A 46934-nucleotide genomic window follows, 5' to 3' on the forward strand; every position below is an offset into this window, starting at 1 on the left:
CGGTTATTCAGGTAATCCAGTCGTTGAATGGGTAAAAGAGTCCCATGAAATCACTCGTAGCATAATACTTGAGGTCGTTGAAAAAGCGGGTAAAGGGTTTAATGTTGTAAAAAAACGCTGGGTTGTTGAGCGTACTTTTTCATGGTTAATCAACTATAGGCGTCATTCTAAAGATTATGAAGTTTTAACGAGAAATAGTGAGGCAATGATTCACATTGCTATGCTGCATATTTTAGTCAAAAGAGTTGCTTAAATTTTGATTTTTAAGACACCTTCTAAGCCCAAGTCAGAAAAATTTAATGTACTATATCGTTGGGTCGAAAAGATTCCGATAGAAAATACTCAGATTAAAGATGTTTACCCAAGAACAGATGTTATTCCTTATCATCAGTTTGTACATTGACTGTAAAAATTAGTATTAATAAATAGAAAAAAGGGGTGCTTTGCTCCCCTGGTAAAAAAATAACACTATATCCTTCACGAATCATTATGGTTATATGAAAGGCTAAAAGGGTACTAAGGATATTAAAGTCCCATAGCTGAAGAGGTACTGCGTCGTGGATCTGCTGCACCATAAAGCGTACCGTCTGGTCCTACTAAGATACTTTGTATTGCGCCCATTGCGGGTTTCTCTGAGACGGTATGCCCCATTGACTCAAGCAGTTTAACGGTATCAGGGCTAATGCCTTGTTCTACACGAATTTCATCGGGTAACCACTGATGGTGAATACGTGGTGAGTTGACAGCCGTTTGGACATTTAATTTATGGTCTATGACATTCATAATTACCTGCAGGGTAGTTGTTATAATTCGAGAACCACCTGGGCTGCCTGTGATTAAAAAGTTTTTACCATCCTTTTTCACAATGGTAGGTGACATAGAGCTGAGCATGCGTTTGTTAGGCTCTACTTTATTGGCATCACTGCCAATTAAGCCATAAGCATTAGGTTCACCTGTTTTGGCGCTAAAGTCATCCATTTCATTATTAAGTAAAAAGCCCGCACCATCCACGACAATACCAGAGCCGTAACTAAAGTTAATCGTGTAAGTATTAGCAACGGCATTACCCCACTTATCAACGATTGAAAAGTGTGTGGTTTCGTTGCTTTCATAACCAGGAGGGTTCCCAGGCTTAACTTGTTTGCTTGGAGTTGCTTTATCCTGTGAAATTTGCTGGCGCAAAGTTTTTGCGTATTCTTTATCGATTAATCCTTTGCTTGGTACATTTACAAAGTCGCTATCACCTAAGTAAGTGGCACGATCAGCATAAGCGCGCTTCATGGCTTCTGCCATTAAATGAATCGTTTTTGCAGAGTTTAAGCCATAAGAACCAATAGGATAACCTTCCAGAATATTTAAAATCTGGACGATGTGAATACCACCAGAGCTTGGCGTTGGCATGGAATAAATATCATAGCCACGGTAAGTTCCATGTACAGGTTTACGAATGGCAGGTTGGTAGTTTTTTAAGTCTTCATGAGTTATTAAACCATCATGACGCTTCATTTCTTCAACAATCAAATCTGCTGTCTTGCCTTCATAAAAGCCAGCCATACCTTGTTTGGCAATGCGTTTTAGGGTTTCTGCCAGGTCTTTTTGAACAAAAATTTCACCCGGCTGATAGGGAGAGCCGTCGGCTTTATAAAAAGTTTTCAACGAAGCAGGCCATTTTTTTAGCATTTTTTCTGCATCTTGAGTACCTTTGGTAAAGCGAGGGGGTACTTTAAAGCCTTTTTCGGCCAGTGCAATGGCAGGTGCCAGTGCCCGTTCACGAGAAATAGTACCGTGTCGTTCTAAGGCCTTTAACAGCCCTGCAACAGTCCCTGGTACACCTGCGGCTTTATGGGTAAAACGGCTACGGTTTTGTACAACATTGCCAGCTTTGTCTTGAAACATTGTTGGCGTTGCTGCGGCGGGTGCTTTTTCACGGTAATCAATGGATTCGACTAGCTTATCCTGTTCTTTGGAAATAAGCATAAAGCCGCCACCACCGATATTGCCTGATCGGGGCTGAGTAACAGCCAGAGCAAAGGCAGCGGTTACTGCGGCATCAATGGCATTACCGCCTTCTTTAAGTACTTCGACAGCGACCTTGGTAGCTAATGTATGGCTTGTGACCACCATTGCTTTGGAAGCTTCAACAGGAAGACTACGATCTCCCTCAAAAATAAACTGTTCAGTAGTAGCCCAGGTATTAATGTTAATAATAGATGCTGCTGAGAGTGTCAAACTACTAATGATGAGTTTATAATTCATTGTTTTTTTGCGTTGAAAGCGCGTAAACATTTGCCAATTCATTTTTATTCCCTGAGTTGTTTATGTATTTTATAGCCTTCATTGAGGGCAGTTGTTATTGCATTTGCAACAGAATTAACTCAGTTGAACCCCCGAGCTGCAAATGCTGTTTTAGTTTTTACGCATAAATAAACAAGTGGCATTTGGGGTATTTTACACCTACATCGGAGGGTATATACGCTATATTCTCCGCTTTGGTTATATATACCAGATTAAAATGGGCTTGATTAATCATTAAAAGGCTATCCAAAAAGGATACGTCAGTAGGCGTAAACTTCCCGGTACACATCTTATGCTGCTAAGAGATTTGAGACAAGAGGGGGACCCACTTGTCTTAAAATAAATGGCAAGTGGATGTTCAATTTTATAAAGGTAGAAACGAGTAGGCTAATTAAAAATGAGACCTTAATTCGTTTGCAATAGCTTTGGGTGAATTAATGAGCCTCAGCCTGCTGTAAAAATACTTCGAACTCTTGACAGCCACCAATATATTCTTTTCCATGGAATATTTGGGGTACGGTTTCTACCGGTTTACCAATCGTTTTTTCTAAATCAGCCTTTGTAATATTCTCTACATGAATATCAATGTAATTAAAGTCTAACTGTTTATCTTCACACAGTTGTTTGGCTCTTCGGCAAAAACCACATCCCTCGCGTCCAAAAATAGTAATTCGTTGCATGTTAAAGCCCTCAATAAAGAATTTATGATTACCTTTGCTGGATGGCAAACAGTTTGAAGCTGTTATTGCTGCTGTTTCTTAAGATGAATTGCACCATAGTTTCCGTTATCAGGCTAATTGTATTAAGCAATGCTAATGATTAATGAAAACTATAGGCTAGTTGGCATCAACAGTATTAAGTGATGGCCCGCTATTCATTTGTCAGGTATAACAGGGAAAAAATGTCGTCTGTTACTAAAGTTAACTATACACCCTGAGAGATCAATGTTTTTGGGTCGGGAGTTAGTTCAGACTATTTGAATATTCAAATTACTTTGGTGGTATATAGGAACCATAAACAGTGGTTTCCACAAAATAGCCAACCTTAATACTCATAGTAATGAGGGTAATGGCTGCTTTACATAGCATGTAGCTAAAGCTGGTCTTGCCATGAGTAGGTAGCGAGAAGTCTAAGTAATAGGCTGCGTAGTATTGGTATTAGTAAGAGGTTGCATAACAATCACATTATTGGGGCACAGCTGAATTTTATCGCAGGCTGAAGCTGTATCCCCGGATAGAAGTGCAAGGTTGTTATATCCTTAGAGAAGTAGTAGGTGGCAATGAAACGATTGTTAATTATGTTGGCAGGTACTGTTTCGTTATTACTGGGAGTTGCCTTCTGGTTGACTGACGGTGAACCGAGAGTGGCGATGACTGCAGAGCCAGCTCCCTTACAACATCTACTGGAGAGGCACACACCGACCTTTCTTCCAGCGGAAGGGGTTTATGAGATTGAAGCAACGGAGGCTGACCTCAAGCAGCTCTTTGTGACATTGGTTCAAAAGTACCCTCAGTGGCATGTAAAAGGTGTAGATATTGAACTCATGGAGCAAAAAGCTCTTATTCGCTCCTCTGTACAGGTAGGCCCACGTTACTTGAATGTAACATCGCTAGTGGGTATCAGAGGTAACAAGCCTGAGTTACTAGAAGTGCAGCTAGCAGATCAAGTATTGCCTGAATGGCTTGTTAATCTAGCGATTGAGAACACCCAGCAAATTGCTCGGTTAGAGCCTGTATGGCAAATGTATCAGAGTATTGAGCGTGTTCGCATTGCGCCCCAAAGAGTGGTGCTAGCTTATCACTGGTCTGAAAGAATGGTTTCTGCCCTCAATAAACAAGGCAAAGATTTTTTGTTTTCCCCTGCTGATCAGCAACGTATCACAATGTATTTAGTTGCAGCTCATAAATACGCTGAGCAAAGTAAAGTAAAAAGAGAGCCGTTACCCAAATTATTTCAGCAACTATTCCAGTTAGCGCAACAACGCACACAAACGGGTGAGTCAGCCGTCGACGAAAACCGGGCATTACTGACGGCGTTAGCGCTTTATCACTCCAATTTAGACTTATCTGACTACAAGGTGCCTAAGGCTTTGCTTAAGCAGCGTAAACGCTTTTACCTGAATAAAAGAAAAGACTTAGCCAGACACTTTGTGCTATCTGCCGCTATGTCTCTCTATATGGGAGACAGGCTGACAGATAGTGTTGGTTTATTAAAAGAACTAGACGATTCACGAAACGGGTCTGGTTTTAGTTTTTATGATTTAGCTGCAGATCGTGCTGGCATTCGCTTTGCTCGCCAAGCAACTAAATCAGAGACTTTGGCTAAACAATTACAAGCTATGTTGGCGGTTTCTGTTGATGAGGCCATGCTGGTGCCTGCGTTTAAAAAGTTACCTGAAGGGATGTCAACAAAGCAGTTTGAAGCTGAATTTAAGGATACCCAAAGTGAGGGCTTCAAGCAGCTATTGCAATCAATAGACAGCCAGATAGAGGCGAGTCCTTTATACAGAAAGCCAAATGTGATTGCTGAGTAGGCAGTTGGACCGCATAGGCTGCTATGGCGGTGATGATTGCCCTGTATCAGGTGATTGGGTATCCTACGCCCCTCAAAAAGAACATTTTCTGGTTATATACCCAAAGGGTATAAAGTGATGGGGTAATAAATCATGTATGTTGACGCATCAGTTGTAGCGAGTGTGCTAGTGGTTGTAGGTGTATGTGCCATTGTGGTGTTTGGTGGTCGTTATATTGCCAAACGGATGCGTGAAGATGCTGCCAGCCAATAAAAATAGCTAAAAAATGGTTTTAAAACAGAGGTTTTTAACCTCTGTTATTAACCCATCATTTATTGACCTTTCTTCTTAAAAAAACAATTATTTTAACTGCTCATTTTACGAATGATGGTTTGTAAGTGCTCAACATGTTGCTTAATGTCACTAATAACCTGTTGGGTTACACCTTGAGGTTTCATGTTTTTCCACTGTTGTCCGTATAGTTGTTGACCTTGTGGATTAAAAAACAGTTTTGTCTCGTGAAGCTCAATGCTGATGGGACCATCATTATTAAGTACTTTGTGGGTACTTTTTTCAGTGTAGTGAAATAATCGACCCTGAGAAAAATAATACTTGTGGCTGCCTTCAGCACGTCGTCCATCTTTACGGTGCTCTTGAATAAAGCGCAGCTGACCTTGTTCAAGGAAGGCGTCGTATGTTGAGAAAGAGTCACCATCCTGCCACGTACCACTGATTTTATGCATGGTATCTTGTTGGGCTTCAACCAATAAAGCCTGCTTTTTGAGTGTTGCGAGTTGAGCACTATCTTGAATTGCGGCGATTTCTGGTGCTTGAGCATTCTGATAAGGTTTAGTCTGGTCAACCAGGCAGCCTGTTAATAGGGAGAGTGTGCAGCTTAGTACTACAGCAGACCGTGATACTGTTAGCAATCCTTTCATTCTCTGTCTAACCTCATGATGCATTGTTGTCTATTTTCTTTCAGATGTATGCTGAACAGAATCTATGCAGTTTAACGATCCATTGCGTATAACTCATGATTTTATGTGTGGCTTATTTCTCAATTACAAAATATACCCTGAGAGATGTACATTAAACGTAGCATTATAACTTTGAGTTATAGTTGTATTAGTGGCTTACTCAGTCTCCCGATACTGGGTTTATATCTGTTTTATCTCATTTATAACTGAGATTAATAGCGATCGATAAAATAAGTCGTTATTGATGCTATACCCTTCGTTGTGAGTATATGTACTGTTGGTTTGGAGAGTGACGTGCAGTCGAATTATCGTATAACACAGGGCAACTGGAACGAAGCGATGCAGGTTATTTCACAATTGCCTGAGTTTGAGCGAGACTACTCTATTGAAGTATTGGCTCAGCGTGTGGCAAACAAGGCGTATTCATTATTGATTGCCTGGTATGGTGAGCGACCTGTTGCGTTTAAATTAGGTTATGCCCTTGATGATGATCGTTTTTACAGTTGGCTAGAGGGGGTGATTCCCGCTTATCGTGAGCTAGGTATTGGCACTGACTTACTTGTCCAGCAAGAGGCCTGGGCATTAAATCAAGGTTATAGTGTACTGGAAGTAAAATCGAGAAACTGCTTTCCCAAAATGCTGCGCTTACTACTTAAGCAAGGCTATTTTATCAGTCATGTTGAGCCACAGGGGCAAGTGGAGCAACATATTATTTATTTTTCTAAGTCTTTTTCACGGCTTTTACAAAGCAGCTAAACAGTTGGGCTTTTATTTACAAGCCTTAGGCTAATGCCTATTTAGTTAGCTGAAACTCATCCTGCGGCGTTACACCACAGTTAGCTATTAATCTTTATGTTAAAGATTGAGTACTATAGTGCTTTGTTGGTAGGTGGTATTTTTACCCTGTAAATGTACTACTCACCATACTTGTTTAGGTATTCAAGGAATTGAAGATAATGATAATGATAATGACAAATCGACTGTTAGCCATAGATATCTTTCGGGGAGCTGCTGTAATCTTTATGATTTTAGGGAATACCCCTGGCAGTTGGGATTATGTATTTCCGGCATTAAAGCATGCCCAGTGGCACGGTTGGACACCGGTAGATTTAGTGTTTCCTTTTTTTCTGTTTATTGTTGGCCTGGCAATGGCTTATTCATTGCAGCAATACTCTGGTGAGGATAGAAAAAAGAAAATAATTCGCCGTGGTGGTTTGATTTTTTTAATTGGTTTTATGCTTAATGGCTTTCCTTACACTCTGGATGCAATAGGGCACTGGCGTGTTATGGGGGTACTACAGCGAATTGCATTAGTATATTGCATTGTGGCATTACTGGTTAATACGCTAAGCCGACGTCAATTAATGACTTTTATTATTATTAACTGGGTGACTTATTGGGCTGTTTTATTGTTAGGTGCGACAGGTGATGAGCCATTAAGCATACAAAATAATATGGTTCGCCAGTTAGATTTATGGTTATTAGGTGCAAATCACATGTGGCAGGGTCATGGGTTAGCGTTTGACCCAGAAGGGATTCTAAGTACTTGGCCAGCCTTGACCACCACGTTATTAGGGTATGTTGCAGGCTTATGGTTAAAAGATGTGATTTATCAGGACCAGTATGCTGCCCAGCCACAAAAGGTCAATATGCGGTATATAGGGTTAAGGATGGCTGGGGTAGGGTGCGCCTTGATTATTGCAGCTTATGGCTTTAGCGCAATGGGTTTGCCAATAAATAAATCGTTATGGACACCAAGCTTTGTAATGTTAAGCAGTGGGTGGGCTTTTATTGTGTTGGCAATATTAATCAGTGTATTCCCTATGTCGAAGACACCCAAACTGCTTTCGCCAGTGCTGGCTTTTGGTTGTAATCCGTTATTGGCGTATATCATCGCCGATTTGTGGGTGAGAGTACTCTATAGCATTCGTATAACCGATAGCCAAGGGCAAACAGCATATGACTGGTTATTTAATGAAGTTTTTGCTAACTGGGCAGGACCGTGGTTAGGCTCGTTAAGCTTTGCAATTACTCATGTGTTGCTTATTGGTCTAATTATGTATTGCTTATATCAAAAAAAAATCTTGTTTAAAGTTTGATTAGGCAACACATTCAGTCAGTATTTGCCATACTTGTGAATAGGGTTTATGCGTTCGCGATGGGTTACTCCTATCATTGAGCGTCTATCATTGTGTCGTGAGTGTATTATGTCGGTTAAGTTGTTTGGTATACCTTCATTGCTGTTGTCATGTAGCCTTATTACGGTATCGGCCTTTGCTGCCAGTAAACCTTCTGCTCCCTGGCTATCGCTAACGGTGCCCAACACCGGAAAATCAATGGCGATTGGTTCTTATGCTGCAGGCTGCTTAGCGGGAGGCGAATCGCTACCACCCAATGGTAAAGGGTTTCAGGTGATGCGTTTATCTCGAGCGCGTTTCTATGGGCATCCTGAGCTAATCCGCTATATCAATGACTTGGGTGGGAAGATAGCGGATAGGCAACTAGGTACGCTGTTGGTAGGGGATCTGGCGATGGCGCGGGGAGGCCCCATGGAGGGTGGGCATCGAAGCCACCAGAATGGGTTGGATGTCGATATCTGGTTTACACTGGATAAAAAACATCACTTGGATCTCTATCAGCGAGAAGCATTGAGTGCTTTTTCTGTTATTCAAAAGAAGCGCTATGCACTGGATACCTCTCGTTGGACACCAAAACATGATTCTGCCTTACAGTTAGCGGCACAAGATGGTCGTGTTGAGCGTATATTTGTTGCCCCATTGATTAAAAAACGTTTATGTACATTTAGAAAAAACAAGCAGGATGACATCTGGTTACGTAAAATACGTCCGTGGTGGGGGCATGATGATCATTTTCATGTGCGTTTGAAATGTCCTTCGGAAAGCCCATTTTGTCGACCACAAAAACCAATTCCTGCTGGTAATGGCTGTGATAAAAAGTCACTCAAGTGGTGGTTGACCGTGACAGCACAGCAACATGCCAAAGCTCAGAAGGCTAAAAAAGTGGTTGCCCAGAAAAAAACGAAAAAGAAAGGAAAACCGTTTTGGCAAAAAGTAAAATTACCGGAAATGTGTCACAAAGTTTTTGCGGATGAGGCGCGGTATTTAAATTAGCTGTTTGTATGAAAAATAAAAAGCTCATATTTATTATGGGCTTTTTTAATGTAAAAGACGACAAAGTCACTTAAAAGTCAGGTGCACCATTGAATGATGCCCAAAAAAAATGCCCGTAAAGACGGGCAAAATGCATTAGGGAAAAGAAGATTTACAAGCCGAAATAGCCCTGCAATGAGCTAATTCGAGTTTCATTATAAGTTTTTTGTTAAATTTTTAAATGGTTATTGTGATACTAATTTGCAACTTTAGTGTTAAAAATGTTAACCAACTGTTGTTGCCTGTTACGATACTCACGTGATTGTGATCATATTTTATTGGTATAACAACAGCCTGTTAACAATGTTTGTTTTAAATAGGTCCTTTTTTAAGTAACACTTCATTACATCTACTGTGTATTCGTTAGATGTAATAAATGTCACATCTTTGTCGCAGCATTCTTTTTTGTTAACTGTGTTGGCTTTTCTTGTGATTGACTAGCCAATATTTTTTCTTTAGCCAGCTCGTATAATATTTCCGTGCTTTTTAATAACATTGCCAAGGGTACTGCTTCATTAATGCCGTGATAGTTAACAGGTGGTCCTGCAATCCGGCCTAGCATAGGTCCTGCTGCGATAAGGGGTAAATATCCTTTGGCGTCTGTCCCACCACCAATGGCTTGAGCAGGGCAGTCTTCTCCCATTACTTTACGGTAGGCATTATTCACAAACTGAAAGTTGGGGCTTTCAGTGTCTCGAATATCAGGGGTTACCTTGGTGCTTGTACTAAAGCTAATTTTTGCGTCTCGATGCTGCTGATTAAAGGCTTGCGTTAGTTGCGTAAAAACAGACTGAAAACGACTCTTGCCGGGTAATAGGCCAAATGTTTTACCATCCCAGGGTTTGTCTTGGTGGTTTGCGGCATAACGAATATCAACGGCTAATGTAGCCTTGTTGTGTGTTAAGTCGGTCTGTAATCGGGTAATAGCGTAAGTGGTTCCTGTGGTGAAGACTTTATCCTGTTTTTGCAGTAGCGCGGGGTGGTGTTCACCAAACACTTTGGTACCCCAGGTCCAGGCTACAAACTGGCTAAGCTGACTGAGGCCGTTTTGTTGCAACGTACCATTATCGGTCAGGTGAGCTAGGAAATTTGTGATGGCAACCAGAGGGTTGGCGCCATCCTCTCGGTTAGCGTGGGGCACTGAGCCGTGTTGAGCGCCAATCACTGAGGTTGTGAGCTTAAGCTGTGTGGGGCTGACTCGACTGATAGTCATAGGAGCCCGGCGGTAATCTGGGTCGTCAAAAGTATAGTGCTGGTAATCTGACTGTATTTGGTCAGCAAGATCATCCAGCAGGGTAGGGTTTTCTGCTTGAAGAAGGACGACTGCCTCGCTTGGTATCTGGTTGGTTGGACTGTCTTTTGGTGTGTTGATGCTGTGTATCCAAATACCTTGCTTGGGTGTTTCACCCAGTGCTGTAAAGAACTGAGGGCGTTCGATACCTTTCTCTGCGCGGATACACCATGAGGCATCAAACACGATTCCCAGGTCAGGTACCGCTTGTGGGTTTTCTGCCAAGAACTTCGGCGTTGCCATATCCGTTTCTTCAGAAGTATCAAACCATACTTCCAAGGTGATGTTATTTAAAGCCTCTGGCGTTGCATCATAGTCTCTTGCAAGCTGTTGCAGGATATTGAGTGTGGCCATTGCTGGACCTTTGTTGTCCACTGCCCCACGACCCACCAGAAAAGGCTGCTTGGTTTGCTGAAGTTCACGTTGCTCAATACGGGGTTGAAAGGGTTGCCAGTCCATACCTCCAGGTGCCACAGTATCGAGGTGAGTGATAAAGGATAGTTTCTCTGTGCCATTGCCTAACCGATAGCCAAATAAACGATAAGGGTCGTTAGGCTGATCGGGGCGATTTTTCCGCCACTCAAAATCTCTGATTTTCAGGTGTTGCTGTTGTTGATTAAAGGTTGAAATGCGCTGGTCAAGCACCGCTTTGATTTTGTTAAAAGACTGTTGGACTTCTTCACTTGAGCGACCTTCACTACGGTAGCTGGGGATAGCGACTAAGGTATTGGTATCTTGGATAATGGCTTCAGCCAAAGGGTTCTTTTTGATAGTTTCGGGAAGCGTTTGCTGATGAGTAGGCGTTTGACTGCAACCGGCAATGGCAAGTGCCGTGGCGAGTATTGCGGCGGTTAATGGTTGTTTGTTGAACATTAATTTCCATCCTTGGAAGTGTGTTTAGTTGCAAAAAGATCAGCAGCAATATTTGGTCATCATATGATTTGCCATCAAGAGCGCTACGAGGCCAGCTTTTGTGGTTTTATAGGGCAGCTTCTAAACCGCTCTTCAGCCATTTGGTTGGCAACGCTATTTGTTGATGCTTGCTCGCTATCTGCACGCTGAAATATTTCCAGCAGTGTATCGCCAATGCCTTCCACGTGCTGCTTGACTTGCAGGTGATCATAACCTGTTCGCTCGTGGGCGACATCGATAATCCCTCCCGCATTTATTACATAGTCAGGCGCATACAAAATGCCATGATGACGCAGTTTATCGCCGTGTAATTCATCCTGCAGCTGATTATTGGCTGCTCCCGCGATAACAGAGGCTTTCAAAAGCGGGATGGTTCTGTCATTGAGTACAGCACCCAGTGCACAAGGAGCAAAAACATCAACCGTTTGGCTGTAAATAGCATCAGGCTCAACGGCTATCGCATTAAGCTCATCCTGGGCACGCTCAACTTGTTCGGATTGTATATCGGTTACCCAAAGTTTGGCGCCAGCTTTATGTAAATATTCTGCCAGTCGATAGCCAACATGCCCAAGCCCCTGGATTGCAACCCGTAAACCTGCCAGGTCAGAGCGGTCAAGGTAGTATCTGGCGCTGGTACTGAGACCAACATAAACACCATAGGCTGTCATCGGTGATGGATCACCACTTTTAATATTGCCTTGTAAGTCCTTTTTAGGCGCAATACCCACTACATGGCTGGTGGTTTGTGCCATTATTTTTAGATCTTCAACACTGGTACCCGCATCTTCAGCGCTAATATAGCAGCCTCCCAGTCGATTAATAAATTCTGCCATCGCCATGAATAACTCAGGACTTTTGTCCTGGTGTGGGTCACCAATAATGACAGACTTACCACCACCCAGTGGCAAGCCTGCCAATGCTGATTTATAGGTCATGCCTCGTGACAACCTAAGCACATCATAGAGAGCATCATCATCAGTGGCATAAGGCCACATTCGACAACCACCCAAAGCTGGTCCTAACTCCGTGTTATGAATGGCAATAATTGCTTTCAGACCTGAAATTGGGTCATGACAAAACAGCACGTTTTCGTGTTGATCGTATTCATGGTGAGAAAAAATGCTCATGTTGATCCTTCCTCTGTTAGCAAGTGCATCTTGTTATTGTTTTATAGTGCGACTTTTTCATTTGACTGCTTTACGCTTTAAATGGTTTAAGTTCTAACTTCGTAGAAGTTAACGGCCTTTTCCTGCTGAGCAGGCTTTTGGGTCGGTGAAACTGGTTGCTGGCTGATATCTATCATTGATGGCGTAGTGAATGTTTCTAGTAAGCTAGTCAGCGTGTTAGCAACCCGTTGATAGTTTGCCATTTTGATATGACCGTAGCCTCGGATTTGCGGGATAAGAGCCGCCCACTTCAATGCAGTAGCATAGTTTTGGCTTGTGAGGTGGGTGATGATTAGGCTGACAGAATGCTCAAACTGTTGAATAAGTTGGCGCTCAAAACGGCGGTCTTTGGTCCAGCTAAAGGGGTCAAAGGGGGTTCCACGCAGGTGCTTACCATGCTGAAGAAGTTTGAAGGCGGACTTAAGCCAGCCACTATAAGCACGCTTTCGTGGTAATCCCGTGAACGGATCACGTCGATTAAACAAGGGCGGCGCTAGATTAAACTCCAGTTTGTAGTGTCCAGTGAACTGTGCGTCCAGGTATTCCTGAAAGCTTGGCAAACTAAACAGGCGGGCTACTTCATACTCATCCTTGTAAGCCAGCAAGTGGGCATAACTCAAAGCGATTTGCCGACTGAGTTGATCACCACACTTAAGCGCATCCTCTCGCTGTTGTACACGTCGCACAAGCTGTTCAAAACGGTTTGCATAACGTTGGTTTTGATAGGCGATCAGTCGCTTTCGCTGTTCAGCAATGATTGTGTTCAGATCGCTGATTAACTGAATAGGCGTTGCCTGTTCCTGTGCATCGTTCGTCTCAGAGAGCTTTTGCATAACCTCTTCAGGACATTGGGCATAGCGCCTTCCCCATAAAAAGGCTTGCTGATTGAGAGTGACAGCAACATTGTTTAATTCAATGGCTTTGTTTATGGCATCGGCAGAAACAGGTAGTAAACCATGCTGGTAAGCAACACCCACTATAAATAGATTGCAGGCAATGGCATCACCTAACAGTTTGCTGGCAACCGTGTGTGCATCAATAGCCCACTGCTGGTCAGGTGCTAAAGCCTGTTGGACTTGGCTAAGTAGTTCAGTAGAGGGGAGGTTGAAGTCTGCATCACGGGTGAAAGCTGCAGGCATCGTCAAATAATTATTGATGACACCTGCGGTTTTGATATGGAGCTTTTCCAACACATCCTGTTGTGCTGCCACCATCAGATCACAGGCAAGCAGCAGGTCTGTACTTTTGCTGGGCGTGCGGACACTATTGATCTGGTGTTGATGAGGGGCGATACGAATATGGCTAGTGACACCGCCGTACTTTTGGGCTAACCCAGTCTGATCAAGCACAGAGAAGCCTTTGCCTTCAAGGTGGGCTGCCATCCCTAGTAAAGCACCTATAGTGACAACACCTGTACCACCAATCCCGGTCACGAGGATGTTATAAGGTTGGTCGAGCGGTAATGGTGTAGGTTCGGGTAATGACGCTGACCAGTCGGTATTAATTTGTTGGCCTTTACGTAATTGACCACCTTTTACTGTGACGAAGCTTGGGCAAAATCCCTGGTTGCAGCTGTAGTCTTTATTGCAGCTGGACTGATCAATAGCGCGTTTGCGACCTAGGGGCGTCATTTTCGGTTGGATCGACAAACAGCCACTTTGTTGACCACAGTCGCCACATCCTTCACAGACTTCAGGGTGAATAACCAGTCGTTTGGCGGGATCAGGAAAAGCATTTCGTTTTCTACGACGACGCTTTTCAGCGGCACAGGTCTGGGCATAGATGAGCACAGTGGTACCTTCCGTTTCTCGCAGTACCTTTTGCACATGATCCAATGCATCACGGTTAAACACCTCAACCCCTGGAGCAAAGTCTTTAGGGTTTTGGTAGGCTTCGGGGGTATCTGTGACCACCACCGTTTTGGTGACGCCTTCTGCTGCTACTTGCTGGGTGATTTGACCCACACTGAGAGGACCATCAACAGGCTGTCCACCTGTCATGGCGACAGCATCGTTATAAAGAATCTTAAAGGTAATGTTGACCTTGGCTGCAACTGCCGCACGAATGGCAAGAATACCAGAGTGATAGTAAGTGCCATCGCCCAGATTCTGAAAAATGTGTGAGGTTTCAGTAAAGGGAGCTTGACCAATCCAGGTAACACCTTCGCCTCCCATTTGGGTGAAGGTATCGGTGTTGCGGTCCATCCATGTCACCATATAGTGACAGCCAATTCCTCCTGTAGCACGGCTGCCCTCAGGGACTTTGGTTGATGTATTGTGTGGGCAGCCTGAGCAATAGTGTGGTGCTCTTTGTGCTGAGGGCGTTGCTGCTTCTTGATTGGGGGCTTGCTGGAGATACGCAAGTCTTCGCTTAAGTGCACTGTGCTGGGGTAAACAGGTGATTAATGACTGGCCTAATGCTTGAGCGATTATGCCCGCACTCAACTCTAGCTTACCGGTCAAGCCAGTAGAGGCGCTCAGAGGCGAGGTTTTACCCATGATTTGGGGGCGCTGAGTATCTGGGAGGTGATAAAGCAGTTGTCGAAGCTGGTCTTCCAACAAGGGACGTTTTTCTTCAACCACCCAAATGCGGGGATACTGCTTTGCAAACGCAGTTATTCGCGTGGGTTCCAGTGGCCAAACTAAGCCAGCTTTGTAAATACCAATCCCAGCAGCGGCGGCTTCTTGCTGGGTGATACCTAGTAACTCTAAGGCCTGCAATGTGTCGTAGTAGCTTTTGCCAGAAGTGACAATGCCCAGAGTAGGGAGGTGGGTTGGTTTGAGCTTTACTTGGTCAAGTTGGTGGTGGTAAACAAAGGCATGGATGGCCGGAAGTTTAAAATCATGAAGTCGAGCTTCCTGTTGTGCTGGAGGGTCAGGCCAGCGGATATTCAGCCCATTTTCAGGCAGGATAAAGTCTGGAGGAGGGCTGAGATCAAGGGGCTGGTTATCAATACTAACAGCCATCGTTGAATCCATGATGTCAGCTAATGCTTTTACTCCCACCCAGCAACCACTGAATCGGGAAAGGCCATAGCCAAATAGCCCATAATCTATAAGCTCCTGCAAGTTGCCAGGGTAGAGTACCGGAATCATGGCATCGACAAAGGCATAGTCACTTTGGTGAGGAAGTGTTGAGGACTTACACGCGTGGTCATCGCCTGCCAATGCCAGGACACCACCCAGCGGGGATGAGCCTGCTGCATTGGCATGTTTAAATACATCACCCGTGCGGTCAACACCAGGGCCTTTGCCATACCATAAGCCAAACACACCTTGATATTGAGCGCCAGGAAATAACCCTACCTGTTGACTGCCCCATACTGCAGTAGCACCTAAATCTTCGTTAATACCTGGTTGGAAGCTAATATGGTGTGCTTTAAGGTGTTTTTTTGCCTGCCAAAATGTTTTATCCAGTCCACCCAGAGGGGAACCACGATAACCGGAAACAAAGCCAGCGGTGTGTAAGCTTCGTGCCTGGTCATGCTGTTGCTGCAGCATCAATAGCCGAGTCACGGCTTGTGCACCATTGACATGGATGGTGCCCGAAGCACGGGTATACTTGTCGTCGAGATTGACGTCAGCCAAGTTCATAAGCTTGCTCCTCATCCCCTCAGAGGGGGTATAGGCCATCCGTTGACCTTGATGTTTTATTATTGTTGAGCGCTAGGGGCTTAAAATATGAGTCAATTCAGGCGTTAAATGTCACCTAAAGCGCTATAAGCACATGCTCTTTATTTTGCCGCATTGGTATTAGTCTTGAGGAAACTATGAGATGCGGTAATGGTGCTGAGGGGGAGGTGTAAAGCTATTAGTGGCTTTTAAACTAAGATTGTTGGCTAGGTATATGAGTAAAGAGGGCTTAAGGACATTAATTAGTTGAGTCATTTTGCTTTTCTCCTCTTGCAGGATCACTGCAAATTTGGTGTTTGTTTTGTTGTTATTGTTAGTGCTAATTGCTTTGTCTGCTTAGCGTAAAGTGTCATCTGCCGAGAGCAGGTGTGCTTTCCCTTTGACCACTTCTAGTGTGGTTGCTAGCTCACGTCATTGTGAAAAGCAGCATGTTATTTTTAATTCAGTGTGAACACGGCATGGGTAATGCGGTGCTTAATGGCTCCTTGTGGGAGCACGGCACACAATGTACTTTGTCGTAATGTTGCGTGCTAAGCTCTAGCAAAGCAAGGCTTGAGTAGTTTGTCAATAAAACTTCATTTGTAGTGCTTTGCAAGTTTGAATACTCAGTTTTATTTATTGGTTCTGTAATTTTGGCGTAACAGTCGTGTTTTGTTTTTCGTTAATGACTGGTTTTAACTGTGCCAGTTTTCGTATAATCCCTCTCCTTTAGACACTCAACTGATTAGGTAATCAAAGAATCTATGACTGTCCGTACGCGAATAGCTCCATCACCCACAGGTGATCCTCATGTGGGTACGGCCTATATTGCTCTATTTAACTACTGTTTTGCCCGTCAACATGGTGGTCAGTTTATTCTTCGTATTGAGGATACTGATCAGGCACGGAGTACTCCTGAATCAGAACGAATGATTTTGGAATCACTACGCTGGCTGGGCTTGCAGTGGGATGAAGGGCCAGATGTGGCAGGTGGTGCTGGACCTTATCGCCAAAGTGAGCGGATGGAGATTTATGGTAAGTATGCAGAGCAACTAGTTGCTGATGGTCACGCCTTTTATTGCTTTGCTACCGCCGAAGAGCTGGATGAAATGCGTCAGCAGCAGATCGAGCGGGGAGAAACACCTAAATACGATGGCCGTGGGTTAAAGCTTTCAAAAGAGGAAGTCGAGCAGCGGCTGGCTGCAGGTGAACCCCATGTTATTCGAATGAAAATACCTGAAGAAGGTGTTTGCCAAGTGCCTGATATGCTTCGTGATCCCATTGATATTAATTGGAGTCAGGTGGATATGCAGGTGCTGCTGAAAGCAGATGGTATGCCTACCTACCATTTAGCCAATGTGGTTGATGATCACTTAATGGGTATCACTCATGTTATTCGCGGTGAAGAGTGGATTAACTCTGCGCCTAAACATATTTTGTTATATCAGTATTTTGGCTGGGATATGCCTACCTTGTGTCATATGCCTTTGCTGCGAAATCCTGATAAAAGTAAATTGAGTAAGCGAAAAAACCCAACCTGTATTACGTATTATCAACGTATGGGCTTTTTGCCAGAAGCGCTGTTGAACTACTTAGGGCGCATGGGCTGGTCGATGCCTGACGAGCGTGAAAAGTTTACGCTTGCTGAAATGATTGAAAACTTTAATATCTCACGAGTATCACTGGGTGGACCCATTTTCGATCAGGAAAAACTAAGCTGGTTGAATGGCCAATGGTTGCGTGAACTTTCAGTTGAAGATTTTGCAAAAAGAATGCAAACGTGGGCAGTCAATACTGACTACATGATGCAGATTGCCCCGTTGCTGCAAACCCGGGTGGAACGCTTATCTGATGCTGCTTCACTGGGAAGCTTCTTTTTTGCCGGATTGCTTGATGTTCAGCCTGAGCAATTCAGCCATAAACAGTTAGATGAAGAAGCCATCAAACGGATTCTACAGTTTGTTCTCTGGCGGTTAGAAACAGTGCGTAACTGGGAAAAAGACAAGCTATTTGCTGAAATCAAAGCAATAAGTAAAGCCATGGATATTAAGCTAAAGGACTTTTTGTTCCCCTTGTTTGTGGCGGTCACTGGCTCACCTTCATCCGTTTCAGTATTTGATGCGATGGCGATTTTAGGCGCTGATATAACCCGTGCCAGATTGCGTCATGCGGTCACTGTGTTAGGAGGTTTTTCCAAGAAAGCAGGTAAACGTTTGGAAAAGGATTATCAGCAACTGCTGACTAAAATGTTGGAAGATAGAGCGGTGGCTGAATAATTATTCTAGTCTAAGGTTTGCAGGGTAAGCCCTTAACGCTGAAGGGCTTATCCTGGGCTTAATGATCATGATAGTAGCGTGGTATCCCAGAAACAGTAGAGCAATATACATCGGATGTTGTTTACTTAAGTTAAATCGCAGCTAAATGCTTGACAGCACACAGCAAGCGCCATAGAATGCGCACCACGTTTCGGGGGTAACGCCACTGAAACAGGTAGTCCAAGTATTTTGGCAGCTGATGATCAGCAACGAGCAAAAAAGCTTAAGTTGAGGTCATTATGTTGTTGACGCTGCAAAGTGAAGTTAGAAAAGTTAGATTGGATATTTAAGAAGTATTTTTGCTTCTATGTGGGGCTATAGCTCAGCTGGGAGAGCGCTACAATGGCATTGTAGAGGTCAGCGGTTCGATCCCGCTTAGCTCCACCAAAATCGAAGGTTTACGTCCCCTTCGTCTAGTGGCCTAGGACACTGCCCTTTCACGGCAGTAACAGGGGTTCGAGTCCCCTAGGGGACGCCATATTTATGCGGGAATAGCTCAGTTGGTAGAGCACAACCTTGCCAAGGTTGGGGTCGCGAGTTCGAGTCTCGTTTCCCGCTCCAATTTCTAACGTTTTGTATTGTTGCGTCCCCTTCGTCTAGTGGCCTAGGACACTGCCCTTTCACGGCAGTAACAGGGGTTCGAGTCCCCTAGGGGACGCCATATTATGCGGGAATAGCTCAGTTGGTAGAGCACAACCTTGCCAAGGTTGGGGTCGCGAGTTCGAGTCTCGTTTCCCGCTCCAATTTCTAACGTTTTATATTGTTGCGTCCCCTTCGTCTAGTGGCCTAGGACACTGCCCTTTCACGGCAGTAACAGGGGTTCGAGTCCCCTAGGGGACGCCATATTATCAAGAGTTCATTGATTGAGCTGCTTATAAGCAGCGAGTTGATGAACCTTGGCTTTTGAAGAATTGTTTACCGCCCAAAAAACCGACTCAATGTAGTCGGTTTTTTTGTTTCTGGCTTTTTTCAGTAAAAGGTTTACGGTCTATTCAAGGACTGTAAAGTTGTTGAATGATAAACACTCGTTCTGGCTCATTAGTGGCTTAATGTTAACTGCACGACATTAATTTTATTTATGTTGAAGCCTGCTTCGCAGTAATGTAAATAGTACTTCCAAGTCCTTTGGAAATGATCATCATATCCCAAAGCTTTTAATTCATCTTTTTGTTGGTGAAAATTATCAGACCAGCAGCGAAGTGTTTTTGCATAATCAGCGCCAAATAGCAGGCAGTCTTCAATTTCAAATTCAAACTGTTCAGCAAGTTGCTTTAAATGTGACAGAGTGGGTAACATCCCCCCTGGAAAAATATAGAGCTGAATAAAATCCGGGTTTTTTTCGTAGTGTGAAAAAACGGCTTCATCAATGGTAATCACTTGAATAACTGCTTTTCCACCGGGTTTTAAGCAATGCTTTAGTTTCTGAAAGTAGGTTGGCCACCATTCACGACCCACTGCTTCAAGCATTTCAATAGAGATAATATGATCGTACTGATTAGATAATTCTCGGTAATCACAGAAATGAAAAGAGGTAAGATGACTTAAGCCTGCATTTTTTAAACGTTGCTTTGTGTACTGAAGTTGTTCTTTAGAAAGCGTTATCCCAGTAACTTGTAGGCCGTACAGTGCTGCTTGCTCGGCAAATCCTCCCCACCCACAGCCAATTTCCAGAATGTGTTGACCGGGGTTTGGGTTAAGCATGTCCAATAGCCGTTGATATTTTCGTTGCTGAGCTTCGAATAATGTCAAATCATATTGGGAAACACCTTCACCATAAATAGCGCTAGAGTAAGTCATACTTTTATCCAGCCACTGTATGTAAAACGAATTACTAATATCATAGTGAGCGGCAATATTACGTTTACTTCCTTTTACTGTGTTTTTATGAGATAGGTGACGTATAGTATGTAACCATTTAATAATGTTGAATTTTTTTCCTAACGCTTGATAATAAGGTTCATTAAGTGCGAAAAAAGTAAGTACTTTGCCTAAATCAGCGGTTTGCCAATGATTTTTAATATAGCTTTCAGCAAAACCTACATCACCCCGCCAAAATAAGTGCCAAAGAAATTTTAGTGGTGATTGTACTTCCATATTTGCGGAAGGCCCTGCTTTTGAACCCTTGAAATGAAAATTATGCTCACCCATTTTCAGATGGAGGCTACCAAATTGGGTTTGGTTAAAGGTTTTTATAATGGGTATTAGCCACCATCGGGTTGTGTGATGTGGGCGGCTGGATGTGACTAATGTTTGCTGCTCAGCCATGCGAAACACCTTTTTTTTGCTGCTTGGGATGAGTAAATATGGGCACTTTTCGTAACCATAATTTCAAGGCATGCCAGTGAATCATTGTGATAACTTTCCAGGTCATAAGAGGGATGGATAAAAATAATTTAATAAGCTGTTTATTGTTTGCTGGAATGCGATGGCTGTGTTGGGTCGCCAACAACATAAGAGTTTGATGCTGATAAGTTTTAATGATTGTGAAAAGTTTGTCATTAAAGGGGCTTAAGCGAAATTCATAGTGCATGTCCATTGCCAGGAAAGGTGACACATGAAAGTCTTTGGCCCTTTTAGCAGATATTGTGGATTTAAAGTTATCATGTTTGGGAGATATTACATAACAATGGTTTTCGTTAAAGGTATTGCTCACTTCTAGTACAATAGCTCTCAAATTATTCTGTTCATCAAAACAATACCAATTAGCTAACGGGTTAAAGCTATAACCTAAAACTCTTGGAAAGCACAATAATATAATACGGTGAGGTTTGAAAAATAACTGATGCTTGTGTAAAAGTGTTTTGATCCAAGCTGCTAAATTTGAGCCATCACGCGGTCCAACATCTTTTGGATAAAAACTGAATAAATTAAACCTGTCTATTGAAAAGAAACGACATTGAGAATGGGCTTTTTCTAATTGCAATACATCAACAGCAATGTTAAACACAGAATAATTAAATTTATAATTCACAGGTAAAAAACGCTGATGCATAACATTGCTTTTAAAGAGCAATAAAGCAGGATTACTATTCATTGCTGTTTCACACTTTGTGACTGCTCCCAAGGTGCAGAACAGTTTAATTGATTTGCAACGGCTATAGCTGACTGTAAACCATCTTCATGAAAACCATAACCACAGTAACTACCACAAAACCAGGTATTTTGTTTACCCTGGAGTGTGGGAATGAGCAGCTGTGCTTTTAAGGCATTTACCGTAAAGACGGGATGGTGATAAGTAATTTCACGAATAATGTGCGAGTCTTTCGGAAGAGTGAATGGGTTTAATGAAACAAAATAATTTTTTCTACATTCAAGCTGTTGCAGTAAATTCATCCAGTAAGTTACTGAAACCGAGCTTTGAACAACATTATGTTGTTGGCTTTTTAAATAATTCCACGAAGACCAAACTCGCTGCTGCTTAGGCATTAAGTGTTGGTCAGTATGCAGATAGGCAACATTTTCTTGATAACTGAACGCAGATAAAACTTGTTGCTCTTCAGGCGTAGGGTTATTGAGGATAGGTAATACTTCGTCTGCATGGCAGGCAAACACAACCTGATCACAGCTAATTTTCTGTTTTGAGGTTGTGACTACAATTTGAAGTTTTTGACGGTGTACTTGAGTGGCCGGCTCATTGGTCAGTAATTCCCCTTTAAAGATTTGTAATAATGCTTTGATATATTGGTAACTTCCTTGGGTCACAGTGCGCCATTGTGGTCGGTCATTAATATTGAGCAGGCCATGATTAGCAAAAAATTGTAAAAAACTGCAGGCAGGGAACTGTAGCATTGTTTCATCAGGGCAAGACCAGATAGCTGCGGCCATGGGAAGTAAATACTGTTGTTGCAGTTGATAGGAAAACTGATGATATTCGAGGTAATCATCAAGGGTAATATCAATTGGAATTTGTTTTTTCAGATCTTGTTTTGCGAGTTGATTAAACCTGACTATTTCTCTCAGCATTCGCCAGTAGGAAAGACTAATAATGTTCTTTCGCTGGCCAAATAGAGTGTTAACACTTGTGCCAGCATATTCTAATTCACCATCATTAATTGATGCGGCAAAGCTCATTGAGGTGGGCTGGGTGTGTACGCCTAAATGGTTAAATAGTTGGGAAAGGTGAGGGTAATTTGGCTGGTTGTAAACAATAAAGCCAGTATCTATTGCAAGTAGCTTATTTTCTTCCTCAACCTCAATTGTATTAGTGTGACCACCAAAGTAACCATTTTTTTCAATTAACGTCACACGATAACGTTGACTTAAGAGCCAGGCAGCTGCAAGTCCACTTATACCACTACCAATGACAATAATATGTTGAGCTTGATTCATAGCGTGCAAACCATCTTTGTCTTTAGGTTCATGAGATTGTGCAACTAGCAATGAAATAAGTTGTACGCTAATATTTATTTTGTATAAGAAATATAGGTCGATTTGTAAAAGAAAGCAAGTCAAAATGTATAGGTTGGTGTCACAGCCTTAATTGTTTGAGGAGAGTGGATATATGAATATCAGTGGCAAGTCCTTCTGGCTGGTGGGAGCAAGCAGTGGTATTGGTCGTTCATTAGCGTTGCAACTGGCGGCGCAAGGTGGCAATGTCGCTGTATCTGCTCGCAATGGGCAGGCGTTGACTGAATTACAAAGTCAGGCTCAATCGCTACCAGGCAGTATTCATGCATTCCCACTTGATGCCACTGACCGTGAAGCTTGCCATCATACGCTTGCTGAAATTCAAAAAGAGCTTGGTCCTGTTAACATCAGTGTCCTCAATGCTGGAGTCTATCAGCCTATGACCGTGAGTGACTTTAATGCGCAGACATGTGAACACATATTTACGGTTAACGTTATGTCTACCATTAACTGTTTGGAAGCACTATTACAAAAAGTCGAAGGTTTGGAGCAAATATTAATTACGGGCAGTGTTGCGGGTTATCGGGGGTTACCGTTAGCCGGTGCCTATGGGGCAAGCAAGGCTGCGCTGATTAATCTTGCTGAAGGTTTTAGGTCAGGTTTTTTGAAGCGAGGCATTCAGTTGCGGGTAATAAATCCAGGTTTTGTTGAAACGCCTATGACCGCCAAAAACACCTTTAAAATGCCCGCATTAATATCATCAGACGATGCAGCTAAAGCCATTATTGCTGGACTATCAAAGTCTGGGTTTGAAATAACCTTTCCCAAACGTTTTACCTGGTGGCTTAAACTTCTGAGGATACTGCCTTATTACTGCTATTTTCCTTTACTAAAAAGACTTAATACATAGTGCAATTACTTTGGGTAAAGTGGGTCTTTGTGCTTTTACTGTCGTTGTTAAAAGCACATATCCTGGCTCAGGGCTGTCACATAATAATGTTATTTTTAAAAAAGTCATTTTCTGAAGTAGCTTTGTTCAAAGTCTGTATAACGCTTGTTGAACACGCCATAAATCCTTCCTTGGAAGAGCTCAGCCAGCCAGCTTACAACGCATTGGCGGTGTTAAATTACTTCAGGTGTGTGTTTATTTGCTTGATTAAGTCTGTATTATCAGTCGCAGTGATGGTTGAGGTGGTATGTAATTGTTGCTCGTGAATCATTGTGCACTGTCCTGTCAGGATCAGTGGCACTGTTAGTAATTGCTGTAAATGTTGCAATTCTTTTTGAAGAACGTGTCGCTCGAAAGCCGATTGGCTGAAAATAATAACGGCTTGGCTTTGCAGTTTTTCAACAGCAAGAGAGACTTCATCATAAGGCAGTTTGCCAGCGAGAAGTTGTACATGATAGTTGTGTGCACTTAACGCTAATGCTGTGAGTAAAAGGTCAATGATTTCAAACTCGGTATGTATTGTTGTCGCTAACTGAGTCAGTAGTACTTTGGGACCCGTTGTTGATTTATTATTGTGATACAGGCGTGTCGTTAATTTTGCCCGTAACTGGGTGAGTAAAAAGCACTGTTCTGCTATTTGACCAAATTGTCCCTGCCAGTTTTTTTTAAGCTGGATAATCACAGGCTTTATTAGGTTTTCACTGACTATATCAATAGGATAAATGGCAAGTGCCTGATTATAAATATCATCCAATTTATCGTCATTAAAGGTTTTTACGGCATTAATAAATTGAGTTTGAGCTATTTGCCAGTTATCAACATTGCTACCTGGTGCAGTTTGCGATTTAGTGTTGTTTACATTTGCGAGTAAAGCTTTGACTTTACTGACAGCCACTCCGCGGTTTATCCACTCTAAAATACTTTTTATTTGGGTAACATGCTCTTGGTCATAAAGCCGATGCCCTTTAGCGGTTCGGTAAGGGGTAATCAGTCCATAGCGTCTTTCCCAGGCACGCAGTGTTACAGCGTTGACTCCTGTCAGCCTGGACACTTCCCGGATGGGAATTAAGCCTTCTGTATTTTCATTAACAACTAATTCAGTCATTTTTATTTCAATAGAGTATAAAATATATGACGTCTAGTTTAGCGTGCACTTAATGCGGCGTATATAGCCCGAAATTGGTAATGCTTGTTCATTATGGTATGTGCATCGCCAGCAAAAGGTTTTAAATAGCATTTCTTAACCCTAGCTCATCGGGGTAAGGTGATAAGTACATCTGCTGTTGTATAAATGTATTACCATGCAGTTTTATAAAGTGTTTAAGTAGCGTTATTGGAACAATAAGTGGTAAGAATCCTTGACGATATTGATGAATGATATAGAGGATTTCACCACGTTCAGCTTGTAGCAAAGCATGTTTTAGGAAGCCTAAAATATGCATAAGTACATTTGAATGTGTTTTGCGCGTAGCGCGTTGTTGCAACGCTTTCATAAAGATATGCTGATAAGTGTTGGCGGTTTCAGCAATATTAGAGGAGTCAATATTAGCGACCAGCTGACCTAAACGTGAATAATCTTCAGGTGAGTGAGCTAGCACTGAATATTTATAACGTGTATGAAATTGAATCAGTGCCGAAGGTGTCAGGTCTTGCATTAGCTGCTGCCAGCTATGGTAAGCGATCACTCTGTTAATAAAGTTTTCTCTTAGTATAGGATCATGTAAGCGACCTTCTTCTTCAACAGGCATAAGTGGAAGGTGTTTCATAATTTGCTGAGCATAAAGGCCTGTACCAGAATTACGATGAGGGTAGCCGTTAGATTGGTAAACTTTGACTCGTTCCATACCGCAGCTGGGTGACTTTTGCATCAAGATGTAGCCACTTAAATGCTGGAGCTGTTTAGCTTGCTTGGCGCCATATTCCTGCAAGGCTTCTGTGACATCGAGGTCAGGGTTAACAGAGCCAATGGCACGAGGTTGTTCTGGGTTACCGACTAAGCGAATAGGTTCCCGGGGTACACCCATTCCAATACCAACCTCGGGGCATATAGGTACATAGTTAAATATACGGCTGAGCTGATTTAAACAGAAAGATGATCGCTTGTGGCCGCCGTTGAAACGTACCTTGTGACCCAGCAAACAAGCACTGATACCAACTTGGATTGGGGATACAGAGTTAGTGGTTGATGAGTTCATTAAACGGTTCCTTGCGCAGCTTGTTTATTTAAACTTTCTTGTACAAATATAGTTTTGCTGTACAAGTTTGTAAAGTGGCTTAGCGCTACTATTTGTTCATAAAAACATAACCGGTTAGCGATAACTGGTTAAGTGACAGCAATTTGGCTGAGATACGTTGTTAGCCAGTGTTATAGTTATTATCAAAAATAAAACTGCCAGGAGTGTAAGGAGAAGCCTTGTGATAACTGCGGAGTTAATGGAACGTTTGGTCAATGCTTCTAATGATGGTGTTGTTGTTGCTGAGCGAGAAGGTGATGAGAGCATCTTGATTTATGTGAACCCTGCATTTGAACGTTTAACAGGGTATACAGCAGATGAGATTTTATACCAGGACTGTCGCTTTTTGCAGGGAAATGACCGTGAGCAAGAGGGTATTGAAAAGGTCAGAGAAGCTATCAGGAATAATCAATCAACTTGTCAGGTTTTACGAAATTATCGTAAAGATGGCTCTATGTTTTGGAATGAGTTACGACTAACACCTGTGTTTGATAATGAAGAGCAACTCCAGTATTACATTGGAATTCAGCGTGATGTCACCGCGGAAATAGAGGCTAAGCAAAGACTGAAGCAGGTCAAACATGATCTAGATATTGCGATGGAACTACTGGCTTCTTATCAATCAAAATTTGGTCCGCTATAGGGTAGAGGGTTATATAAAATTAAAGGCTTCGGTTTTATTTTCAACATGGTAACTTACTAGCCTTTTTAATTATGACTTTGTCAGAGCACTTTTTTTGGAAAACAGTTCGGCAAAACTTAGTAACAATGGGAATAAAACAGCCCAGCAAATACCGATAGTCACTAAACCTGTGGTATCAATGGTGACGAGTGTTAACTGGCTTCCTGCAAAATAGCTAAATGCTGCGAAAGGGGGAGCAAGTGCCATACTCAATAAGGGCCTGGACTGAAGCCACTTTAAACAATGATTTAACAACGTTGCGAATAGGATCCATAAGCAACTAAGCCATAATGGAATCAGTAATGATGGGGTCGGCAGCTGGATAATATTCATCTGCACTAAAAAGCTATCAAGTGCTGAGCCTAGTAGCCATGTGATCAGAATAATGTCGCGCTCAGTGCGCCAGTTACCAATCCACTTGAAGTGGATAACCAAAATAACTAATGTTGAGATTAACGCAGGTAATGAACCTGTTAGCACACAAATAAACCAGCCTACCTCAAAAAGCAGGGCATTTGCTATCAAAGCCGAAGGGGCATTTAACTTCATGCTGCTGCCTTTTTCTTGATAAAGCGAATGAGTTTACCTAACACAGGAAGTTGCTCGTAGAGCATAGCACCTAAGTCAAAAAAGTCCTGATGCTGCGATACCAAGCCAGTGTTATTAAAATGTAGAAGGCTAACACCTTCTACATTAATACTTTTTTGCGGTAAGCGCTGGTGTTGAAACGTCATTCTCCAAGGTTGCGTGACATGGTGAGGAGGGGCCAGCCAGGCAGCTTTGAACTCAAACTGCAAATAAGATACCTCTTGATACATGTTTTCAAAATAACGTGTTACTTGGTCTAATCCTAAATGGGTGCCAAGTGGGTCTGAAAACACAACATCTTCAGTATATAAAGTTGATAAAGGCGATAAGTTATTAGCACCTAATTGCTGAAAAGTGGTTAAAAACTGTTGTAAAAAGTGTTCAAGACTCATGTGCCTAATTCCTTAAACGCCGCGATGGTCTGTACCCGGGCAACACTGTGGTCGACAATAGGGCGAGGATAATCTGGAATCACTTCTTCAGCGGATAAACCTTTATAAGGTTCATGAATTCGTTTATTCGGTACGTCAGCGAGAGCTGGTAAATACTGACGTATGAATGTGCCTTCTGGGTCAAATCGTTGACCTTGGGTTGTAGGGTTAAATATACGAAAATAAGGAGCAGCGTCCGTGCCAGTTGAGGCAGACCACTGCCAACCACCATTATTGGCTGCCAAGTCACCATCCACCAGGTGTTGCATAAAAAAAGCTTCACCCAGTCGCCAATCAATAAATAAGTCTTTAGTTAAAAACATGGCGGTTATCATCCGTAACCGGTTATGCATCCATCCAGTTTGGACCAGTTGTTTCATCGCGGCATCGACAATAGGGTAGCCTGTTTCGCCTTGGCACCATGCTTGAAAAAGGTCTGTGTCATGCTGCCAAGCTAAGTTATCCGTTTCTGATTTAAAGGGTTTGTGTTTGCTAACGGCAGGATAACCACACAGAATGTGAATATAAAATTCGCGCCAAATAAGTTCATTAATCCAACATTCAATACCTGGATTCCCACCCTCGATTTGGCCTTCATTATGCTGCAATGCGGTAATAATGCATTGACGGAGTGAAATGATACCGAGTGTGAGATAAGCCGATAATTGACTTGTGCCGGTAACGGCTGGAAAGTCACGATCGGTTTTATAATTAACAGCTTTTTCACTAAGAAAGTGGTTAAGTCTTTGCTGAGCGGCAGACTCTCCTGGTGGCCAGCATTGCAGGATGTTATCTACGGCAGATTGGGTATATGTTTCATCGAAACCATCACTCAGGACATTGACTGTAATGGCGCGCTGCGTCTGGGGCATTGGCAGTAAGTGACAAGGTGAGCGATAAAACTCAGCAATAAAAGAGCGACGAAACTGGCTATATACTTTGTAATACTCTCCTTGTTTGGTCAGCAATGAACCAGGCTTGCAGACGACAGCATCAGTATGAGCTTCAAACTGAAGTCCATGACTAATACACATTTGAGCAACTTGTTGGTCCCGTTTTTGCTCATTGGCACCATACTCTTCATTACAGGTGACAGCTGAACATTTGAGCTGAAGCGCCAAATGCATAAGATACTGGGCAGTGTCATCAAAGTGATTCAGCTGTTTAATAATGAGTGGAATATTGAGTAACTGTAATTGCTGTTGTAATTCTTTTACGGTAGCTAAAGCTAATTTGATTTTATTTGGACTATCATTATGTTGTTGCCATTGAGCAGGATAAAGGCAATAGACAGCAATTACAGGTCCACGCATTGAGGCATGATAAAGTGCTGTATTGTCTTGGACTCTTAAATCGTTTCGAAACCAAACCAATGATGTCATTTAGAATCCTTGTGAAATAATTGCGGATTACACTTTTTTCAAATCAAATGTGCTTAATAATGACTTGTTATGCTGCTTTAGCTTGCATTGCTAGCGTAATAGCCTGAGTCGATACGTTAAACGGGTTAATTAAGCACCTTTGAAATGGATAAAAATAAAAAGATTAAAACGAAAGTGTCTTCTATAGTATGTTGCTTGGTTGCAATATTTTGTCTTGAAACTGTTGCACTGAGACCAAAGTCATAAGAATATATATAATATTGTACATTATTTTAATTTTGTACAATTATTTTGTGGGTGGACTATGCAGATTTTAATTACTGGGGGAACAGGTTTTATTGGTCAAGGCTTGGTTAAGCAGTGGCTGACCAGAGGCTGGAGCTTAACGGTACTGACTCGAAATGTATCGAAATGGCAGCAAACGTTGCCTCAAGTTAGGTGGTTCAGTCATTGGGATGAGTTAGGCAAAGATGAAAATTGGGATGCAATTATTAACCTGGCGGGTGAGCCTATCCTTGATAAACGTTGGACAGAGCAACGCAAAGCATCCTTATTGGCCAGTCGAGTTGGTGTGACTCAGCATTTATATCAATATGTCACTTCTCTTGCTTATATGCCCAAGCGGCTGATTAGCGGATCTGCGATTGGTTACTATGGCTTCCATCTTCCTGAAGTAGAGTTAACTGAAGATTCTCAGCCTGGTCAGGATTTTGCGGCTCAACTATGCGTCGCCTGGGAACAGGTTGCAGATGAGATTCGACAGCTTGGAATTGCGACCTGTTGTGTGAGAACGGGGGTGGTGCTTGGTCATGGTGGTGCATTACAAAAAATGTTACCCCCTTTTAAATTGGGCCTAGGGGGACCGATTGGTACAGGCAAACAGATTTTCTCATGGATTCATTACGATGATATGTTGGCATGTATTGACTGGTTGCTACAGAATCCAAATATTTGTGGTGTGATCAATGCTACTGCACCACAGTCAGTGAGTAACGCCGAGTTTGCGATGCAGTTAGGTAAAGTACTTCACCGTCCTGCATTTTGTCGGGTTCCCGCCACTGCGCTTGAACTTTTGCTTGGGCGAGAAGCATCTGCAATGTTATTACAGGGTCAACGCGTTCTTCCTAAAAGGCTGTTAGAAGAAGGGTTTACATTTAAGTACCCAGATATTGCGAGTACATTATCCCACTTATTGGCGCAGCATTGAGCAATCTCACAACACCATTCATTGAGCGTAGAATAATCAGTTTTAAACGATTAAAAGGATTTAATTATGCTTGAATTGAAAGTTTATCCTCGAATATAAACTAGGAGGCTTTACGAGATCCTGTTGGTGACTGAGGTGTTCTAAGTGTGTCTAATGTATTTCTTAGCAGGTTAAGTTCATGTTTAAGTTTGTCAAACTCAGTTTGAGAACTGCTATTTAGATTGTTTTCCACAAGCGTTGCTACTTTATCGATGGTCTGCTTTTTAAAACTATGAGTGAGCCGGTCCAGCCGATCTCGTTCCCGGCGCTCGATAATTTCGCCTTGATCAGCTAAATAATGGAATAATCTTATCCCTTCATTAACGGCTTTACCAAATAACACTAAGGATCCAAGCCCTGCTAACCATAACCGTTGCGGGAGGAGCGTTAATTTAAACTGTGGAGTTTTATGGTTTGCCATAAGTGATGCCTAACCTTGCACAGTTGTAGGGAATAAGTGGGGTATGTTACGCTGAATACGACACAGGATGTGTAGTGTTCTTAGTGGAAAACATAGTCAACATTTATACTATCGACAAGCAAATTTTAAATTCAGGGATTCGCTTTCATTAAATTGCAATCGCCGTATTCTCACAATAGTCTGGCTGGGATAACAAATAAGCCTGCTTTGTAGGTGGTAACTTGGCAAGACGGTAGAGTCAGACGTTTTTCGTAGGCAAGGCTGTAAAATAGGACATGAACTGACATGGATGCTCAAGCCGCTAAAAATATTTCTGAAAATATTTCACAAAAAATTGCAGATTTATCACAGGCAATTGACCATTTGGAGCATGATGACTCCCAGGCTGCAAAACGTTTCCGACGACAGTTAAAAAATACTCTGGCTCATCATGAGGCGGACCAAGAAAGCTATATTGATTATGAAAATATGGCTGGTCCCAATCCAATCATTGGGATTCATAGCAAAGATGTGTTTGATACCCTGTCAGTTATGCTAAAGCAAGCTTTGTCCAATCCTCGGAGTATTTTTCAGCAAACATTACGCTTAGGTGGGGATTGGCTACAGGTTTTATTGGGTAATTCCAGTTTGCGGCCAGATGCACGTGACCATCGATTTCAAGATGCGGCCTGGTATGACAGTATTTTTTTCCGCCGTTTAATGCAAGGCTATTTTGCCTGGCATCACCGCCTTCATGAGTGGATTGAGGAAAGCGATTTAACTGAGTGTGATCGGCGCCGAGCGACGTTTATATTATCGATTCTTACAGAGGCATGTTCCCCAACAAATACCTTACTAAACCCTGAAGCCCTTAAGCGCTGTGTTGAAACCTCTGGAGTGAGTTTAGTGCAAGGTGCACGACATTTTGTGCATGACTGGCTGCACAATGGAGGCTTACCTTCTCAGGTCAATATGAAAGCATTCTGTGTGGGGGAAAATATTGCTGTTTCACCTGGTGCTGTAGTTTTTCGCAATGAGTTATTGGAGTTGTTGCAGTATCAACCTACAACGACTGAGGTATGGCAACGGCCACTATTTTTAATTCCTCCACAGATTAATAAATATTACATTTTTGATTTAATCCCTGAAAAAAGCTTTATCCAGCATGCCACCCAGCAAGGGATGCAAGTGTTTGTTTGCAGCTGGCGCAATCCTAAAATTGAGCAGCGCGACTGGGGATTAGAAAACTATGTTGTGGCACTGGAAGATGCTCTGGATGCCGTGATTGAAATTACCGGTAGCCACGATGTGAATGTAATGGGCGCTTGCTCTGGCGGCATAACTGCAGCAACCTTGTTAGGGTATTTGGCCGCTGCCAATAAATCAAAAGTAAATAGTTTTACCTTAATGGTCAGTGTGCTGGATCTTAATATCGATAATGATGCTGCGCTGTTTGCTACAGATCGTTCTCTGGCTCAGGCTAAAAGCTACTCTCATCGACGTGGCGTATTAGAAGGCAAAGATTTAGCCCGTGTATTTGCTTGGATGCGTCCTAATGATTTGATTTGGCATTACTGGGTTAATAATTACTTACTTGGTTATGAACCCCCAGCCAATGAAGTCTTATATTGGAATAATGATACCACGCGACTTCCTGCTGAATTGCATGGTGAGTTTATTGAAATGTATGAAGAGAACCCACTGCATAAACCGGGCTTATTAAAAATATGTCATCAGCCCATCGATTTAAAGCAGGTTACCGTGGATACCTATATCATGGCGGGCATGACAGATCATATTACCCCATGGGAAGCATGTTATCGCTCTTCACATTTGTTTGGGGGAAAATGTCAGTTTGTTCTGAGTAACAGTGGTCATATCCAAAGTATCTTGAATCCACCGGACAATAAAAAAAGCTATTACTTTTTAAATCATGAGCACCCTAAAACCGCTAAAGAATGGAAACTAGGTGCTCATCGAATAGGTGGCAGTTGGTGGGTACATTGGATTGACTGGATTAGTCAGCGCTCGGCGGAAAAAGTACCGGCCCCACAACAGCTTGGTAGTGCTTCCTACCCTGCTTTGGATATAGCACCAGGCACCTATGTTCATGAATAGTTACTGACTGAGGTAGCTATTATGTACAAAGCCGCGGCTGTGAGCTTAACGATGGTGGATGAAACGCTAAATAAAACGAGTCAAAGAGCATTTGAAATTGATTTTTTAAACATAGGAGGGTATAGCGTTCGGGTTGGCATTGTGCCAGGAAACCGGCATAAAACCCCTATCTTGTTGTTTAATGGCATTGCTACCAGTTTCGAGTTTGCTCAACCCTTTGCCCAAGCTTTAGATGATGTAACGTTAATAACCTTTGATATACCTGGGGTTGGAGGTTCACCGACACCACTCATGCCACCTCGATTTCCGCAACTGTCGTTTTTAACAGAGCAATTACTCGATGAGTTGAACCTTGGGCAGGTTAATGTGATTGGTTACTCCTGGGGAGGCGCACTGGCACAACAGTTTACTTATGATCATCCACAACGGGTTAAACAGCTGATATTAGCGGCAACCACTATGGGGATGGTGGCGATACCAGGTTTGCCTATGGAACTGTTCAAGCTGTTGAAACCAGGCATATTGTTGGGTTCACTGAAAAAAATATCCATCCAGCAGGCTGCTGGTTGCCAATGGGTTATTCCTCAGCAAGGGCCTCGTGGCTTTTGGTATCAGTTAATCACCGGGTGGGGGTGGACCAGTGCTTATTGGTTACGCAAAATTAAGACTAAAACACTGTTGTTAGCGGGTGATCATGACTTGATGGTACCTTCAATTAATTTGAAAGTGATGCAGCAGCTCATGCCAAATGCCCAGTTTCGCTCCATTAGTGGTGATCATTTCTTTATGGTGACTCAGCCTCGTGCATGTGCGCGAATGATAGGTGAGTTCTGCGAGTATTTTTAGCGTTGCCCACATATCCTTTTACTCTATTCATCATGCTATTAAGGAAAAAGGATATGTGTGGGTATAAGAATACCAGGCCAAAGCTATGTGATTTTAGTCGCTGTTATATTTGTGGTCGCTGTATTATTAATGATAGTCACTTGGTGAAGTAGGCACTTGAGTTGGTTGTAGCTTACTTACCTCATCATCCCAGTCAAAACTGGCTTTTGCATCTTGAGCCGCAAAGCGCTGTTCTTCGAGCATTTGAAACTTCTGAATCTCTTCATCAGGCATAAAATGAAGACAGTCACCACCTAGTAACCACAATAAGTCACGGGGTAAGAGGGGCGTTAGTTGAGGGTAGTAGGTGATGAGCTGGCTAATAATCTCTTGACCCAGAAACAGTGCATCAGGTGTTTGATCTGACAAGGCTTGTTTTAATTCATCAAGACGAGACAGCCATGCTGTATATTGATCAGAATTGGAAAACAACGTCTGTTGTTGTGCTAAGCACTGTTTTACGTGCTCAATACGGTTTAGTAAGCGCTGTAGCTGTTCTGGTAGTTGCAAATCAGTCACGCGGAATGTTTTCCTCTTTCTGTCATAGCTTGTAAACAAGGTGAGTTTGATTAGTGTGTATCAATCAACAATAAAGTAGCACCTAAAGAATGGAGCCTACACAACCTAAAATACCTTGTAAAATGAATGGTTAGTGTTTGTGAATAGGCAGTATACAATACCTACTTTTAATTGATTTTGCAGCAACCGGCTAAAGAGATGTTATGGCAACCGCACTTGAAATTACTGATTTACACAAGACATATAGCAATGGACATCAGGCGCTGAAGGGAATCAGTTTTGCTGTGCAACAGGGCGACTTTTTTGCGTTACTAGGTCCAAATGGTGCAGGTAAGTCCACCACTATTGGCATTATCTGTGCGCTGGTAAATAAGACATCAGGTCAGGTAAAAATCTTTGGCGATGATATGGATCAAAGCCCAAATAAAGTGAAACAGCACCTAGGTGTAGTACCTCAAGAATTTAATTTTAACCAGTTTGAAAAAACAGCGGATATTCTCATTACGCAGGCAGGTTACTACGGTATTCCATATAAGGAGTCTATTGAGCGAGCCGAACATTATTTGCACAAGCTGGGGTTATGGGAGAAGCGTGGTGAACAGTCACGCTTGCTTTCTGGAGGAATGAAACGACGTTTAATGATCGCGCGAGCACTTATTCATCAGCCTAAGTTACTTATTTTAGATGAACCTACAGCGGGCGTTGATATTGAGCTTAGGCGTTCGATGTGGGACTTTTTACAGGAAATAAACCAACAGGGTATCACCATTATTTTAACGACACACTATTTAGAAGAAGCAGAGCAATTGTGTCGTAATATTGCCATTATTGATCATGGTCGGCTGGTGCAAAATACCAGTATGAAAGCATTATTGCGCACATTACATATGCAAACCTTTATTTTTGACGCAACTACACTGCTTCCTGATCAGTTAAGTCTGTCAGGTTATACCTGCCGCCGGTTGGATGATCATTCGTTTGAAGTAGATGTGGACCATGAGCAAGATTTAAACGAATTATTCAATCAGTTCTCTGCACAAAAACTCGCTATTTCTAGTATGCGAAATAAAGCAAACCGGTTAGAAGAGCTTTTTGTATCTTTAGTTGATAAGAATTTGCAGCGTTAATTTCAGGAGTGGTAGCCATGATGTGGCAGCAATATTGGACAGCATTTGTCACAATTTATATTCGAGAAGTACGGCGGTTTCTGCGTATTTGGCCTCAAACGCTGCTTCCTCCCGCAATAACAATGGTATTGTACTTTATCATTTTTGGAACGGTTATTGGGTCGCGCATTGGGCAAATGGAAGGTTACAGTTACATGGAGTATGTGGTGCCCGGACTGATAATGATGTCGGTGATTACGAATGCCTACAATAATGTGGCATCATCATTTTTCAGTAATAAATTTCAACGCAGTGTTGAAGAGCTTTTGGTGGCGCCTATACCCAATAGCATTATATTAGCGGGCTTTGTCCTGGGGGGAGTGACGCGTGGTTTAGCGGTCGGTTTTATCGTCACGTTACTCTCATTAGCCTTTACAACGCTGCCAATCCATAATATTTGGATAACGATGTTAGCTGTATTATTAACGGCCATTGTATTTTCGCTGGGTGGGTTTATTAATGCTATTTATGCGGATAAATTTGATGATATTTCAATTATTCCCACCTTTGTTCTAACCCCTTTAACCTATTTAGGTGGGGTATTTTATTCGGTTAATATTTTGCCGGATTTTTGGGGATATATTTCTTTGGCAAACCCGATCCTCTACATGGTGAATGCATTTCGTTATGGCATTTTAGGTCACTCTGATGGCATCAGTATTGGTTTGGCTATGCTTATTTTAGCGGGGTTTGCTGCGGTACTCAGTTACTATTGCCTGCATTTATTACGGACAGGTAAAGGGTTACGGCACTGATCGCGGGCTAATTTTAAGGAGCTTTTTTGTTGACGATGACTCAAGAAAAAAGCTTCATTCATTTTGATGGGGATTATAGGGCTACGAAGTATCAGTGCTGTAATAGTAATGACATAACAAGCCCTAGTGATTAATAAGTAATTTGGTTTGCAATAGATGAAATTAACCAATAATCCTTAAATAATAACTTGATCACGCAATGTTTGCGCGGCCTTTTCAAGGGATTTGATTATTTTTTCTTTGTCGTAGCGCTCAACATTATCCGTGTCCAAATACATGGAAAAGCCTTGTACTTCATGCTCAATGAAGCTTTGTCTCGCACCTAAGTCTCTTCGAAAATCAACAACCTGATAGATTGGTACGGGGCGACTAAAACCTTTGACTGAAATTTTCCCCTTGTCCCGACACATAATAACGTCTTTGATCATAGAGTAGGTTTCGTAAGCAATGAGAATTTCATTTGGCTCTGCACTGCTTTCTAAGCGGCTGGCTAAGTTAACTTCCTTACCAATCAAGGTATAGTCCATTCGTGACTCGGCGCCAAAGTTGCCTACGGTACAATACCCGGTATTGATTCCCATGCGGATTTCAAGCGGTTTGCGAACGCCTTGACTGCGCCATTGTTGACGGAGCACTTTCATATGCTTACGCATCGCGATTGCCATAGAGACTGCCGCAATGGCATCTTTTTTGGCACCCTGGCTTTTAGGGTCACCAAAAAATACCATCATGCTGTCGCCCACAAACTTATCAATGGTACCGCCAAAACGCAGGGCAATTTTGGACATTTCGGTGAGGTAGTTATTCAATAAATCAGTGAGTGCTTCAGCTTCCATTTCCTCTGACAGTTCAGTGAAGCCTTTAATATCAGAAAAGAATACAGAAAGCTTTTTACGCTGGGTTTCTAGCCGAATATCTCGCTTACCCGAGAAAATAAGGTGATGTAGTTGAGGTGAGATGTATTTGCGTAGGTTATTCGCGATGATCATATTTTTTTCTTTCAGCAGCTTAACCTCTTCCTGGGCATGGTTGAGCTCAACAGACAAAGCATAGAAATAGTAAGCCACATACAGGATATAAACGCCGCCACTAATACCGCTACTGATAATGACAAGGATGGGGGGAGCAGCGGCGAGCATACTACCCCCAAATAAGTAGCCTAACATGGCACTCGCGATTAAGAAGAGGTTAGTGGTGGCTAATAAGCGTGTGCCCGCAAAAATTAAGGTGCTGAACTCCAGCATGATGATGAAGATGACTGTAGAGGCCACTGAAAAGCCGATCAGCCCTATCAACAAGCCGCAGTGAATAGCATCAATGTAATGTAAAATGCGTCTTGTCGTGAAGTTATGTTTGACGACAAAGTACCTGGAAATCAGGTAGCTGATATGAGGATATATCAGCGCATAGATAAGCAACCAAAGGGTTTTGTGAGCCAGATGGTTGGTATAGGAGGCTGCTGCGATCATCACCGCTGCGGCTAAATAAGCCAGTATGCGAATGTTATAGTCGCGAATAGCAGGACTTTGACTCAGAGTGGTACTACTGATCCTTTTCTGCATGGTAATTAAACTGCACTTATACTGCGAGCTGACTATAAATCACTAATTGATTTGCCTGACTTACAAAATCATTGAATCACTATGGATTCAGATTAGCTCTTAAGTTGTTCCCTGCAACACCTTTACACGAACCTAATGATGGCAAGCTATAAATTGAACGCAGGAAGATCCAAGCAAGGTAGGCAAAAACCGGAATTTTTACCGGACTTTATCATAAAGTATTAATGCTCGCTCATTTTATTTTCCTGACCGATTAGTTTTAAGCTGACTGTTGTATGGCTGTGGTTGCATCTGTTTCAGGTGATTGTTTGGTTAACACAAGACCGAATGGTTGCGGGCAATATAAGGCGGATAAACGGGTATTATCGATGCTTTCAGGGATACACAGTAGGGTGTACTTCAGTGCGGTTTTTAGATCAATACGGTGACCGATTGAAATATAAACAGGGGGTAATGGGTTACACACTCGAAGTAGTGCACTGTGATATAAATCATCAGTCTTTAATGGGAACCATGATCCGCGCTTTTTACCGAGTCGCTGGCTTAGCTCACTATGAGGTGCTGAACGGATACCAAATGTAGGTGTGTTGGTAAGTAAGCCGATATGACTTGCAATTCCAAAACGGGTTGGTGGTATTAAACCACGCCCATCACAGATGATCAGGTCTGGTGTTCGCTGTAATTGTTGTAACGCTTTGACAATTAACGGTGCTTTGCAAAATGAAAAGACGTTAGGCGCCAAAGGATCAGACAGCTTTTCAGAAAGCACATATTGCTCAACCATTTTCAATTCTGGCAATGACAGCAGCGAGACTTTAGCACTACCACAACCATTGTGTTGGTTGTAGGCAAACTGAGCCCGAGCGATGAAGCGAACAGTACGAACTTGATTATCCGTTACTATCCATTCCCGCAGGTATTTTTGAATAGCCTCCGCTTGTGGTTGTGTTACTTGCCAGGGATGGAGTTGATGTATTTTCATGCAGTGCTTGCTTGGTTCACACTATCAATATTATTTATGTCACAAAACTGACTAATCCTAGCTTGAGTCTAGAAGGAATGGAAGTCGATTTAAACTAAAAAAATCGATAGACTGTCATGTAAATGAAAATAAATCTCATTTAGCAAGTATATATACCTCTAATAAAGCCTAAAGAGCTGCTTTAGGTTTTACCTTATGAGTACTCAAGAACAGCCTAGAGGCTAAGTTGACTGGAACAACTATGGACACACTGACAGCTTTACATACCCGCGTTTCTTTTCCTCGTCTGAGTGAGCCTGCCCCTAATGAAGATCAGTTAGAGGCTATCTTCCAAGCAGCATTACGTGCACCTGATCATGCGATGCTGAGGCCCTGGCGCTTTTTGACTATTGCTGGAGAACAGCGTAGTCAGCTAGGTCAGCTTTTGGTGGCTGCCGCTAAGCAAGCAAATCCTCAAATTACAGATGCTGAACAGAATAAACTGCTACAAGCACCATTGCGTGCTCCTTTGCTGGTAGCTGTTATCTGTTCGCCAAAGTTTCATGCCAAAGTACCTGAATTAGAGCAACTATTGTCTACTGCTGCTGCAGTACAAAATATGTTGCTTGCTGCATATGCGCTTGGTGTCGGTGCTATGTGGCGAACAGGGCTGATTAGCTATCATGAGCATGTGCAGCAGGGGCTAGGATTAAGCAATACAGAAAAACTATTAGGCTTTGTTTACATGGGGCAGCCCGTTGGACAGCCTAAATCCATCATGCCACTGGATACCAAAGATTATTTTCAACCCTGGCAGGGTTAGACCTATTTATGCTGAGCAGTGGGCTTTACCTTATTCTTTGGTGATTAACAGGATGCTTGCTGCTTAAAGAGAAAAGTAAATTGAAGTGGTGAGGTAGCTGCGTGCTAACTCACCCAGAAGCCGTCAACTGTCAAAATAATATACAATTCACTTGAGAAAGCCTCCAATCCCGTCTATTAGTTTTTAAATGAATCTTCTTAATTGAATCCTGATGGATGCTTTTTGACCATTAAGCAAGCAACTTTAATTGTTTTGCTTAAACCAGTTTAGTGGGTGGTTTTAGCGATCATTAGTGTGATTAAGTTCTCGTTAAAAGGCTCTATTCTTTCGACGTTATCTTATGGCCTTCACAGAAATAGCAAATGTGAATTGTTAAACTGGGCGTTATTACTAGGCCTAATAACGTAGCAGTAACCTAATTATTTTCATTAATGCTTTCACTGAGTGTTAATAAAACTGTGGATGGGGTTAGGCCAGTAATGTAGAGCCTTTTTTCCTGCCTATTGCGTCAACATTACTTGCTTTTGTTTTTTTCAGGTAAGGGTTGCTTACCCTTTAAGCAGTCAAGCTAATGTTGCTTTTGGGGTTGAATTATTAGCTAAACAATGTACGACACATGGTTAGCTTGATGTTAAGGCTTTATTTAATTGCAGAAAATAAATTCAGTGCCAGTGACGGATTATTACTGGGACTACGATGGAAGATATAATTGGCTAGGTATCTTTGATGGATTATCTGGGTCTGTTTAGTTACAGCGTGACAGCATTAGCTTATTTTGTATTAAGCTTGTTGTTGTGCACCAGTTTGCGAGGACGATCATTAGGGGGCTTGTTACTGGTTGCCACAGCGACGACCACCATTTGGGCAATTTCCGTTGTTTGGGTAAACTGGCATGAACGTTGGTTTTTAGTCGATAGCTTGCCTATTGAACTCCTGCGGAGCTTTGTGTGGTTATGGTTTCTCAGTAGACTGCTTGCTTTTACTGAATTACAGAGTCGAAAACTGTTCCGCTATGGTAAGTCAATTGTATTGATTACAGGCTTGATCCTGTTTTGCTATGAATTAAGTCCTGAGTTGCAGTTATGGGCTCAGGTGTATAGCCAGGCCGACTGGCGAATTATTGGTCACCTCGGGGTTTCAATTATTGGGCTGTTTTTACTTGAGCAGCTTTACCGTAATACCCAAGTCTCTAAACGCTGGGCTGTAAAGCATATTTACCTTGGTTTGGCAGCCACATTTGCGTTTGACTTTATTCTTTATGCAGAAGCCCTTCTGTATAGCCATATTAACTTAGCACTGTGGAATGCTAGAGGGTGGGTTTTAGCGTTTGTAGTGCCATTAATTGGCTTATCTTCTGCCCGAAATCCAAACTGGGCGTTAGAAGTGTTTGTCTCTCGCAGGATTATTTATAGTACGTCAGTATTGGTCATTACTGGCCTTTATCTGTTGCTCATGGCCATTGCAGGATTTTATATTCGAGACTTTGGTGGGCAATGGAGTGAGGTCTTACTGGCGGTTTTTATAACGCTTGCTACTGTAAGTCTGCTAGTCCTGCTGTTATCTGCACAAGTACGCTCTAAATTTAAAGTGTTAGTGAATAAGCATTTTTTTCACTTTAAATATGACTACCGTGATGAGTGGTTGCGGTTGAATAATGCGCTGGTCTCCAATGAGCCTGCTGAGCCTTTACAACAGCGTTGTATTAGGGTAATGGCGGATACTGTTGATAGTCCTGCAGGCGTGTTGTGGCAAAAAAATCGAAAAGGTGTTTATCGGCCCGTTTTTGCCTGGAACTTACCTCTTCCTGAAGACTGTTATGAAACACTTCAAGGTGAATTGATTCCTTTCCTATTACAAAAGCGCTGGGTTATCAATAAACATGAATATGATGACAATAAGTCGCTTTATGACGGTATTGTGCTACCTGAGTGGTTTACCCAACAGACTACACATTGGTTAATTGTGCCACTGATTAATCATGATGATCTCTATGGCTTTATTGTTTTGTCTCAACCGCGTGCACCTCGAACCGTTAACTGGGAAGACCATGACTTGTTGAAAATGATTGGTTATCAGTTAACCAACTATTTGGCATTGGTGGATGCCAGTGAAGAGCTGGCCAATGCACGACAGTTTGAGGCTTATAACCGACTTTCGGCGTTTATTGTACATGACTTGAAAAACCTTGTAGCACAACTGTCGTTGATTGTGACAAATGCGGATAAGCATAAGCGTAATCCTGAATTTATTGATGATGCGATTGATACGCTATCGAATGCGGTAGCTAAAATGAACCGCCTATTAGAGCAATTACGTAAAGGCAAAGTATCGGGTTCTGCTAAAGCATTGGTTGATCTAAATGATTTAGCAGAAGCGGCCGTTAAACAGCAGTCGAATAACCAGCCAGCCATAACACTTGAATCGGCTAGTCAGCCACTTAAGGCTGTTCTTGATGGAGAAAAAATGGTCTCAGTGCTGGGGCACTTATTACAAAATGCCCAGGATGCAACAGAAAATACGGGGTGGATTCGGCTGCGACTGACGCAAGATCAACATGAAGCAGTCATTTCGATTGCGGATAATGGCTGTGGTATGGACCAAGCCTTTATTCGAGATCGTCTTTTTAAGCCATTTGATACCACAAAGGGTAATGCCGGAATGGGTATTGGGGTATTTGATAGTAAAGCGTTTGTCGAAGGTCTTAACGGCTCAATGAATGTGACCAGTGTGCCAGGAGAGGGTACAGAGTTTATTTTGCGGTTACCCCTTCACCTTGATCAACAGGAAGCAGGCACTAAAAATATGGAGGATGAGCAAGCATGTCAGGTTTGAAAAAAACCTTACTTATTGTGGAAGATGACCCTGGCCTTCAAAAACAGCTTAAATGGTGTTTTGAACAATATGAAACCATTATTTGTGGTGATCGAAATGAAGCCATAAAACATTTACGCCGTGCCGAGCCACAAGTGGTCACGGTTGATTTGGGTCTACCTCCAGACCCTGCAAATGCCAGTGAAGGTTTAAAAACCGTTGAAGAAATTTTAGCGTTATCGCCAACGACCAAGGTCATTGTTGTGACGGGTAATGATGATCGGGAAAATGCCATTAAATCCATTGCTCTCGGTGCCTATGATTTTTACCAAAAGCCGATTGATACTGATGTACTGGGGATGATCATCGAGCGTGCTTTTCACCTGCATGAATTAGAAACTGAAAACCGTATTTTGGTCGCACGTGAAGAGCATGAGGCATTACAAGGCATTATTGCTTGTAGCCAAAGTATGCAAAAAATTGTTCGCAGTATTGAAAAAATTGCCCCCACTGATGTCACAGTGTTACTACTAGGTGAAAGTGGAACAGGTAAAGAAGTGCTAGCCAAAGCGCTGCATAATATGAGTGAGCGAAAGGATAAACCATTTGTAGCGGTTAACTGTGCGGCTATCCCTGAAAACTTACTTGAAAGTGAACTGTTTGGTTATGAAAAAGGCGCATTTACCGGTGCTGTTAAGCAGACAAAGGGTAAAATTGAGTATGCCGTTGGAGGTACCTTCTTTTTAGATGAAGTAGGCGATTTACCCATGGCCTTGCAAGCCAAGCTATTGCGTTTCTTACAGGAGCGAGTGATTGAGCGCGTTGGGGGTAGAGAAGAAATTCCTGTTGATGTGCGTGTGATATGTGCGACCCATCAGGATTTACCCATATTGATTGAAGACGGACGTTTTCGCGAAGACCTGTATTATCGCATTAGTGAAATAACGCTTAAAATTCCACCGTTAAGAGAGCGTGAGGGTGATCCAATCATCCTTGCACGTATGTTATTGCAAAAGTATTGTGAACAGCACAAGCGCAATTTGAAAGGGTTCACGAATGATGCACTTGATGCGCTTGCCAGTTATCGGTGGCCTGGCAATATACGAGAATTAGAAAATCGGTTAAAGCGAGCAGTGGTGATGGCTGATGGCAAACTGCTGACACGTGAAGACTTGGAGCTGGAAGACATTGAGGTTGAAAACTTTCCATTTAACTTGAAAGAAGTCAGAGAAAAAGCAGAGAAAGAAGTGATTAATCGAGCCATTGGATACACCAATAATAACATTTCTAAAGCCGCTGATTTATTAGGTGTCACTCGGCCAACACTTTATTCGCTGATGCACAAGTATGGAATTATGGAATAACTGTTGTACCTATGAAGAAGGATAGCTGTGTAATGCAAACACTCAATAGGATTAGATTGTCACTTTGTTCACTTTGTCTAGGTGTTACCTTACCCTTAAGTGGACTTGCCGCAGATTACTTGAAAGATGCACAACAGTATTATGATAAGGGTGAGTATAAATCTGCAGAAATTCAGCTGAAAAATGTGCTTAAAGAAAACCCTGAAGATGCAAAAGCACGTGCATTGCTTGGCCGAGCTTATTTAAAGCAAGGTATTTTACCCTCAGCGGTAAAAGAATTTGAGCGGGCTAAAAAGTTGGGTGAGCTTGAGCTGGAAGACAGATTAAGCTTAGCTGAACTGTATTTATTACAAAGACGTTTTACAGAAGCCATCACCCTTGCGGATCTTGAAGCTATTGATGCTGAACATCAACCTGATGGCTTGCTGATTCATGGCTATGCGTATATGGGGCAGGGAATGTATGCTGATGCCCGAGAAGCTTTTGAAAAAGCCCTAAAAAGTAAAGATTTGCCTTCAGCACGTTTAGGCTTGGCAAAAGTCGATTTTAGAGAAGGTAACATTGAGGAATCCAGTAAACGCCTGGAAAAAATATTAAAGGCTGAAGCTGAAAACCCTGATGCTTTGATTTTGAGAGCCCAGATTGCTACACGGCAAGAGCGTTATGCTGATGCTATCAATGACCTGGATGCTGTACTTAAGTTAGCACCTGAAAATTACAATGCACTCATAAAAAGAGCAGATGCCTATGCGCTGTCTGATAAATTAGATGAAGCCAAAGCGGATCTGGATATCGTGCTTGAAAAAGTACCAGAGCATCCAGAGGCAAACTTTACGCTGACTAAAGTCTATCTTAAACAGGGTGAGTATGAAAAAGCACGGGAAGCGGGTGACAAAGTGCTTCGACTGCGTCAGCAATTTGTACCTGTGATGTATTTATTGGGCATTGCGCATTATGGTTTAGGAAACTACCAACAAGCATTGGAGCAGCTTGAGCAGTATACCAGCTATATCAAAGGCAATGACGGTGCAAATATTTTATTAGCACAAGTGTTGGTTAAACAAAAAAACCATCAAGGTGCGATCACGTTACTTGAAAAGCTGGCTGCCAAAGAGGGTAAACATCAAGCGCGTGTTTATGCATTGCTGGGCAATGCTTATATGAAAACCAAAGACTATGCAAAAGCTACGCATTATTTAGATAAAGCGCTGGAGCTGGAACCTAATATAGCACGATTACAGGCTCAGGTGGCTGTTGGTCACTTATTTTCAGGTGATACAGAAAGTGCCATTAAAGAGTTAAAAGAATTATCGGCAAAGGCTGAAGAACCCAATGACGCGGATTTGCTACTGGTTCGTACCTATATTCAAGGCAAACAATACCAAGAAGCTGAAAGTCTTGTAACCAAGCGTATTAAGCAGTGGCCAGATAACCCTATGTATTATAATTTACAAGGGCTATTACACCAGGTACAAGGGCGCTTTGATGAAGCGAAAACAGGTTTCCAACAGGCACTAAGTAAGGATAAGAAATATATTCCTGCGTTGATGGGTTTAGCTGGTCTTAGTTACACACAAGGCGATCAAGATGCTGCTAAAGAGTACTATCAACAAGCCATAGCGGTTAACGAAAAATATTTACCTGCCTACTTTGCATTGAGTGCTGTTGCTTCATCAGCAAAAGATGAAAAGGCAGCTATAAGCTGGTTGGAAAAAGCGAACAAGGCAAATGAGAAAGACTTACGCACTCAAGTCATGTTGGCTGACGCTTATTTAAATTACAAGCGATTGGATGATGCCAAGCGAGTCACTCGTCGTCTAGCCGATGATTATGGCGATCAGCTTGCTGTGATTGAGCTGCAAACGCGTGTTGCCCGTGCTTCAAATGATGACACCAACACTCAGTACTTACTGGAAAAGTTAGTCACTTTATCCCCTGATAATAAAGGCTATATTAACCAGTTGATGCAATACCATTTACAAAAAGGCGATAAAAAAGCGGCTTTAGATGTATTAGATGCAGCGTTACGTCGTGAGCCAAAGGATAAACAGCTAATAATAGCTAAATTGCGCTTATTGAGTCAGCAAAAACGTTTTGATGAGGCATTAGTCATTGCTAAAGATATTGTCGCGCGTGAAAAGGATAGTCCTGCTGCAAAAATAATACTAGCCAATGCTTATTTAAATGCGAAACAAGATGATAAAGCGAAAGAAATCTATCAACCAATGCTAGATGAATTGGCTGAAGTAGGCATGGTTTCCAGGCTTTATCCATTCTTTAATAGTCATGGATTGAAAAAAGAGGTAGAGAAACTTTTTGCAGATAGCCTTAAAAAGTGGCCTGATACTGTTTCTATTCGACTTTTGCATGCACAGCACTTACAAAATAATGGTGATATTAATGGTGCAATAAAGCAATATGAAGAAATCTTGAAAAAAGAGCCTGATGATGTAACTTCACTTAATAACCTGGCATGGTTTTACCTGGATAAAGGACAGGAAAAAGCACTTGAATATGCAGAAAAAGCCCATAAAGCGATGCCTAATAGCCCTGAAGTTGCTGATACTTATGGCTGGGTTTTATTGAATAATAATCAACACGACAAAGCACTTGAATTGTTAACAAATGCCGCAAAAGCCGCTCCAAATAATCTTGATATTCGCTATCACTATGCAGTGGCTTTAGTAAAGGCTGGTAAAAAAGAACAAGCTAAAAAAGAGCTGAAATTAGTACTGGATTCAAACCGGTCTTTTTCTGAGAAGAAAGCAGCTGAAGAGTTATTTTCAGAACTTTAATTTTGTAGCAAGCTACTAATAATTATGGCTGCGTCTTTGACGCAGCTTTTTTTATGCTTAAAATCATAAGTTATAGGCAATATGAAGGGTATACTAAATTTGAACAGTGAGTGTTTTAAAGCGCTAGGACAGCTCTACGTGATGGTTGGTTTTTTCAGACTCTGAGTTTATACTACCTCTAATTATAACATCTTTGCAAGTAAATCGAAGCTCTCGCCTTCTTCGCTCAATAATGGGCGTAACAAGTACTGAAGCATCTGTCAGTAACTTTATAAGTTGTTTGCGAAAACGGTATATTTGAATATTAATGTGATTTTCTGTTAGTTTGAGCATGTCACATATGACCTCTTTATCAAACCAGCCGCATTCTTCGTCATGTAATGTCAGCAGCAATGTAAAACTGACCCACTAGCAGCAATCGAATTTTGACCCACCTGAGTAAAATACCACCGTTTAAGCTTAAGTGTGTGGTATCGATGACATGTTAACTCAGGAGCTTGCAGTGGAAATACACGTACTAAAACGACAAGGCATGAGTATTCGTCGTATATCAAGAGAACTGGGCCTATCACGTAACACCGTTAGACAGTACTTACGAGGTCAAATTAAAAAACCAATCTACAGCAAAAGACCTATACGTCCTTCAAAACTGGACCCCTACAAAGAT

The 46934-nt window shown here is 42.3% G+C and carries 36 protein-coding genes and 6 tRNA genes; 24 read left to right on the plus strand and 18 right to left on the minus strand.

Annotation, left to right across the window (positions count from 1 at the left end; all coding sequences use genetic code 11):
• Nucleotides 1-253 (plus strand): transposase (locus tag F607_RS0108600; protein ID WP_027707776.1); only part of this gene is annotated, 253 nt, incomplete at its 5' end.
• Between the two features lie 272 nt (nt 254-525).
• Here the strand turns inward: F607_RS0108600 and ggt are convergent.
• Together ggt and F607_RS0108610 are read right to left on the minus strand one after the other, a co-directional pair.
• Complete coding sequence (gene ggt / locus F607_RS0108605) at nt 526-2298, minus strand: gamma-glutamyltransferase (protein WP_230400379.1); 1773 nt, start codon at nt 2296-2298, stop codon at nt 526-528.
• Nucleotides 2299-2729: 431 nt separating this feature from the next.
• Entirely contained in the window at nt 2730-2975 is a 246-nt protein-coding gene (locus F607_RS0108610; protein ID WP_027707778.1) for a GrxA family glutaredoxin, read from the minus strand.
• 599 nt (nt 2976-3574) lie between these two features.
• Between F607_RS0108610 and F607_RS0108615 the strand changes: the two genes are divergently transcribed.
• Complete coding sequence (locus F607_RS0108615) at nt 3575-4828, plus strand: YfiM family lipoprotein (protein ID WP_027707779.1); 1254 nt, start codon at nt 3575-3577, stop codon at nt 4826-4828.
• Between the two features lie 344 nt (nt 4829-5172).
• On the opposite strand, the gene F607_RS0108625 is transcribed toward F607_RS0108615, so the two are convergent.
• Complete coding sequence (locus tag F607_RS0108625; RefSeq protein WP_027707780.1) at nt 5173-5745, minus strand: hypothetical protein; 573 nt, start codon at nt 5743-5745, stop codon at nt 5173-5175.
• Nucleotides 5746-6078: 333 nt separating this feature from the next.
• Here F607_RS0108625 and F607_RS0108630 point away from each other — a divergent pair, with 333 nt between their 5' ends.
• The 3 genes from F607_RS0108630 (at nt 6079) to mepA (ending at nt 8915) form a co-directional block, all read left to right on the plus strand.
• Nucleotides 6079-6540: a GNAT family N-acetyltransferase gene (locus F607_RS0108630; protein WP_157365409.1), complete on the plus strand. Its 462-nt coding sequence runs from the start codon at nt 6079-6081 to the stop codon at nt 6538-6540.
• A 212-nt stretch (nt 6541-6752) separates the two neighbouring features.
• On the plus strand, nt 6753-7883 hold the full coding sequence (locus tag F607_RS0108635) for an acyltransferase family protein (protein ID WP_038290710.1): 1131 nt from the start codon (nt 6753-6755) through the stop codon (nt 7881-7883).
• Nucleotides 7884-7931: 48 nt separating this feature from the next.
• On the plus strand, nt 7932-8915 hold the full coding sequence (gene mepA / locus F607_RS28775; protein ID WP_051311159.1) for a penicillin-insensitive murein endopeptidase: 984 nt from the start codon (nt 7932-7934) through the stop codon (nt 8913-8915).
• A 418-nt stretch (nt 8916-9333) separates the two neighbouring features.
• Here the strand turns inward: mepA and F607_RS28780 are convergent, their stop codons facing one another.
• The 3 genes from F607_RS28780 to F607_RS28785 form a co-directional block, all read right to left on the minus strand.
• The gene (locus F607_RS28780; protein ID WP_051311161.1) at nt 9334-11118 is read right to left on the minus strand and encodes a M20/M25/M40 family metallo-hydrolase; all 1785 of its coding nucleotides are present in this window, start codon (nt 11116-11118) and stop codon (nt 9334-9336) included.
• Between the two features lie 83 nt (nt 11119-11201).
• A complete protein-coding gene (locus tag F607_RS0108650) occupies nt 11202-12284 on the minus strand; it encodes a Glu/Leu/Phe/Val dehydrogenase dimerization domain-containing protein (protein ID WP_027707783.1) in 1083 nt (360 codons plus the stop codon).
• A gap of 86 nt (nt 12285-12370) precedes the next feature.
• On the minus strand, nt 12371-15916 hold the full coding sequence (locus tag F607_RS28785; RefSeq protein WP_169719776.1) for an indolepyruvate ferredoxin oxidoreductase family protein: 3546 nt from the start codon (nt 15914-15916) through the stop codon (nt 12371-12373).
• A gap of 782 nt (nt 15917-16698) precedes the next feature.
• On the opposite strand from F607_RS28785, the gene gltX reads away from it, so the two are divergent.
• The 7 genes from gltX (at nt 16699) to F607_RS0108690 (ending at nt 19092) form a co-directional block, all read left to right on the plus strand.
• Nucleotides 16699-18210 (plus strand): glutamate--tRNA ligase, encoded by a 1512-nt coding sequence (gene gltX, locus F607_RS28790; protein ID WP_038290695.1) that lies wholly within the window; start codon nt 16699-16701, stop codon nt 18208-18210.
• Nucleotides 18211-18560: 350 nt separating this feature from the next.
• A tRNA-Ala gene (locus tag F607_RS0108665) sits at nt 18561-18636 on the plus strand.
• 15 nt (nt 18637-18651) lie between these two features.
• Nucleotides 18652-18727: transfer RNA gene (locus tag F607_RS0108670), tRNA-Glu, on the plus strand.
• Nucleotides 18728-18734: 7 nt separating this feature from the next.
• Nucleotides 18735-18810, plus strand: a tRNA-Gly gene (locus tag F607_RS0108675).
• Nucleotides 18811-18834: 24 nt separating this feature from the next.
• Nucleotides 18835-18910: transfer RNA gene (locus tag F607_RS0108680), tRNA-Glu, on the plus strand.
• 6 nt (nt 18911-18916) lie between these two features.
• A tRNA-Gly gene (locus F607_RS0108685) sits at nt 18917-18992 on the plus strand.
• Nucleotides 18993-19016: 24 nt separating this feature from the next.
• Nucleotides 19017-19092: transfer RNA gene (locus F607_RS0108690), tRNA-Glu, on the plus strand.
• A 195-nt stretch (nt 19093-19287) separates the two neighbouring features.
• Here F607_RS0108690 and F607_RS28795 read toward each other — a convergent pair.
• Genes F607_RS28795 through F607_RS0108705 form a run of 3 tightly spaced genes read right to left on the minus strand, consistent with a single transcriptional unit; the run spans nt 19288 to nt 22578 of the window.
• Complete coding sequence (locus F607_RS28795) at nt 19288-20514, minus strand: SAM-dependent methyltransferase (protein WP_051311164.1); 1227 nt, start codon at nt 20512-20514, stop codon at nt 19288-19290.
• Complete coding sequence (locus F607_RS28800) at nt 20507-21283, minus strand: DUF1365 domain-containing protein (protein WP_051311166.1); 777 nt, start codon at nt 21281-21283, stop codon at nt 20507-20509. The genes F607_RS28795 and F607_RS28800 overlap by 8 nt, the downstream gene beginning before the upstream one ends.
• A complete protein-coding gene (locus F607_RS0108705) occupies nt 21280-22578 on the minus strand; it encodes an NAD(P)/FAD-dependent oxidoreductase (protein ID WP_038290697.1) in 1299 nt (432 codons plus the stop codon). The genes F607_RS28800 and F607_RS0108705 overlap by 4 nt, the downstream gene beginning before the upstream one ends.
• Nucleotides 22579-22750: 172 nt before the next feature.
• Here F607_RS0108705 and F607_RS0108710 point away from each other — a divergent pair, with 172 nt between their 5' ends.
• Nucleotides 22751-23506, plus strand: coding sequence for an SDR family NAD(P)-dependent oxidoreductase (locus tag F607_RS0108710; protein ID WP_027707785.1), 756 nt, complete (start codon nt 22751-22753; stop codon nt 23504-23506).
• A gap of 217 nt (nt 23507-23723) precedes the next feature.
• Here F607_RS0108710 and F607_RS28805 read toward each other — a convergent pair whose 3' ends face one another.
• The gene (locus F607_RS28805; RefSeq protein WP_051311167.1) at nt 23724-24650 is read right to left on the minus strand and encodes a MerR family transcriptional regulator; all 927 of its coding nucleotides are present in this window, start codon (nt 24648-24650) and stop codon (nt 23724-23726) included.
• Between the two features lie 121 nt (nt 24651-24771).
• The gene (locus F607_RS0108720; RefSeq protein WP_027707786.1) at nt 24772-25740 is read right to left on the minus strand and encodes a YbgA family protein; all 969 of its coding nucleotides are present in this window, start codon (nt 25738-25740) and stop codon (nt 24772-24774) included.
• 220 nt (nt 25741-25960) lie between these two features.
• Between F607_RS0108720 and F607_RS0108725 the strand changes: the two genes are divergently transcribed.
• On the plus strand, nt 25961-26422 hold the full coding sequence (locus F607_RS0108725; protein WP_027707787.1) for a PAS domain-containing protein: 462 nt from the start codon (nt 25961-25963) through the stop codon (nt 26420-26422).
• A gap of 69 nt (nt 26423-26491) precedes the next feature.
• Here F607_RS0108725 and F607_RS0108730 read toward each other — a convergent pair whose 3' ends face one another.
• Genes F607_RS0108730 through phrB form a run of 3 tightly spaced genes read right to left on the minus strand, consistent with a single transcriptional unit; the run spans nt 26492 to nt 28862 of the window.
• A complete protein-coding gene (locus F607_RS0108730; protein ID WP_027707788.1) occupies nt 26492-27010 on the minus strand; it encodes a DUF2878 domain-containing protein in 519 nt (172 codons plus the stop codon).
• Complete coding sequence (locus F607_RS0108735) at nt 27007-27441, minus strand: nuclear transport factor 2 family protein (RefSeq protein ID WP_038290702.1); 435 nt, start codon at nt 27439-27441, stop codon at nt 27007-27009. The genes F607_RS0108730 and F607_RS0108735 overlap by 4 nt, the downstream gene beginning before the upstream one ends.
• The gene (gene phrB / locus F607_RS0108740; protein ID WP_027707790.1) at nt 27438-28862 is read right to left on the minus strand and encodes a deoxyribodipyrimidine photo-lyase; all 1425 of its coding nucleotides are present in this window, start codon (nt 28860-28862) and stop codon (nt 27438-27440) included. The genes F607_RS0108735 and phrB overlap by 4 nt, the downstream gene beginning before the upstream one ends.
• A 304-nt stretch (nt 28863-29166) precedes the next feature.
• Between phrB and F607_RS0108745 the strand changes: the two genes are divergently transcribed.
• Nucleotides 29167-30069 (plus strand): TIGR01777 family oxidoreductase, encoded by a 903-nt coding sequence (locus F607_RS0108745; protein WP_027707791.1) that lies wholly within the window; start codon nt 29167-29169, stop codon nt 30067-30069.
• A gap of 100 nt (nt 30070-30169) precedes the next feature.
• Here F607_RS0108745 and F607_RS0108750 read toward each other — a convergent pair whose 3' ends face one another.
• Nucleotides 30170-30529: a phasin family protein gene (locus F607_RS0108750; RefSeq protein ID WP_027707792.1), complete on the minus strand. Its 360-nt coding sequence runs from the start codon at nt 30527-30529 to the stop codon at nt 30170-30172.
• Nucleotides 30530-30814: 285 nt separating this feature from the next.
• Here F607_RS0108750 and F607_RS0108755 point away from each other — a divergent pair, with 285 nt between their 5' ends.
• Together F607_RS0108755 and F607_RS28810 are read left to right on the plus strand one after the other, a co-directional pair.
• Nucleotides 30815-32626, plus strand: a complete 1812-nt coding sequence (locus F607_RS0108755) for an alpha/beta fold hydrolase (protein WP_211233618.1) — start codon at nt 30815-30817, stop codon at nt 32624-32626.
• 21 nt (nt 32627-32647) lie between these two features.
• Nucleotides 32648-33472, plus strand: coding sequence for an alpha/beta fold hydrolase (locus tag F607_RS28810; protein ID WP_051311169.1), 825 nt, complete (start codon nt 32648-32650; stop codon nt 33470-33472).
• Nucleotides 33473-33598: 126 nt separating this feature from the next.
• On the opposite strand, the gene F607_RS28815 is transcribed toward F607_RS28810, so the two are convergent.
• Nucleotides 33599-34030 carry a PA2817 family protein gene (locus F607_RS28815; protein WP_051311170.1) on the minus strand — a complete coding sequence of 144 codons (432 nt, stop codon included), beginning with the start codon at nt 34028-34030 and terminating at the stop codon, nt 33599-33601.
• 203 nt (nt 34031-34233) lie between these two features.
• Here F607_RS28815 and F607_RS0108770 point away from each other — a divergent pair, with 203 nt between their 5' ends.
• Together F607_RS0108770 and F607_RS0108775 are read left to right on the plus strand one after the other, a co-directional pair.
• On the plus strand, nt 34234-35157 hold the full coding sequence (locus F607_RS0108770) for an ABC transporter ATP-binding protein (RefSeq protein WP_027707794.1): 924 nt from the start codon (nt 34234-34236) through the stop codon (nt 35155-35157).
• Between the two features lie 20 nt (nt 35158-35177).
• Entirely contained in the window at nt 35178-35951 is a 774-nt protein-coding gene (locus F607_RS0108775; protein ID WP_420864430.1) for an ABC transporter permease, read from the plus strand.
• Nucleotides 35952-36127: 176 nt separating this feature from the next.
• Here the strand turns inward: F607_RS0108775 and F607_RS0108780 are convergent, their stop codons facing one another.
• Both F607_RS0108780 and F607_RS0108785 read right to left on the minus strand, forming a co-directional pair.
• On the minus strand, nt 36128-37513 hold the full coding sequence (locus F607_RS0108780) for an adenylate/guanylate cyclase domain-containing protein (RefSeq protein WP_038290704.1): 1386 nt from the start codon (nt 37511-37513) through the stop codon (nt 36128-36130).
• Between the two features lie 259 nt (nt 37514-37772).
• Nucleotides 37773-38495, minus strand: a complete 723-nt coding sequence (locus F607_RS0108785; protein ID WP_027707797.1) for an endonuclease V — start codon at nt 38493-38495, stop codon at nt 37773-37775.
• A gap of 241 nt (nt 38496-38736) precedes the next feature.
• Between F607_RS0108785 and F607_RS0108790 the strand changes: the two genes are divergently transcribed.
• The 5 genes from F607_RS0108790 to F607_RS35440 all read left to right on the plus strand — a co-directional run.
• Nucleotides 38737-39297 carry a nitroreductase family protein gene (locus F607_RS0108790; protein ID WP_027707798.1) on the plus strand — a complete coding sequence of 187 codons (561 nt, stop codon included), beginning with the start codon at nt 38737-38739 and terminating at the stop codon, nt 39295-39297.
• Nucleotides 39298-40023: 726 nt separating this feature from the next.
• Nucleotides 40024-42129, plus strand: a complete 2106-nt coding sequence (prsK, locus tag F607_RS28820) for an XrtA/PEP-CTERM system histidine kinase PrsK (protein WP_038290707.1) — start codon at nt 40024-40026, stop codon at nt 42127-42129.
• Nucleotides 42117-43472, plus strand: coding sequence for a PEP-CTERM-box response regulator transcription factor (gene prsR / locus F607_RS0108800; RefSeq protein WP_027707799.1), 1356 nt, complete (start codon nt 42117-42119; stop codon nt 43470-43472). The genes prsK and prsR overlap by 13 nt, the downstream gene beginning before the upstream one ends.
• A 32-nt stretch (nt 43473-43504) precedes the next feature.
• Nucleotides 43505-46267 (plus strand): XrtA/PEP-CTERM system TPR-repeat protein PrsT, encoded by a 2763-nt coding sequence (gene prsT / locus F607_RS0108805; protein ID WP_027707800.1) that lies wholly within the window; start codon nt 43505-43507, stop codon nt 46265-46267.
• 481 nt (nt 46268-46748) lie between these two features.
• Nucleotides 46749-46934, plus strand: a 186-nt coding sequence (locus F607_RS35440) for a helix-turn-helix domain-containing protein (protein ID WP_027707802.1), incomplete at its 3' end; no start/stop codon positions are given.

It is taken from the genome of Zooshikella ganghwensis DSM 15267, assembly GCF_000428585.1.
Lineage (GTDB): Bacteria > Pseudomonadota > Gammaproteobacteria > Pseudomonadales > Zooshikellaceae > Zooshikella > Zooshikella ganghwensis.

Excerpts from the sequence above, each read along its gene's own strand:
- ggt (WP_230400379.1), bottom strand. The coding sequence starts at position 2,298 with ATGAATTGGCAAATGTTTACGCGCTTTCAACGCAAAAAAACAATGAAT.
- F607_RS0108610 (WP_027707778.1), bottom strand. The coding sequence starts at position 2,975 with ATGCAACGAATTACTATTTTTGGACGCGAGGGATGTGGTTTTTGCCGA.
- F607_RS0108615 (WP_027707779.1), top strand. The coding sequence starts at position 3,575 with ATGAAACGATTGTTAATTATGTTGGCAGGTACTGTTTCGTTATTACTG.
- F607_RS0108625 (WP_027707780.1), bottom strand. The coding sequence starts at position 5,745 with ATGAAAGGATTGCTAACAGTATCACGGTCTGCTGTAGTACTAAGCTGC.
- F607_RS0108635 (WP_038290710.1), top strand. The coding sequence starts at position 6,753 with ATGACAAATCGACTGTTAGCCATAGATATCTTTCGGGGAGCTGCTGTA.
- mepA (WP_051311159.1), top strand. The coding sequence starts at position 7,932 with ATGCGTTCGCGATGGGTTACTCCTATCATTGAGCGTCTATCATTGTGT.
- F607_RS28780 (WP_051311161.1), bottom strand. The coding sequence starts at position 11,118 with ATGTTCAACAAACAACCATTAACCGCCGCAATACTCGCCACGGCACTT.
- F607_RS0108650 (WP_027707783.1), bottom strand. The coding sequence starts at position 12,284 with ATGAGCATTTTTTCTCACCATGAATACGATCAACACGAAAACGTGCTG.
- F607_RS28785 (WP_169719776.1), bottom strand. The coding sequence starts at position 15,916 with ATGAACTTGGCTGACGTCAATCTCGACGACAAGTATACCCGTGCTTCG.
- gltX (WP_038290695.1), top strand. The coding sequence starts at position 16,699 with ATGACTGTCCGTACGCGAATAGCTCCATCACCCACAGGTGATCCTCAT.
- F607_RS28795 (WP_051311164.1), bottom strand. The coding sequence starts at position 20,514 with ATGGCTGAGCAGCAAACATTAGTCACATCCAGCCGCCCACATCACACA.
- F607_RS28800 (WP_051311166.1), bottom strand. The coding sequence starts at position 21,283 with ATGAATAGTAATCCTGCTTTATTGCTCTTTAAAAGCAATGTTATGCAT.
- F607_RS0108705 (WP_038290697.1), bottom strand. The coding sequence starts at position 22,578 with ATGAATCAAGCTCAACATATTATTGTCATTGGTAGTGGTATAAGTGGA.
- F607_RS0108710 (WP_027707785.1), top strand. The coding sequence starts at position 22,751 with ATGAATATCAGTGGCAAGTCCTTCTGGCTGGTGGGAGCAAGCAGTGGT.
- F607_RS28805 (WP_051311167.1), bottom strand. The coding sequence starts at position 24,650 with ATGACTGAATTAGTTGTTAATGAAAATACAGAAGGCTTAATTCCCATC.
- F607_RS0108720 (WP_027707786.1), bottom strand. The coding sequence starts at position 25,740 with ATGAACTCATCAACCACTAACTCTGTATCCCCAATCCAAGTTGGTATC.
- F607_RS0108730 (WP_027707788.1), bottom strand. The coding sequence starts at position 27,010 with ATGAAGTTAAATGCCCCTTCGGCTTTGATAGCAAATGCCCTGCTTTTT.
- F607_RS0108735 (WP_038290702.1), bottom strand. The coding sequence starts at position 27,441 with ATGAGTCTTGAACACTTTTTACAACAGTTTTTAACCACTTTTCAGCAA.
- phrB (WP_027707790.1), bottom strand. The coding sequence starts at position 28,862 with ATGACATCATTGGTTTGGTTTCGAAACGATTTAAGAGTCCAAGACAAT.
- F607_RS0108745 (WP_027707791.1), top strand. The coding sequence starts at position 29,167 with ATGCAGATTTTAATTACTGGGGGAACAGGTTTTATTGGTCAAGGCTTG.
- F607_RS0108750 (WP_027707792.1), bottom strand. The coding sequence starts at position 30,529 with ATGGCAAACCATAAAACTCCACAGTTTAAATTAACGCTCCTCCCGCAA.
- F607_RS0108755 (WP_211233618.1), top strand. The coding sequence starts at position 30,815 with ATGGATGCTCAAGCCGCTAAAAATATTTCTGAAAATATTTCACAAAAA.
- F607_RS28810 (WP_051311169.1), top strand. The coding sequence starts at position 32,648 with ATGTACAAAGCCGCGGCTGTGAGCTTAACGATGGTGGATGAAACGCTA.
- F607_RS0108770 (WP_027707794.1), top strand. The coding sequence starts at position 34,234 with ATGGCAACCGCACTTGAAATTACTGATTTACACAAGACATATAGCAAT.
- F607_RS0108775 (WP_420864430.1), top strand. The coding sequence starts at position 35,178 with ATGTGGCAGCAATATTGGACAGCATTTGTCACAATTTATATTCGAGAA.
- F607_RS0108780 (WP_038290704.1), bottom strand. The coding sequence starts at position 37,513 with ATGCAGAAAAGGATCAGTAGTACCACTCTGAGTCAAAGTCCTGCTATT.
- F607_RS0108785 (WP_027707797.1), bottom strand. The coding sequence starts at position 38,495 with ATGAAAATACATCAACTCCATCCCTGGCAAGTAACACAACCACAAGCG.
- F607_RS0108790 (WP_027707798.1), top strand. The coding sequence starts at position 38,737 with ATGGACACACTGACAGCTTTACATACCCGCGTTTCTTTTCCTCGTCTG.
- prsK (WP_038290707.1), top strand. The coding sequence starts at position 40,024 with ATGGATTATCTGGGTCTGTTTAGTTACAGCGTGACAGCATTAGCTTAT.
- prsR (WP_027707799.1), top strand. The coding sequence starts at position 42,117 with ATGTCAGGTTTGAAAAAAACCTTACTTATTGTGGAAGATGACCCTGGC.
- prsT (WP_027707800.1), top strand. The coding sequence starts at position 43,505 with ATGCAAACACTCAATAGGATTAGATTGTCACTTTGTTCACTTTGTCTA.